This is a genomic window from Pseudomonas sp. FG1 (assembly GCF_034313875.1).
GTDB classification, from domain to species: domain Bacteria; phylum Pseudomonadota; class Gammaproteobacteria; order Pseudomonadales; family Pseudomonadaceae; genus Aquipseudomonas; species Aquipseudomonas veronii.
The window spans coordinates 3,935,862-3,992,902 of the sequence record NZ_JAVIWP010000001.1; the positions used below are offsets into that span (position 1 = coordinate 3,935,862).

At 61.8% G+C, this 57,041-nt stretch carries 51 protein-coding genes and 1 pseudogene (1 of these 52 only partly in view); 29 read left to right on the forward strand and 23 right to left on the reverse strand.

What is annotated here, in order from left to right:
- Positions 1–273: 273 nt before the first annotated feature.
- Positions 274–1,689: a purine-cytosine permease family protein gene (locus tag RGV59_RS18280; RefSeq protein WP_046488423.1), complete on the reverse strand. Its 1,416-nt coding sequence runs from the start codon at positions 1,687–1,689 to the stop codon at positions 274–276.
- 216 nt (positions 1,690–1,905) lie between these two features.
- Between RGV59_RS18280 and RGV59_RS18285 the strand changes: the two genes are divergently transcribed.
- Complete coding sequence (locus RGV59_RS18285; protein WP_046383797.1) at positions 1,906–2,817, forward strand: LysR substrate-binding domain-containing protein; 912 nt, start codon at positions 1,906–1,908, stop codon at positions 2,815–2,817.
- Between the two features lie 83 nt (positions 2,818–2,900).
- Here the strand turns inward: RGV59_RS18285 and RGV59_RS18290 are convergent, their stop codons facing one another.
- The 5 genes from RGV59_RS18290 to RGV59_RS18310 all read right to left on the reverse strand — a co-directional run bounded on the left by RGV59_RS18290 (position 2,901) and on the right by RGV59_RS18310 (position 7,018).
- The gene (locus tag RGV59_RS18290) at positions 2,901–3,293 is read right to left on the reverse strand and encodes a hypothetical protein (RefSeq protein ID WP_126586040.1); all 393 of its coding nucleotides are present in this window, start codon (positions 3,291–3,293) and stop codon (positions 2,901–2,903) included.
- 133 nt (positions 3,294–3,426) lie between these two features.
- Positions 3,427–4,569, reverse strand: a complete 1,143-nt coding sequence (gene argE, locus RGV59_RS18295; RefSeq protein WP_126586042.1) for an acetylornithine deacetylase — start codon at positions 4,567–4,569, stop codon at positions 3,427–3,429.
- Positions 4,566–5,243 (reverse strand): DUF1028 domain-containing protein, encoded by a 678-nt coding sequence (locus tag RGV59_RS18300; RefSeq protein ID WP_126586044.1) that lies wholly within the window; start codon positions 5,241–5,243, stop codon positions 4,566–4,568. Before RGV59_RS18300 ends, argE begins: the two co-directional genes overlap by 4 nt.
- Before the next feature lie 10 nt (positions 5,244–5,253).
- The gene (locus RGV59_RS18305) at positions 5,254–5,664 is read right to left on the reverse strand and encodes a RidA family protein (RefSeq protein ID WP_046383793.1); all 411 of its coding nucleotides are present in this window, start codon (positions 5,662–5,664) and stop codon (positions 5,254–5,256) included.
- 22 nt (positions 5,665–5,686) lie between these two features.
- A complete protein-coding gene (locus RGV59_RS18310) occupies positions 5,687–7,018 on the reverse strand; it encodes a flavin-containing monooxygenase (protein WP_376741855.1) in 1,332 nt (443 codons plus the stop codon).
- 88 nt (positions 7,019–7,106) lie between these two features.
- On the opposite strand from RGV59_RS18310, the pseudogene RGV59_RS31790 reads away from it, so the two are divergent.
- Both RGV59_RS31790 and RGV59_RS18315 read left to right on the forward strand, forming a co-directional pair.
- A pseudogene (locus RGV59_RS31790) lies at positions 7,107–7,345 on the forward strand (hypothetical protein); the annotation flags it as partial.
- Positions 7,346–7,363: 18 nt separating this feature from the next.
- Positions 7,364–7,693 (forward strand): DHCW motif cupin fold protein, encoded by a 330-nt coding sequence (locus RGV59_RS18315; RefSeq protein WP_046383791.1) that lies wholly within the window; start codon positions 7,364–7,366, stop codon positions 7,691–7,693.
- 15 nt (positions 7,694–7,708) lie between these two features.
- Here RGV59_RS18315 and RGV59_RS18320 read toward each other — a convergent pair whose 3' ends face one another.
- On the reverse strand, positions 7,709–8,182 hold the full coding sequence (locus tag RGV59_RS18320) for a copper chaperone PCu(A)C (protein ID WP_104903395.1): 474 nt from the start codon (positions 8,180–8,182) through the stop codon (positions 7,709–7,711).
- Positions 8,182–8,787 (reverse strand): SCO family protein, encoded by a 606-nt coding sequence (locus RGV59_RS18325; protein WP_046383789.1) that lies wholly within the window; start codon positions 8,785–8,787, stop codon positions 8,182–8,184. Before RGV59_RS18325 ends, RGV59_RS18320 begins: the two co-directional genes overlap by 1 nt.
- 181 nt (positions 8,788–8,968) lie before the next feature.
- Between RGV59_RS18325 and RGV59_RS18330 the strand changes: the two genes are divergently transcribed.
- From RGV59_RS18330 to hemN, 6 genes are all read left to right on the forward strand, one after another.
- Positions 8,969–9,352, forward strand: a complete 384-nt coding sequence (locus RGV59_RS18330; RefSeq protein ID WP_057004801.1) for a DUF2946 domain-containing protein — start codon at positions 8,969–8,971, stop codon at positions 9,350–9,352.
- Between the two features lie 62 nt (positions 9,353–9,414).
- Positions 9,415–9,960: a putative natural product biosynthesis protein gene (locus RGV59_RS18335; RefSeq protein ID WP_126586048.1), complete on the forward strand. Its 546-nt coding sequence runs from the start codon at positions 9,415–9,417 to the stop codon at positions 9,958–9,960.
- 223 nt (positions 9,961–10,183) lie between these two features.
- A complete protein-coding gene (locus RGV59_RS18340) occupies positions 10,184–11,500 on the forward strand; it encodes an OprD family porin (protein ID WP_104903393.1) in 1,317 nt (438 codons plus the stop codon).
- Between the two features lie 95 nt (positions 11,501–11,595).
- On the forward strand, positions 11,596–12,039 hold the full coding sequence (locus RGV59_RS18345; RefSeq protein ID WP_108526471.1) for a CopD family copper resistance protein: 444 nt from the start codon (positions 11,596–11,598) through the stop codon (positions 12,037–12,039).
- 90 nt (positions 12,040–12,129) lie between these two features.
- Positions 12,130–13,440, forward strand: a complete 1,311-nt coding sequence (locus tag RGV59_RS18350) for a coproporphyrinogen III oxidase (protein WP_046488404.1) — start codon at positions 12,130–12,132, stop codon at positions 13,438–13,440.
- A complete protein-coding gene (hemN, locus tag RGV59_RS18355; RefSeq protein ID WP_046383783.1) occupies positions 13,437–14,822 on the forward strand; it encodes an oxygen-independent coproporphyrinogen III oxidase in 1,386 nt (461 codons plus the stop codon). The genes RGV59_RS18350 and hemN overlap by 4 nt, the downstream gene beginning before the upstream one ends.
- 95 nt (positions 14,823–14,917) lie before the next feature.
- Here hemN and RGV59_RS18360 read toward each other — a convergent pair whose 3' ends face one another.
- A complete protein-coding gene (locus RGV59_RS18360; protein ID WP_126586050.1) occupies positions 14,918–15,610 on the reverse strand; it encodes an NUDIX hydrolase in 693 nt (230 codons plus the stop codon).
- 145 nt (positions 15,611–15,755) lie between these two features.
- Between RGV59_RS18360 and RGV59_RS18365 the strand changes: the two genes are divergently transcribed.
- From RGV59_RS18365 to nadE, 3 genes are read left to right on the forward strand one after another with little or no spacing between them, the layout of a single operon-like run.
- A complete protein-coding gene (locus RGV59_RS18365; RefSeq protein ID WP_126586052.1) occupies positions 15,756–16,403 on the forward strand; it encodes a nicotinamidase in 648 nt (215 codons plus the stop codon).
- Between the two features lie 11 nt (positions 16,404–16,414).
- Positions 16,415–17,632 (forward strand): nicotinate phosphoribosyltransferase, encoded by a 1,218-nt coding sequence (gene pncB, locus RGV59_RS18370; RefSeq protein WP_046488396.1) that lies wholly within the window; start codon positions 16,415–16,417, stop codon positions 17,630–17,632.
- Between the two features lies 1 nt (position 17,633).
- Positions 17,634–18,446: an ammonia-dependent NAD(+) synthetase gene (nadE, locus tag RGV59_RS18375; RefSeq protein ID WP_102617908.1), complete on the forward strand. Its 813-nt coding sequence runs from the start codon at positions 17,634–17,636 to the stop codon at positions 18,444–18,446.
- A 186-nt stretch (positions 18,447–18,632) separates the two neighbouring features.
- Here nadE and RGV59_RS18380 read toward each other — a convergent pair whose 3' ends face one another.
- The 3 genes from RGV59_RS18380 to RGV59_RS18390 are packed head-to-tail and all read right to left on the reverse strand — an operon-like array spanning position 18,633 to position 20,953.
- Positions 18,633–19,721 carry a DUF3396 domain-containing protein gene (locus RGV59_RS18380; RefSeq protein ID WP_126586054.1) on the reverse strand — a complete coding sequence of 363 codons (1,089 nt, stop codon included), beginning with the start codon at positions 19,719–19,721 and terminating at the stop codon, positions 18,633–18,635.
- Positions 19,722–19,736: 15 nt separating this feature from the next.
- Positions 19,737–20,438 (reverse strand): VRR-NUC domain-containing protein, encoded by a 702-nt coding sequence (locus tag RGV59_RS18385; RefSeq protein WP_046488390.1) that lies wholly within the window; start codon positions 20,436–20,438, stop codon positions 19,737–19,739.
- On the reverse strand, positions 20,435–20,953 hold the full coding sequence (locus RGV59_RS18390; protein WP_102617906.1) for a PAAR domain-containing protein: 519 nt from the start codon (positions 20,951–20,953) through the stop codon (positions 20,435–20,437). The genes RGV59_RS18385 and RGV59_RS18390 overlap by 4 nt, the downstream gene beginning before the upstream one ends.
- Positions 20,954–21,504: 551 nt before the next feature.
- Between RGV59_RS18390 and RGV59_RS18395 the strand changes: the two genes are divergently transcribed.
- The gene (locus RGV59_RS18395) at positions 21,505–21,768 is read left to right on the forward strand and encodes a hypothetical protein (RefSeq protein WP_226926238.1); all 264 of its coding nucleotides are present in this window, start codon (positions 21,505–21,507) and stop codon (positions 21,766–21,768) included.
- Between the two features lie 228 nt (positions 21,769–21,996).
- Here RGV59_RS18395 and RGV59_RS18400 read toward each other — a convergent pair whose 3' ends face one another.
- The 7 genes from RGV59_RS18400 to RGV59_RS18430 are packed head-to-tail and all read right to left on the reverse strand — an operon-like array spanning position 21,997 to position 28,436.
- Entirely contained in the window at positions 21,997–23,028 is a 1,032-nt protein-coding gene (locus RGV59_RS18400; RefSeq protein ID WP_046488385.1) for an ABC transporter substrate-binding protein, read from the reverse strand.
- A gap of 14 nt (positions 23,029–23,042) precedes the next feature.
- The gene (locus RGV59_RS18405; RefSeq protein ID WP_126586056.1) at positions 23,043–24,140 is read right to left on the reverse strand and encodes an NAD(P)/FAD-dependent oxidoreductase; all 1,098 of its coding nucleotides are present in this window, start codon (positions 24,138–24,140) and stop codon (positions 23,043–23,045) included.
- A complete protein-coding gene (locus RGV59_RS18410) occupies positions 24,137–25,480 on the reverse strand; it encodes an NAD(P)/FAD-dependent oxidoreductase (protein WP_126586057.1) in 1,344 nt (447 codons plus the stop codon). Before RGV59_RS18410 ends, RGV59_RS18405 begins: the two co-directional genes overlap by 4 nt.
- The gene (locus tag RGV59_RS18415) at positions 25,477–25,767 is read right to left on the reverse strand and encodes a (2Fe-2S)-binding protein (RefSeq protein WP_046383765.1); all 291 of its coding nucleotides are present in this window, start codon (positions 25,765–25,767) and stop codon (positions 25,477–25,479) included. Before RGV59_RS18415 ends, RGV59_RS18410 begins: the two co-directional genes overlap by 4 nt.
- Entirely contained in the window at positions 25,767–26,561 is a 795-nt protein-coding gene (locus RGV59_RS18420; RefSeq protein ID WP_046488380.1) for an ABC transporter permease, read from the reverse strand. Before RGV59_RS18420 ends, RGV59_RS18415 begins: the two co-directional genes overlap by 1 nt.
- Before the next feature lie 4 nt (positions 26,562–26,565).
- Positions 26,566–27,411 carry an ABC transporter permease gene (locus RGV59_RS18425; protein WP_046383763.1) on the reverse strand — a complete coding sequence of 282 codons (846 nt, stop codon included), beginning with the start codon at positions 27,409–27,411 and terminating at the stop codon, positions 26,566–26,568.
- Positions 27,408–28,436 (reverse strand): ABC transporter ATP-binding protein, encoded by a 1,029-nt coding sequence (locus RGV59_RS18430; RefSeq protein WP_126586059.1) that lies wholly within the window; start codon positions 28,434–28,436, stop codon positions 27,408–27,410. Before RGV59_RS18430 ends, RGV59_RS18425 begins: the two co-directional genes overlap by 4 nt.
- Before the next feature lie 242 nt (positions 28,437–28,678).
- On the opposite strand from RGV59_RS18430, the gene RGV59_RS18435 reads away from it, so the two are divergent.
- Together RGV59_RS18435 and RGV59_RS18440 are read left to right on the forward strand one after the other, a co-directional pair.
- Positions 28,679–29,509: an IclR family transcriptional regulator gene (locus RGV59_RS18435; protein ID WP_126586061.1), complete on the forward strand. Its 831-nt coding sequence runs from the start codon at positions 28,679–28,681 to the stop codon at positions 29,507–29,509.
- A gap of 272 nt (positions 29,510–29,781) precedes the next feature.
- Positions 29,782–30,693, forward strand: a complete 912-nt coding sequence (locus tag RGV59_RS18440) for a DMT family transporter (RefSeq protein ID WP_126586063.1) — start codon at positions 29,782–29,784, stop codon at positions 30,691–30,693.
- Between the two features lie 130 nt (positions 30,694–30,823).
- Here the strand turns inward: RGV59_RS18440 and RGV59_RS18445 are convergent, their stop codons facing one another.
- A complete protein-coding gene (locus tag RGV59_RS18445; RefSeq protein WP_057004789.1) occupies positions 30,824–31,702 on the reverse strand; it encodes a GGDEF domain-containing protein in 879 nt (292 codons plus the stop codon).
- 396 nt (positions 31,703–32,098) lie between these two features.
- Here RGV59_RS18445 and RGV59_RS18450 point away from each other — a divergent pair, with 396 nt between their 5' ends.
- Together RGV59_RS18450 and RGV59_RS18455 are read left to right on the forward strand one after the other, a co-directional pair.
- On the forward strand, positions 32,099–34,960 hold the full coding sequence (locus RGV59_RS18450) for an ATP-binding protein (protein ID WP_312023629.1): 2,862 nt from the start codon (positions 32,099–32,101) through the stop codon (positions 34,958–34,960).
- Positions 34,950–36,062, forward strand: a complete 1,113-nt coding sequence (locus RGV59_RS18455; RefSeq protein ID WP_046383758.1) for an HD domain-containing phosphohydrolase — start codon at positions 34,950–34,952, stop codon at positions 36,060–36,062. The genes RGV59_RS18450 and RGV59_RS18455 overlap by 11 nt, the downstream gene beginning before the upstream one ends.
- On the opposite strand, the gene RGV59_RS18460 is transcribed toward RGV59_RS18455, so the two are convergent.
- Positions 36,059–36,757 carry a response regulator gene (locus RGV59_RS18460; protein WP_046383757.1) on the reverse strand — a complete coding sequence of 233 codons (699 nt, stop codon included), beginning with the start codon at positions 36,755–36,757 and terminating at the stop codon, positions 36,059–36,061. The two genes, RGV59_RS18455 and RGV59_RS18460, sit on opposite strands and share 4 nt — an antisense overlap.
- Positions 36,738–40,115, reverse strand: coding sequence for an ATP-binding protein (locus RGV59_RS18465; RefSeq protein ID WP_126586065.1), 3,378 nt, complete (start codon positions 40,113–40,115; stop codon positions 36,738–36,740). Before RGV59_RS18465 ends, RGV59_RS18460 begins: the two co-directional genes overlap by 20 nt.
- Before the next feature lie 312 nt (positions 40,116–40,427).
- On the opposite strand from RGV59_RS18465, the gene urtA reads away from it, so the two are divergent.
- From urtA to RGV59_RS18520, 11 genes are all read left to right on the forward strand, one after another.
- Positions 40,428–41,636 (forward strand): urea ABC transporter substrate-binding protein, encoded by a 1,209-nt coding sequence (gene urtA, locus RGV59_RS18470; RefSeq protein WP_024074866.1) that lies wholly within the window; start codon positions 40,428–40,430, stop codon positions 41,634–41,636.
- Positions 41,637–41,804: 168 nt separating this feature from the next.
- Positions 41,805–42,722 (forward strand): urea ABC transporter permease subunit UrtB, encoded by a 918-nt coding sequence (urtB, locus tag RGV59_RS18475; RefSeq protein ID WP_010564283.1) that lies wholly within the window; start codon positions 41,805–41,807, stop codon positions 42,720–42,722.
- A gap of 10 nt (positions 42,723–42,732) precedes the next feature.
- A complete protein-coding gene (urtC, locus tag RGV59_RS18480; RefSeq protein ID WP_126586067.1) occupies positions 42,733–43,893 on the forward strand; it encodes an urea ABC transporter permease subunit UrtC in 1,161 nt (386 codons plus the stop codon).
- A complete protein-coding gene (gene urtD, locus RGV59_RS18485; RefSeq protein ID WP_046383754.1) occupies positions 43,890–44,648 on the forward strand; it encodes an urea ABC transporter ATP-binding protein UrtD in 759 nt (252 codons plus the stop codon). Before urtC ends, urtD begins: the two co-directional genes overlap by 4 nt.
- Positions 44,649–44,658: 10 nt before the next feature.
- Positions 44,659–45,348, forward strand: a complete 690-nt coding sequence (gene urtE, locus RGV59_RS18490; protein WP_046383753.1) for an urea ABC transporter ATP-binding subunit UrtE — start codon at positions 44,659–44,661, stop codon at positions 45,346–45,348.
- A gap of 1,414 nt (positions 45,349–46,762) precedes the next feature.
- Positions 46,763–47,992 carry a formamidase gene (gene fmdA, locus RGV59_RS18495; RefSeq protein ID WP_046383752.1) on the forward strand — a complete coding sequence of 410 codons (1,230 nt, stop codon included), beginning with the start codon at positions 46,763–46,765 and terminating at the stop codon, positions 47,990–47,992.
- Positions 47,993–47,994: 2 nt separating this feature from the next.
- Complete coding sequence (locus tag RGV59_RS18500) at positions 47,995–48,342, forward strand: FmdB family zinc ribbon protein (RefSeq protein ID WP_046383751.1); 348 nt, start codon at positions 47,995–47,997, stop codon at positions 48,340–48,342.
- 15 nt (positions 48,343–48,357) lie between these two features.
- A complete protein-coding gene (locus tag RGV59_RS18505) occupies positions 48,358–49,401 on the forward strand; it encodes an aliphatic amidase (protein ID WP_126586076.1) in 1,044 nt (347 codons plus the stop codon).
- A gap of 96 nt (positions 49,402–49,497) precedes the next feature.
- Entirely contained in the window at positions 49,498–50,070 is a 573-nt protein-coding gene (locus RGV59_RS18510; protein WP_126586078.1) for a DUF2239 family protein, read from the forward strand.
- A 25-nt stretch (positions 50,071–50,095) separates the two neighbouring features.
- On the forward strand, positions 50,096–51,451 hold the full coding sequence (locus RGV59_RS18515) for an MATE family efflux transporter (RefSeq protein WP_126586080.1): 1,356 nt from the start codon (positions 50,096–50,098) through the stop codon (positions 51,449–51,451).
- Positions 51,452–51,491: 40 nt separating this feature from the next.
- Positions 51,492–52,664: an MFS transporter gene (locus RGV59_RS18520; RefSeq protein ID WP_046383747.1), complete on the forward strand. Its 1,173-nt coding sequence runs from the start codon at positions 51,492–51,494 to the stop codon at positions 52,662–52,664.
- Here RGV59_RS18520 and RGV59_RS18525 read toward each other — a convergent pair.
- Complete coding sequence (locus RGV59_RS18525) at positions 52,656–52,856, reverse strand: hypothetical protein (protein WP_126586082.1); 201 nt, start codon at positions 52,854–52,856, stop codon at positions 52,656–52,658. The genes RGV59_RS18520 and RGV59_RS18525 overlap by 9 nt on opposite strands.
- A gap of 234 nt (positions 52,857–53,090) precedes the next feature.
- Here RGV59_RS18525 and RGV59_RS18530 point away from each other — a divergent pair, with 234 nt between their 5' ends.
- Positions 53,091–57,041: the beginning of a non-ribosomal peptide synthase/polyketide synthase gene (locus RGV59_RS18530; RefSeq protein ID WP_322247021.1), read on the forward strand. It continues 10,071 nt past the right edge of the window; 3,951 of the gene's 14,022 nt are visible here — the first part of the coding sequence; the start codon lies at positions 53,091–53,093; the stop codon falls past the right edge of the window.

Below are 57,041 nucleotides of genomic sequence, written 5' to 3' on the forward strand. Positions count from 1 at the left end.
TTGGGTAAAAAGAATCACCACCTTGCTGCTGCGAAACAGATTGGGTGGCAACTGTGCGCGGGTTCGCAGACCAGGAAGAATCACCCCCGGCAGACCCGAAGGTCTCCCACGCACAGCCGCCATAAACGAGGCGCAGGCGGACTTCGCCTGAGGGTCTGATGACTGTGCAGGTTGATTCTATTGTGTAGGGCTGCGAAACCCTGTCGCCGACCAATGCCAGCGACGGGGCGAACTATAAAGTGCGGTTAATCGAGGCGCAACCGACAGGCTGTTTCAAACTCCACCCACCAGCGTCCCTTCCGCCATCCGCCGCTTATACGCACTGTCCCGACTCGCCAACCAGAAATACAACGGCGACGTCACCACCAACCCCACCACCCACGACAAATCCGCGCCGTTGATGTGCTGCGAAATCGGCCCCACGTACAGCGGTGTGTTCATGAACGGAATCTGCACCGCGATCCCCACCGCATAGGCCAGCAGCGCCTGGGGGTTGTAGCGCCCGTAGATCCCGCCGTCCACGCGGAAGATCGATGCAATGTCGTACTTGCCTTTATGGATCGCGTAGAAGTCGATCAGGTTGATCGCCGTCCACGGCACCAGTACCACCAGCAGCACCAGGACCATGTCGACGAAGTGGCCGATAAAGTCTTTCGAGGCGAATACCGCGGCCACCGAACAGGCCGCGAGTACGATGATCGAGATCACGGCGCGGCTTTTCGCGGTGGGGATCCAGCGGTAGGCGAAGGTCTGCACCAGGGTGATGATCGACAGCACCGCGCCGTACAGGTTGAGGGCGTTGTGGCTGATCACGCTGAGCAAGAACAGCACCAGCATCAACGGGCCGATGGCGCCGGTGGCGAGTTTGACCGCGTCCATGGTGTCCATGCCCACCGGGGTGGCGAGCACCGCGACGGCGCCGAAGATGAACGACAGGCTCGAACCCAGCGCCGAGCCCAGGTAGGTGGTCCAGAAGGTCGACGCGACGGGGACGTCGGCCGGCAGGTAGCGCGAATAGTCGGAGACGTAGGGCGCGAACGCGATCTGCCACAGCGCCGCCAGGGACACGGTGGCCAGCCAGCCGGAGAGGTTGAAGCTGCCGCGGGTCAGAAAGTCGCTGGTCTGTATATGGCTGAAGATGTAGCCGAAACCCAGCACGATCCCCGCGCCCAGTACCCAGGTGCCGATGCGGTTGAGTACGTGGATGAAGCGGTAGCCGATGATGCCGATGATCCCGGAACCGATGGCGCCGATCACGATGCCCACCGGCACGGGCACGCTGTCGACCACACCGTGCAGGGATTTACCGGCCAGCACGATGTTGGAGGCGAAGAAGCCGATGTACATCACCCCGGCGATCACCACCACCAGCAACGCGCCGAGGGAGCCGAATTGTGCGCGGCTCTGGATCATTTGCGGGATGCCCATCTGCGGGCCCTGGGCCGAGTGCAATGCCATCAGCACGCCGCCGACCAGGTGGCCGACGAGGATGGCGACAATGCCCCAGATCAGGTTGAGGTGGAACAGTTGCACGCCCAGCGCACCCGTGACGATCGGCAACGGCGCGATGTTGCCGCCGAACCACAGGGTGAACAGGTCTCTTACCTTTCCGTGGCGATCTTCCGGGGGCACGTATCCAATCGTGTGTTTTTCGATAAGCGGGGCGCTGGATGTTGCAGTGGTAACCATGACGAGCTCCAAGGCAAGGTGAGTACGTTGACGTACTTCGCTGTGCGCCGCTCAGCGGCGCTTTGTTGTTGGAGCGATCATCTGCAATGGGGGCGGGGAGGTAAATTAGTAAGTTTGTTGCTATAGACCTTAAAAAAAGTATCTCGCGTGGCCACGCGCTCCGGTATGTTGCCCGCTTGTGTCCTGGGGCGAAGTCCCACATTTGCGGAGGGCCCGATGGCTGCCTATAACCTGCGCCAGCTCAGATATTTCGTCACCACGGCCGAGTGCGGCAGCGTCGCCGAGGCGTCGCGCAAGCTGTATATCGCGCAACCGTCGGTGTCCACCGCGATCAAGCAACTGGAAGACAGCTTTGGCGTGCAGCTGTTTATCCGCCATCACGCCCAGGGCGTGTCGCTCACCCCCAGCGGCGCGCGCTTTTATCGCAAGGCGCTGGAGCTGCTGCGGGTGGCCCACGAGTTCGAGCAGAATGCCCTGGCCGACAATGACGTGGTGGCGGGGCAGATCGATATCGGCTGCTTTGAAACCGTCGCGCCGCTGTACCTGCCGCGTTTGATCGCCGGTTTCAAGGCGCGCTGGCCGGGGGTGGAAATCCGCATGCGCGATGGTGAGCAGCAGGAGTTGGTGCAGGCGCTGACGGCCGGCAGTATCGACGTGGCGATGCTGTTCGAGCATGACCTGGGCGCGACCATCGAGACCACGCCGTTGATGCCGCCGCAGCAGCCGTATGCGCTGTTGCCGGCCGATCACCGCTTTGCGCAGCAGGCCAAGGTGTCGCTCGCGGACCTGGTGCTGGAGCCGATGATCCTGCTGGATGTACTGCCGAGCCGCACGTACTTCGTGAGCATCTTTGAAGAGCGCGGCTTGACGCCGAACATCGTGTTCAGCTCGCCGTCGATCGAGATGGTGCGGGGCATGGTGGGGCGCGGGTTTGGCTTTTCGATTCTGGTGACCAGGCCGTTTACCGAGTACACCTATGACGGCCAGAAAGTCGTGTGCCTGCCGCTGGCGGAAACCGTCACCGGCTCGGGCTTGTCGGCCGTGTGGTTGCGCCGCGCACCGTTGACCAAGCCGGTGCAGTTGTTCGTCGATTACTGCCGCGAGGAGCTGGCGCGTTTGCTCGCCTGATCGGCGCGCTCAAGCCTGGGCCAACAACGCATCGGCCCGGCTGTTCTGGGTCACGCAGGCGTCAACTCTGATCGGCGCTGGGATTACTCCTCGGGCCCGACATTCCGGATGTTCAGTTGCTTCAACCGTGCGTCGAGTTGTGTGCCGAAGTTGTTGACCGCCTTCAAGTGCCCCGGGCTGTAAGTGTCATCCGGACGGTCCGGGCGGAAGTGGACGGACAGCGGCACCACGTTGCCCGGCGGGTTCAAGTTGTTATCGAGGTAGGGCCTGCCGTGGCTCGGGTTCAGATCCTTGATGCCGTTAGCTTCTGCCACGTCAAAAAAGACATCCAGCGTGCGATATGCATCCTCTTCTCTTACGGCCATGCGTATGCTTTCCCTGTCAGGTACACCCGCTTCGGGGCGCTGACGCAACTCTTCAGGCGGCGCAGCGTTGAGCGGGTTGTTCAACGGCGAGTGCGGTGGAATTCCTATCATGGTCAATACTCAAAGGCTGTTGAAGTGAAAACGGCTATTAGCCGTTTTCCTATGTGGGCCGCCTTCAAGTACGGTTCCATCAGCTGCGGGTAGCGATTGATGCAGGGTATGTCGTCGGCACAGCCGAGGGTCGTCAACGCAGCGCGTTCAGCATGCTGTGCAACATCTGATCGCACTGTGCCAACTGCGCCACACTCACAAACTCGTCCGGTTTATGCCCCTGGTCCATGCTGCCGGGCCCGCACACCACCGTGGGAATGCCCACCGCGTCGAACAACCCGCCCTCGGTGCCGAACGCTACCGTGCCGAACGCCCGCGAGCCACAAAATGCCGCGATCAACTCGGCCGCCTCGCTATGCTGATCGGTCATCAGCCCCGGATACGCCGACAGCTCGGTAAAGCGAATCGCACTCTGCGCGCTCACCGCCTGCATGCGCGGCAATACCTGCTGCTCGGCGTAGGCGCGCAATTCATCCGCCACCGCTTGCGGGGCCTGGCCCGGCAGCGCGCGGACCTCAAAATCAAACCGGCAGTCGGCGGGCACGATGTTCAACGCCTTGCCCCCGCCAATCACCCCGGTTTGCACCGTACTGAACGGCGGATCAAAGCGCGCATCCTGCTTATCGCGCAGCCGTTGGCCGATGCGTCCCAGTTCGCCGATCAATTCGGCGGCATGCTCGATCGCATTCACGCCATGGGGCGCATACGCCGAATGACAGGCCGCGCCATGCACATCGCAGCGCATCGCCAGCTTGCCTTTATGGCCGAGCACCGGCTTGAGTTCGGTCGGTTCGCCGATGATGCACAGCTTCGGCTTCACCGGCCGCTGCGCCAGCACGCTGAGCAACGAGCGCACGCCCAGGCAACCGACTTCCTCGTCGTAGGAGAGGGCGATATGCACCGGCCGGCGCAACGTCGCTGCGACCAGCGCCGGCACCAGGGCCAGCACGCAGGCGATGTAGCCCTTCATGTCCGCAGTGCCCCGGCCGAACAGCCGGCCGTCGCGTTCGGTCAGTTCAAACGGCGGCACGCTCCACGGTTGCCCATCCACCGGCACGACATCGGTATGCCCGGACAGCACAATCCCGGGCACCTCCACCGGGCCGATGCTGGCAAACAGGTTGGCCTTGGTGCGGGCCTCGTTGTAGATCAGTTCGCTGGCCACGCAGTGACTCGCCAGGTAATCGCGCACAAAGGCGATCAACTGCAGGTTGGACTCGCGGCTGGTGGTATCGAACCCCACCAGCGTCTGCAGCAATGCGCGGCTGCGGCTCATCGCTCGTCCCCGGCGACGCCATAGCCGGGCGCGTGGTCGGGGGCCAGGGCGCGGTCGATGTAGGCCTGCACTTGTGGGCGATAGGCATCCCACAGCGTGTGCAGTTGGCCGATCGGGTTGGCGTCGGCCCAATCCACCCGCAGGTCGATGATCGGCCAGGTCAGTTCGCCCACCACCTGCAACGCGGCCGAATGCACCGGGCCGGCTTCGCCACCGGCGGCGATGGCGGCATGCATCGCGGCCAAGAGTCGATCGGCCAGTTGGCCTTCGCCTTGCTCGAAGGCCTGGACCATCGCCTCGATCACTGAGCGGTCGGCGAGCATATTGCCGGCCGCGACGCACTGTTCGCCCGACACCGCGTGGTGCTTGCCGAGGGTTTGGCTGCCGCTGAAATGCACGCTGCGGCCCAGGTGATCGATCGCGGTCAGTTGGCGGTATTGGCTGTAGCCGTTGCGGGTCAGCGCCTGGTCGATTGCGGCGGCGGGGGCTAGGCCTTGTTGCAGCAGGTCGAGCACGTCCGGGCCGAGGGCCGGCAGCGTGATGTTCTGGGTCGCGACCGCACCGACACCCGGCCGCAGCCAGGGGCAGCGTGCGCCGACGGCGATGCTCGAAGAGCTGATGGCGATGCCCAGTTGGCCGGTGTCGGCGCAACGGCCGACGATTGAAAAGGTCATGTACGGCTCCTTACTCGGGAATCACGGCGATCACATCGATTTCCATCAGCCACTGCGGCTGGCCCAGGGCCGATACCACCAGCCCGGTGGAAATCGGGAACACGCCCTTGAGCCATTTGCCGACTTCCTGGTACACCGGCTCGCGGTAGCGCGGGTCGATCAGGTAGGTGGTGGTCTTGACGATATGGCTGAGGTCGCTGCCGGCTTCTTCCAGCAGTTGCTTGACGTTGCGCATGGCCTGCTCGGCCTGGGCACGCGGGTCGCCGAGGCCCACCAGGTTACCGTCGAAATCGCTGCCGACCTGGCCGCGCACATACACGGTGTTGCCGGCGCGCACGGCCTGGCACAGGTCATTGTCCAGGCTCTGGTTGGGGTAGGTTTGTTTAGTGTTGAACATGCGGATGCGCGTGTGGGTAGGCATCAAAAAACTCCGGAAAAAATGATCAGGCGCTGACAGGGGACGGGCGCACGAGCGGGGCCGCGACGCGATATTCGAGGTACTGACGCTGGGTGGCGATATGGTCGGCGAGGTATTTGGCGTCATGCCACACGCCCCAGATAAACGACGAGCCACGGCGCGACTGCCAGGGCAAACCGAGGAAGTAGATGCCGGCCTCGCTGGACACGCCGCGCTGGTGCTGCGGCTTGCCGGCGGCGTCGAACGCATCGACCTTCAGCCAGCGGTAATCCACGGCAAAGCCGGTGGCCCAGATGATCGAGGTGATGCCGGCGCGGGCCAGGTCCAGTTGCAGGATCGGCTGTTTCACGCACTCGGCATCGGCGAAGACGCGCCGGGCTTCGGGCTCCACGGGCAGGTCGAGGCCGTTGCGTTCGATATACGCATCCGCCGCGTCCAGCAGGGCCAGGTAGTTTTCGTCGCCGCGTGCGAGGTTCTCCAACAGGGTGGGTTGGAAGGTGGCCACGCCGCCATGGAAAGACTCGGTGGGCCCGACCAGGGTCATGCCGCGCAGGGCCAACTCGCGGAAGTCGATGGTCTTGCCGCCGTGGGCGCCGCTCACGGCAATGGTCACGTGTTCGCGGCCAGGCTTGATCGCGGCCTGGTCCCATTCGCCCAGCACACCGAGCCACCAGCAGAAATCACGCTGGCGATAGGCACGCGGCGGGCGGTCGTGGGCGCCGACCGACAAGTAAACCTGACGGCCGCTGCGCTGCAGTTCATCGGCGATCTGCACCCCCGACGAGCCGGCGCCCACCACCAGCACCGCGCCTTGGGGCAGTTGGTCGGGGTTGCGATAGTCGGCGGAATGGATCTGATGCAGTGCCGTGTCTGTCGGCGCGATCGCCGGGATCACTGGCGTCTGGAACGGCCCGGTCGCCGCCACCACGCGGTTGGCTTCGATCACGCCGTCGCTGGTGTGTACGGTAAAACCGGGGCGGCCGACATTGCGCAGCACCGAGGTGACTTCCACGCCGGTGCGGATCGGCGCATTGAACTGGCGTGCATAGGCTTCGAAGTAATCCGCCACGCGCTCTTTCGGCGCGAAGGCATCCGGGGCGAGCCCTTCGAAGGCCAGGCCGGGAAAACGGTCGTGCCAGGCCGGCCCGTTGGCCACCAACGAATCCCAGCGGCCGCTGCGCCAGCGCTCGGCGATCCGGCTGCGTTCCAGCACCAGGTGCGGCACGCCGTGCTTGCTCAAATGCTCGCTCATGGCCACGCCGGCCTGGCCGGCGCCTACCACCAGGGTGTCTGTTTGAGTGATTGCTTGCGTCATGTGTCTGTCCTTGCGTAATGCAGTTGGATTCAGCTTGGGCATGACTTCAAGGTAGGGGCCGGGCGGTTTTTAATAAAATATTATTAAGCTGGGAAGTGAGCATAAATATCGGATGCAAAGGGCCTCGGCAGGCGATGGCAAGGCGATGCTGGATCACCTCGAAGCGCTGGCGAGGACGCTCAGGATCGAGGAGTTGGTGCTGGATGCGAGGTTGAATGCGGCCACCCGTTACCGGCGGTGCGGGTAGGTGGGGCACGATGAGCGATTTACCACTCGCCGTCGGGGTTGCAGTGGGCGTGTATCCCAAAAAAGCCGGCGATCTGTGTCTGTCGCGCAGCCCTCCAGGTGGTTAGGGTCGAGTCACGTTAACTGACGACCGAGCCCACCATGGAACTCACTGCTGTCCCGTTTGGCATCACCGACTGGTCCACCCTCGAACCCGAGCTTCATCCAGGCATCACCGGCAGTGCCTGGTGGCGCACTGGCCACTTTGGCACCACCCGTGTACGCATGGTCGAATACACCCCCGGCTACCTGGCCGATCACTGGTGCTGGCGTGGGCATGTGCTGCTGTGCCTCGAAGGCGAGCTGCACACGGAACTGGAAGATGGCCGTCAATTCACGCTGACGGCCGGGATGAGTTATCAGGTGGGAAACAACATGGAAGGGCATCGCTCCTCGACGCGGGTTGGCGCCAAGCTGTTCATCGTGGATTGAACCGGCGCCAGCCCATCAATGCATCTTGCCAGGGGCCATGCCATCCAACCCGCGGGCAGCGGCCTTGACCTCGACGGTCTGCCGCTCGCCCTTGGCGTTTTCCACGGTCAAGGTCAGCGGCACCTGGTCGCCTTCCTTGATCTGCCCGGTCAGGCCCATCAGCATCACATGATAACCGTCCGGGTCGAGCTTGACCGGGGTGCCTGCGGGCAGGGTGATCGAGTCCACCGGGCCCATTCGCATCACGTCGTCTTTCATGCTCATTTCATGGATCTGCACGTCCTTGGCTACCGGCGAGGCGACGCGCAGCAGTTTGCTGTCGCTGTCGGCCGTCACGGTCATGAACGCGCCACTGGATGGCTGGCCCGGCACCGTGGCACGCACCCACGCGTCGCTGACCTGGACCTGGACCTGGGCGCTGGCGTGCGCGGCGAGGCCCAGCAGGGACAGGCCGATCAGGGTGCGCTTGAGGTGTTGAACGGCAGTCATTAGCAGACCTCCATGACGGTGAGCAGGTCTTCTGCACACTCTTTAGCGTTAAGGGATGCCGACAGGCCCAGGCGCAGGTTGCCGCGGGTGTCGAACACGAAACTGGTGGCGGTGTGGGACAGGGTGTAGGTGTCGCCGGCGGGGACCTTTTCATAAAAGATCCCGAATTCCTTGGCGGCCACGGCGATCTCTTCCGGGGTGCCGTACAGCGCTTCGAAGCTGGGGTCGAAGGCCTTGACGTAGCGGTCGAGGATCTCTGGCGTGTCGCGCTCGGGGTCGAGGGTGATAAAGATCACCTGCATGATCTCGCCGTCGCGGCCCATCAGTTTCTTGGCCTGGGCGGCGCGGGCGAGGGTGGTCGGGCACACGGCCGGGCACTGGGTGAAGCCGAAAAACACCACCGGCATCAGGCCACGGTACGAACTCAAGGTGACGGTTTCACCCTGGGTATTCTTGAGCTTGAAGGTGCGGCCCATGATCTTGTCGCTCAAGTCCTTGCCGTACTTGAAATTCAACTTGGGGCTGTTGTCACAACCGGCCAGCAGGCCCAGACCCAACAGGCCCATGCCGGTCAGGACCTTGCGGCGGGTGAATAACGTACTCATCAACTGTGCATCCTGTGAAGCGCCTGCCTTGCTCTGGATCTATACGCCAGGCGTTGAAAAGGAGTAAACGCGGAGGGCGCCAAGTCTACCAACCCTGGCCGATGCGCGTAATCTGCGACGTTCTGCCACAGGGGCGCGCCGCGCTTCATCCCTGCGGGGCTTCGATGGTAGAGTCGCCGCCATGAAACTGCGCCGCTCGGACCGTTCGCTGATCGCCTGGACCCTGTACTTCTGCGTCCTGCTGAACCTGTTTGTGTGCGGTTTGGGCCATGGCCAGATGCTCGGCCAGCAGCTCAATGGTGTCGGTGGCGCGTTCTGTTCGGTGGACAGCAACCAGGCGCCACTTTCCGACAAAGGGTTGGGTAGCCCGGCTTCCAGCGATATCTCGAACTACTTTGCCTGCCCGCTGTGCGCTGCCGCGAGCGTGGCCATCGTGTTCCTGATCGGCCTGGCCTGGCTGCTGGGCCTCGGCCAGACCCCGCGGCCGGCCCACGAACGGCGCAACAAGGCGCCGCCGCGTTATTCCTGGCCCTCGGCCAACCCCCGCGCATCCCCCGCATTCTGACGTGTGCTTTGGGCTTCCTGTGATCAGGAGGCGTTTTATCGTCACGACTGTGAGTGCGTTTTATGAACCCTCTATTGCCTGCCGGCGCCAGCCGCCTGGTCAGCAAGGCGTCGCGCCGCCTGCACACGGAGCCGGCGCGGCCGGAATACCCGAGCAATTCGCGTAGCTTCGTGCATCTGGATGCACGCCTGTTGCCCTATTGGCACACCTTGTTCGACATCTGCCCGGCGCTGCTCAAGCTCGACCCGCCCGAAGGCTTGAACCTGTTTCGCAGCTTCATGACCTGGGCCTACCGCAACCAGCTGGCGCAGGACTGGACCTGGCACCTGAACATCGGCCGCTGGCTGCTGGGCTCGCCGTACCGCGCGCAGATCGACGATGAACCGATCGACGCGTTCATGGCCGCGGCGGCGGCGCGGTGGGTCGACACCGATGACAGCCAGGCCCAGGGTGTGGTCCTGGCCTGGCAGGGTTCGGAAGTCTTCGATTGGAAGGGCAGCGCGTTTGCGCTCGACAAACAGCCGCCGTTGCCGCCTCCCGCCTGGGACTTCGCCTGGTGCCCGCTGACCCGGCGTGGCGGTTTCAGCGCTTGGTTGCCGGTGCCGTGAAGTGCCCGCCGCCGACGCCCCGTGGAGGCTTGCACGCCCCGGCGAGGCTGGTGGGCTCCGGCGATTGTTACAAAAAGTGAAAAACTGAATAACGGTTTTAGCGACTATTTCCCGGCTGCCCAACGCTATACCGTGCGCGCACCCGTTAGATGCAGCACCACCCGACCAACAAAGAACAGGGTTGGGCTGTGACGGGTCGCCTCAATTACTTTCAGGAGCCTTCATGAACCACAAGACTTGCATGGCGCTCGCCGTCTCCCTGGGCGCCGCGCAGCAGGTGGCTGCGTCGGGTTTTATCGACGACAGCAAAGCCAGCCTCGACCTGCGCAATTTCTACTACAACCAGGACACCCGTAACGCCAAAGCCCCTACGGATAAGGAGTGGGGCCAGGCGTTCATGTTCAACTACCAGTCCGGTTTCACCGAGGGACTGGTTGGTTTTGGTCTGGACCTGCAAGCCATGTATGGCCTGCGCCTGGACGCCTCGGGGCGCGCGGGCAAGGCTGGTGAAGACAACACCCCCGGCAGTGTTTTCCCGTTGTCCGATGGCAAGGCCGCCAACGACTTCAGCAAGACCGGCGCCACCGGCAAGATGCGTATCTCCCAGACTCAGTTCAAAGCCGGCACGCTGATGCCCAAGCTGCCCGTGCTGACGACTGAAGACGGCCGGCTGTTGCCGCAGACGTTTCGTGGCTATCAAGTGGACTCCAAGGACCTGCAGGGCTTCAACCTGATCGCCGGTAAAATCGAGCAGGTACTGGACCGTAACTCCAGTAACGGCCAGGGCATGTCCATTGTCGGTGCGAATGATCCGGTCAAGGGCAAGTCCAGCAACCAGTTCTACTACGGTGGGGTGGATTACGCCGTCAGCAAGCAACTGCAACTGCAGTACTACTACGCCAACCTGGAGAACTTTTACCAGCAGCACTTCTTGGGCCTGATCCACAACTGGCAGTTGCCGGTGGGCCAGTTCAAGACTGACCTGCGCTATTTCTACAGCACCGCCGACGGCAAGAACGCCAGCGCCGCCGGGCGTGGCGAAGGCTATGTCAGCTCGGGGTATTACGGCGCGGGCGTCAACGCCGGCAAGGTCGACAACCGCCTGTGGAGTGCGCTGTTCACTTACGGCCTGTACGGGCATTCGCTGAGCCTCGGTTATCAGAAGACCACCGGTGAAAGTGACTTTCCGCATATCAACCAGGGGCAGGGCCGTTCGCTGTACCTGATCACCAACTCCCAGTCGCTGAAGTTCGTCAATGCCGGGGAACAGGCCACGGTAGGCAGCTACGCCTACGACTTCAGCAGCCTTGGCCTTCCGGGCCTGCGCTCGAGCGTGACCTACATCCGCGGCAGCCACATCCAGACGGCCGGTCGCGACAACAGTGAGTGGGAGCGCGACCTGCGTGTCGATTACGTGATCCCCTCGGGCACGTTCAAGGGCCTGGGCCTGACCTGGCGCGGTGCGGTGTGGCGCGGTAACGACTCGGCCGACAAGGACGAGACGCGACTGATCGTCAGCTACAGCATCCCACTGCTGTAAGCCGCACTCTCGCAACGCTTGATCGGTATCAAGGCCTCGCGTTGCGCCAGGCCGCACACTGAAGTCCCAACGGCCGGTCCCCTTGAGAGGCCACCATGCTTTACCCCGTGTTTTTAGTGGCCCACCTGTTCGCCGCGCTGATCTTCATCGGCACGGTGTTTTTCGAGGTGCTGATCCTGGGGCACCTGCACCGGCAATTGCCGGCGCGGGTGATGGTGTTGGTGGAGCAGGGCGTCGGCCAACGTGCCCGGGTATTGATGCCGTGGGTGTTGCTGGTGCTGTTCGGCGCAGGCCTGGGCATGGTCTGGCTGCGTTACCTGCCGGTGCTGGCTGCGCCGACGGCCTCGGCTTTCGGCACCTTGCTGACCCTCAAGCTGATCCTGGCGGCCAGCGTGCTCTTGCATTTTCTGCTGACCATGGCGCGCATGCGCTGGGGCTCGGTGAGTGCGCGTTATGTCCGCTGGGTGCATCTGAGCCTGTTCGCGCATATGGTCGCCATTGTGCTGCTGGCCAAGGGCATGTTTTACCTGAACTGGTAGACGGGCGGGGCTGCGACCTTGATGCACATCAAGGCGTGTGGCCCAAGCGCACCGGACAATGCACCACCGCCGCCCGAACCGGAGTCCGTCATGCGTACCCTTCTTCATCCCGCTCGCTTTCGTCACGATCAAGGCGTGTTGGACTTGGCTTGCCAAACGGACACCCGTCGCTTCCATGCCGGTGTCGGCTCCCTTGACCTGTTGCGCGCCTTGCGCAACAGCCGCCAGTGCCAGCGGCCCCTGGCATTGAACCTGCACTGGCCGGCGGGCGACGTTGGCGCTGAGTATTTGCACAGCCTCACCCAGGAAATCCAACTAATCGGCTGCCAACTCGGCGGCCGCCAGCCGGTCGATCACTTTCACCTGCGCGGCACCACACCGGCGTTCGCCCAGGTGCAGCAGTTGATGGCGCAGTTGCACGAGCGCTTCAATTTTCTCGACCACGACCGGGGTGACTACTGCGTCGACCTCGACCCCGGGCACACGGACTGGGCCACCATGGGCCTGCTGCGCGAACAAGGTTTCAACCATGCAAGCATCGGCGTGCCGGACGCCAACCGCGAGGGGCCGCTGTGCCAGGCGCGGTATCAGGACCCGGCGCCGATCGAATCGCTGGTGGATGCGGCCCGCACCTTCGGGTTTCGCTCGGTGAACATCGACCTCGGCTACGGCCATGCCTGGCAGACCCCGGCCAGTATCGAGCTGAAACTGGCCAGCCTGATCGCTCTGGAGCCGGATCGCTTGCAGGTATTCGATTACGCCCATGCGCCTGTGCGCTATCAATCCCAACAACCCCAGGCGTTCAGCAGCGAGGCGGATAAGAGCGCGATGCGCCGTATTTGCTTCCAGCTCCTGGCCGCGGCGGGCTATCACTACATCGGCCTGGGGCAGTTCGCCCGGGCCGACGACGACCTCAAGCAAGCCCAGGAACGCGGGCGCCTGAGCCGTAACTGCGAAGGCTTCACCCTGCACGGTTACTGCGACCACATCGGTTTCGGCGTGGGCGCCATCAGCCAGATCGACACGTTGTGCGCGCAGAACACGGCCGATGCCCGCGAGTACCGTGAGCAATTGGGCAATGGTCAGCTCGCCACATGCCGGGGCTGGTTCCGCGAAACCTCTGACCCGGTGCGCCTGCACGTGGCCGAACGCCTGGCCTGTGACCTGGAGCTGGATGTGCAGGCGGTGGAACGGCGCTACGGCCTGGTGTTCGCACGCTATTTCGCCTACCTCTGGCCGTTGCTGGAAGCGCTGCACCGCGACGGTCTGATCGAGCTGTCCCCGACGTTCATCTGGTTGCTGCCCGCCGGCCTGCCGCAGGTGGACGGTATTTGCGCATTGTTTGAACGTGCCGTGCTCGCCACCCCGGTCAGCGCCAACGACGAGGTGATCGACACATGAGTGCTTTTGAATTCGACCGTGCCCTGGTCCACAAATACGACCGACCGGGGCCACGCTATACCTCGTACCCGACCGCGCCGCAGTTCAACAGCGCCTTTGCCCTGGATGACTATCACCAGGCGGTCCGCGCCAGCCATGAGGTGGCCGCGCCCAAGGCGTTGTCGGTGTACATCCACATCCCGTTTTGCCAGAGCCTTTGCTATTACTGCGGTTGCCACAAGATCATCACCCGCAAGACCCATCGGGCCGTGGAGTACCTGGCGTATCTCAAGCGTGAGATCCAGATGCAGGCGGCGCTGTTCGAGCGTTCCCGGCGCCTGACCCAGTTGCACCTGGGCGGCGGCACGCCGACCTATCTGGACGACGCGCAATTGGCCGAGCTGATGGCCTGCCTGGCCGAACACTTCACCCTGGATGACAGCGACGCCCATGAGTTCTCCATCGAGGTCGACCCGCGCACCATCAGCGTTGAGCGGATCAACACGCTGCGCGGCCTGGGCTTCAATCGCCTGAGCTTCGGCGTGCAGGACTTCGACCCCGACGTGCAGGCGGCGGTCAATCGGGTGCAAAGCGAAGCGCAGATCCTGCAACTGGTGGCCGCGGCGCGTGAGGCGCGCTTCAAGTCAGTGAGTGTCGACTTGATCTATGGCCTGCCGCTGCAAACCGTGGACAGCTTCGACGTGACCTTGAGCAAGCTGATCGCCCTGCGCCCTGATCGGGTGGCGGCCTACAGCTACGCGCACCTGCCGAGCCAGATCCGCGCCCAGCGCATGATCCGTCCCGAAGACATGCCGCCGCCGGCGCGCAAGCTGGAACTGCTGGAACTGACCATCCGCCGCCTGACCGAGGCCGGTTACGTCTACATCGGCATGGACCACTTCGCCTTGCCCGACGACGAACTGGCGCTGGCCCGTGCCAACGGCACCTTGCAGCGCAACTTCCAGGGGTATTCGACCCATGCCGACTGCGACCTGATCGGCCTCGGCGTGTCGGCCATCGGCAAAGTCGGTGACAGCTACAGCCAGAGCGTCAAGGAACTGTCCCAGTACTACGCCCGGCTCGACGCGGGGATGCTGCCGGTGCAGCGCGGCTATCGGCTCAACCCGGATGACGTACTGCGCCGCGAGGTGATCAATGGCCTGATGTGTGATGGTCGAGTTGACTTCCCACAGATCGAGGCCACCCATGGCGTGCGCTTCAACGACTATTTCGCCGAGGCACTGCTGCAATTGGACGAGCAGGTGGCGGACGGGTTATTGCTGATCCAGGCCGATGCGCTGCAACTGTTGCCCAAGGGCCAACTGATGGTGCGCAGCGTGGCGATGGCCTTTGACGCCTACCTGGGCGGCGCGCACAAAGGCCAGTTTTCCCGCACGGTTTAAGCGAAGAGGCCTGTATCCGCTGTGGGAGCTGTTGATCGCCATGTCCGCCCGCAGCGCGGTCCCACATTTGATCGTGGTTGTTTTTGAATACCGAGCTAGTCGGCAAAACTGCGATCGAAGAAATAAACCTTCCCAGGCTTCAAGTTCTCCATCGTCGCCTGGGGCCTGCCGCCTTCGCCTTGTTTCTTGCGCCCCGTTTCCCGCAAATACCCCTGCTCAGTCAGCTTCAGCAAACGCTGGCGAATGCTGGTCTTCAACACCGGCCGCGCGAGCACCAGTGAGAAGATCGCCGTCGCTTCCGGCGCGCTGAATTCCTGGCCCAGGAACATCAGCGGCAAGCTGCTGTACAGCGACTTGGACAGTAACCGCTCCTGCACGGCGGCCACGATGGTGTTGTGATCGAACGGCAACTTGATGCGGCCGTCGGCTACCGCATCCAGCGAAAACCAGCCTTGATGCTCGCCCAGTGTCACCTCATCCGCGATGATCGCCAGGTAGAAAGTGGACGACGACCAGCAACGCGGGTCGCGGAACGCGTCGCCCACCGTACCCACTTGCTCGCTCCACACCAGGTCGAGGCCGACTTTGTCACTCGCGCGCAGGCGCTCCACGGCATCCGTGAGGCTCAGGTCCTGCACGTCGCCATTCACCACCACACCCGGCAGGGCCCAATGCCCGGCGAAGGGTTCGGCGTCGCGCTTGTTCAGCAGCAGCTTCAGTTCTCCTGCCGCGCGGCAGTAGAACAGCACGCACAGGTCGACGGTGTGGAGGTAGGCGCTAAGTGGCATGTGCAGTCCTTCTAAACAGCGGGGGGCACAGTCTAACGGATCGAACAAATATGTCATGTACTGACTAAAGCCTAGATAAACAAATCTTTCTTGCAATGAAAGTACATGACGTGTACTTTTGTTTTCAGGCCACAGGAGACCCGCCATGACCCTCTCGAAACATGCCATCGCTTCATTCGACGTCGACGCCCAGAAGAGCTTTACGCCGCTGTGCCCCAACGAATTGCCAGTGGCCGAAGGGGACCTCATCGGTGCCGAACTCAACTACATGGCCAGCCTCGCGGGCTACCGTGTCGGCAGCAAGGACGCCCACACTCCGCATGCGCCATGGGTGGTCAAGCAACACAGCGAGATGCTGCAACCCACCGGCCTGGCTCACGCCGATGTCACCTGGGTCAGCCACTGCGTGCCGGGCACCGAGGGCTTCACCCTGCTCGACGAACTGCCCACCCCGTATGACTACGATTACTTCATCTGGAAAGGTGTCGAACCCGACCTGCACCCTTACGGCGCCTGCTACCACGACCTGCACGACAAGCTGTCCACGGGCGTGATCGAGTACCTCAAGGTCCAGGGCGTAAGCCGCGTGATCGTCGGCGGCCTGGCCCTCGACTACTGCGTCAAGACCACCGCGTTGCAACTGCTCAAGGCCGGCCTGGAAGTGGTGCTGCACCTGCCGGCGTGCCGCGGTATTACGCAGGAGGGCGGCGTACAGGCCGTCAACGAGTTGCTCAAGGCCGGTGCCGGCATCAGCCGCACCCGCGAAGAACTGGCCGCGATGGCCACGCGTTAAGGAGATACGCCATGGAAAGTGCCTACGACTACGAAACCCCGGTGATCCAGGGTTTGCTCGACACTGACTACTACACCTTCACCATGATGCAGGCTGTGTTGCACCAGCATCCGAATGTCGACGTCGAGTACAACTTCATCGTCCGTTCCAAGGAAAAACTGGGCCACTTGATCCCGCAACTGCGCGATGAACTGGAAAAACTCGCCGGCCTGCAGATGCGCGAAGGCGAGCTGCGCTTTCTGTTCAACCCACGCTTTCGCGAATACCTCACGCCGGATTACGAGCGCTTCCTCGGCCTGTTCCGCTTCAACCTGCGCTATATCCACGTCAGCGAAGTCGACGGCCAACTGAACATCCGCGTCGTCGGCCCGATGTTGCACTGCATCATGTTCGAACAGCCGGTATTGGCGCTGGTCAGCGAGCTGCGCAACCGTGACAAATACCCCGATGTGAGCCTGGAGGACGTCACCCGCAAGCTCTACCAGAAATTCGACTGGCTGGAGAAAAACCTCAGCCGCGACGAACTTGCCGACCTGCGCGTCTCCGACTTTTCCACGCGCCGGCGCCTGTCGTTCAAGGCCCAGCGCGAAGTGGTGGACATCATGCGCCGCGACTTCCCCGGCCAGTTCGTCGGCACCAGCAACGCGCACCTGGCCTACGCGTTCGACCTGCCGCTGATCGGCACCATGGCCCACCAATGGTTGATGGTACACCAGCAACTGGGCCGCCTGCGCGAAAGCCAGAACGCCGCCCTGGAAAACTGGGTACGTGAATACCGCGGCCGCCTGGGTATCGCCCTGACCGACTGCATCAGCACTGACTTCTTCCTGAAGGACTTCGACCTGTACTTCGCCAAGCTCTACGACGGCCTGCGCCAGGACTCCGGCGATCCTATCGTCTGGGCCGATAAAGTCCTGGCCCGCTACAAGCAACTGGGTATCGACCCGATGACCAAGGACCTGATGTTCTCCGACGGCCTGAACTTCGAGAAATGCCTGCCGATCCTGCGCCACGTGCGCGGCAAGGCCAGGTTCGGCTTCGGCATGGGCACCAGCCTGGCCTGCGATGTGGAAGGCGTTGAGCCGCTGAGCATCGTGATGAAACTGGTGCGGGTACACGGTGAGCCGGTGGTGAAATTCTCGGATGACCCGATCAAGAATGTCTGCGAAGACGCCTCGTTTTTGCGGTACGCAACGCAAGTATTCAACGTCGGCAGCGTGGAGGTGTGACATGCAAACCCAGGACCGTATTGCCCTGGAACTGAATATCAACCGCTCGTTGGTCAAGGGGGGAGCGCCCCGGGAGATCCAACGGCGTATCGACTTCATTAAAACCACCCTGCGCCATTCCGGTTGCAAGGCTCTGGTGCTGGGCATCAGCGGCGGCGTCGATTCGCTGACGGCCGGGCGCCTCTGCCAACTGGCGGTAGAGCAACTGCGCAGCGAAGACTACGCCGCAGGCTTTATCGCCCTGCGCTTGCCCTACAAAACCCAGGCCGACGAAAGCGACGCCCAGGCCTCCCTGGCCTTCATCACCCCCGACCACATCGACACCCTCAACATCGCCGCCAGCGTCGACGGCCTGATGGCCTGCCTCACCGCCACCGAAGCCAGCGCCGCACAGGTCGACTTCATCAAAGGCAACGTCAAGGCCCGCACCCGCATGATCGCGCACTACGCGATGGCCAACCTGCACAACGGCCTGGTGGTCGGCACCGACCACGGCGCCGAAGCATTGATGGGGTTTTTCACCAAGTTCGGTGACGGCGCGTGCGACCTGGCCCCGTTGTCGGGCCTGACCAAGACCCAGGTGCGCCTGTTGGCCAGTGCCCTTGGGGCTCCGACGAACCTGGTGCACAAGCAGCCTACTGCCGACCTGGAAGAACTCGTACCGGGCAAACTGGATGAACATGCCTACGGCTGCACGTACGAAGAGATTGATGCGTACCTGATGGGCGAGCCAGTGAGTGAGCGGGTGAGGACGATTGTCGAAGGGGCGTACAGCAAGACAGCGCACAAACGCGCGCTGCCGATTGCTCCTTGATTTCTGCAATGCATTTTTGACACCTCTATCGCTAGGGATTGGGAGGAGGCGTGTTTGCTTGGACTTATCTACAAATGGGCTTCAAACGGGGGGAGAGGAGGATGATTGTAGAGTGGCTGCGACCAGAGGGAGCTGCGACAGCAGCCAGATTATTTGTTACGTCGGCAGCCGCGCAGTCCATCTATTCTACAAACGCCCTGGCAGAGTATTTGTAGCATCCAGGCAGGGTTCGTCGCGAAGTAACTTGGCACGCCAGCCGGGTATGTCGTCTGCATCCACATCCAAGCGCTTGAGCCACTGGTCAGCCGACCAGTCCACCAGTCGCAACTCGCCATCATGAGAGCCGCCGTGCAATGAACCTACCGTCTCGTAGCGAATGCCCTTGAGTACATGGTTCAGTAATACGTAGGCCACCGGCTTCGGATCATCGGCATCACCGCCAAGGTAGGGGTATGCGCCGGCCTGGATCACTACGCCGTTACCGTAGTCATAGAAGGCAAAATGGCTGGAGGGTAGCTGCGCACGTAGCTCCTCCAGACCGCCAACAATATCCAGGCGCGTTTGGTCGAGCAAGGTCAGCCAACTGACCGTCTTGATTTTTGTAGGTTTGAACTCGGGGATATTGACCAGCAGACCTGCTGTTCCTACATCCAAGCCAGGCATGCGCGCCGCCATAAAAGCTTCGGTAGGCTCGTTGCCATCTCGGTTGGTGACGGAAAGGTTGAAGGCATGTCCGGCGTAGCCCTGCTCTGGAGCCAGTCGGCGTGCTGAGTCAAGGAACAAACGCAGGAAACTGAGTGGGTTCTGCTCTTGGTACAGAAGTGGTATTGAGAACTCCAGAGCGCTTAGGTCATCTCCCATCTTTGCCTTCCATCCCCGCATACCAAAAACATCGAAGAGCCAAGCGCTGGCGTCATTTGGTTGCTTGCCACTGAGGTAGTAGAAGCTGAGAAGATCATCTTCATCCATTGCTTCGACCATATCGCGCAATGGCTTTGCGTCAGCATAAGCTGACAGCGGTTTACCCTGAGGAGGTTCTTCGCGCCAGAGCCACGTGAGGTAGGGCTCAGCCAAGCGCTTGAAATCGTCGAAGCACTGGCATAGTGACTCGCGTACCAAGCGTGTGTGTGCATCCCTGAAATAAAGCGTCCCGCGCAGACATAGCACTGCGCCAATATAGTTCTGGCTCCCGCCCTTCATTAGCAAGTGGCCGGGTATTTCCAGCAGGTGTGGTTGCTTGGCAAGTTCTTCGGCTACATTGAATTCCGGTTCCATGGGTGTTCCTTAGAATCAGTAAGCGGGGATCATTGGCCGAGGGGAGCGGCCACGCGTCAGGATAAACATCACACTCCCAGCGATGGCTGCGGCCCACCCGAGCTGTTCCACCGGCACATTGGATTGCTGATGTTCCTGACCGCAGTCGCATTCAGTGGATGTCATCTCAACGACCTTGTTTTTGTTGCCGGCAATTTTTGCATAATCCTGCGCCTGCTCCACTTTCGGTGGGTCAGGTGGAAACTTCATCTCGACAACTTGTTTGATATTGTCCTGAGTTGGCGGCTTGCTCGCAGCCTTGACGATCACGACATCAGGCCGCCGAATCATCCCTTTCCCAGGCTTGAACGGTGGATGCTCTGGGTCCTCATTCCAATACTTGTTGATCCAACCCGGTATCCAGCCATGAGGGCTGTTCCCTGTTTGGCTGTCGAGGATTGGCTGTGGTGGATTCTTGGTCATGTCGTAACTGACCTCGGGCTTATACGGACTGCGCCTCTGGAGAATCTCGTCAAGCTCCCCAAGGCGCTGGGCCACACAGCCCTGTTTGAGATGCTTGCCATCCTGGCTGATGTTGGGTGTGCTGCTGCAATAGCAAATTGCCGAGCAAAGTACGTTCTTGTCCTGGGGATCGAGCTTCGGCTTCAGGATGCCGACAGGGTTAGTTTTTCCTTCGGGGCTCATGCCACCCTGAGAAAGGCCGGGTTGATCATTCATTCTTCGCCTTCCTGCACCAAGTCAATATAGATAGACTCCGACGCAGCATGGCTAACCCACGATGTCATGCCTTCGATATTCGTGGTGTCGAGCGTGCTCCAACCGGCACTAGACCAGACCTTTACCTTGCGGCCAACAATGGGTTTGCCGGTTTCCTGATCTATGAGTTGAAAGCGTCCGGAGTAAGGGGCTGTGGAACGGCTCAATGGCACGATGGGGGTGAATGGGGTCGGTGTGAATATGTCGCCGATAATCACTGTTCCCGATCCACCGATGATCACGTTGCCATGTTCACCGACACTGCCGAGCGTTGCGGCAGGTTTTCCGTTGATAAAAACCGTCGATGATACGGCCGAGCTGATCGGGCTCCCGCAAGCAGATACATCACCTTGGCGCGCTGCGGGCAAGCCATCGAAGAAGACGTCAGGAGAACCTTCGATGATAGGGTTGGTGCCGTGCTCCGGCATTGGACATGCCGTAGGGTCAGTAACGCGGGCGGCGGGCTTTCCACTCATAATGCCTATCCTTGCAAAAGTGGTTGGAGGTCAAGAAAACGTGCTGAGTTAACGAGTCGCTTCAAAAACATATCAATTGCCATACTCGTTCCTTGTCTGATCGTTCGCCGGTAGTGACGAATGGCGTACTTTTCTTATTCCTCCGATTAACTACAAGATGCTTAGCCGAGAGCGGGAAGTGCCTGTCAAGAAAAAGGAAAATTTCCTACATTGTTGCGGGATATTGAGTCTTTACGCTCTGCACTCTTATGAGTTCGGGAGTAAAGGAATGGCAGTTGGCATATTCAAGGATGTTTCCCCTGCACTCATCTCACTACCCGTGAGTGCATTGAAGGCAATATCAATCTGCGTCGGCTGTTTGCTTCCATCGATGCCGATCCGGCGATTGCCGGGGCAGGGGTGATTTGCCAAAGAGGTTCGCCCAAGTCGAGCTGCGACAAGCAACTCTCGTTCAAAACAAGGATGTGGTGGGGCTCACCGGTCGCGATAGGCAGCGCCATGACCGGTAACTTTCGAACAACCGCAGTGGGGCTCTACGAGGAGTTTGACGAATGATATTTCTGATGAGCCTGGAGGAGCTTTGGCGTCTTCTGAAATGTTATTTTCCGGTCTTTGCTGCGGCAAACTTTTCTCAGCTATTTGCTTTGGCAATTGGCATTCCGATGATGTTTGACCGTTACTTCGGCGCTTTGCCCGTTAACGTAAATCTCAAATACACATTTTTTTTACTATCGGCTCCGCCGTTCCTATTGCTCACTGCAACTTCATGGTCGTCCGTGGCTATCCAGGCTGGATATGGATCCCTGTCATCTTGATGCTCTTGTGCTTGCTGGGCGTTTTACCCACCATCGAATATGGGCCCCACAAAGTACTTTATGCATCAGGCATTCTGTTCCCGCTGCTGGCTCTATTACTGCTCAACAGCAAACGCCACCGCGAAGCCCGCAACGAATGGGTAAAACTGCGCCAAAAACGCCAGCGCATCAGTAGGATAATCCGTACCCAGCGCCAAAGAGTTCGGCGCCGAGCAGGCTTATGAAACGCTACCGCTCAATCGACCGACTCCACCGCGCATTCCACTCCGGCCGCGCCTGGTTCACCTGGTCCCAATCAATCGAGATCGCCGTCTGCAAATAACCCTGCATCGCCTCCACTCGGGCGCGGGTCTTGTCGCTGGTGGGCGTGGTCGGGTTTGACGGGATCTGATCACCTTCCTCCAGCGCCGGCGCCTGGGCTTCGGCGGTCAGCAGGAAGGCCGCGAGTTTCTGTGCCAGTTCCGGTTGGTCGTTGCGTGCGATCACGCATTCGGCCACGTTCAGTACCACGGCGCCTTCCTTGGGTTGCGCGTATTCCATCGGCACGCCGAGCAGTTTCTGGGTGGCGACCTGGGTCGGGGTGAGGGGGAAGATCGCCGCTTCGTCGGTTTGCACCATCTCGGAGATTTTCGCGGAGCTGGCGATGTACTCCAGCACGTTGGGGCCGACGGTTTTGGGCCAGGCCTTGAAGCCCGGTTCCACGTTGGTCTCTGAGCCACCCTGGAGGCGGTTGAACATCAGGAAACCGTGCAGGCCGAAGGTCGATGAGGCCAGGGACTGGAACACCACTTTGTCCTTGAAGCGCGGGTCGGCCAGGTCCATCCACGAGGTCGGTGCAGCCCAGCCTTTCTCTTTGAACAGCCTGGCGTTGTAGCCCAGGCCGGTGACGCCGAGGGTCACGGCCACGGCTTGGTCCTTGATTTTTGCCTTGGCCGGGATCTGCTCCAGGGGCGGGCTCGGCGCCAGTTTGTCGCACAGGCCCATGGAGATGGCGCGGTACATGATGCCGTCGTCGAGGAACATCACGTGCATCTGCGGGTTGTCTTTGTTGGCCTGGACCTTGGCGAGGATGTCCGACGACGTGCCGGGCACGATCACCACCTTGACGTTATTGGCCTTTTCGAACGCGGGCAGCACCTTGTCGGCATACACCCGTTCCATGGTGCCGCCGTTCATGCCCAGGTACAGCGTCGGGGCTGCATGGGCGGTGGAGGCGAGCAGAGCGAGGGACAAGCAGGACAGCGCAATACGAGTATTCATGGATGTTTTTCCTCTCAGGCTTGGAAACGACGGATGGAAAACGCTTCGATGGGTTGCCGGCTGGCCCCTGTGCAGACGATCTCTGCCAGGGCTTCACCGACCGCCGGGCCCAGCTGGAACCCGGCGCCGGCAAAGCCGAAACCGTGGAGCAGGCCAGGCTGGGTGCTGCTGGGGCCGATCACCGGTTCATGATCGGGTAGGTAACCTTCGGTGCCGCTCCAGGTGCGAATCGCCTGGGCACCCTTGAGAAACGGGTACAGCTCGCCGGCATGGCGCAGAATCTCCAGCACCGCCGCTTGCCCGGGCCGCGCCTGCCGGGGGCCAAGCGCAAAGCCGCGACCGCCGCCGAGGATGCAATTGCCCCGGGCCACCTGGCGCGCATAAATCCCGCCGCCTTCGACGCCGGTGCTGACGTTCATCACCACGGGCAGCGGCTCGGTGACCAGCATGGCCGGGTGCGCAGACGTCATGGGGACCGGCTCGCCGAATTGCGCGGCGACGGTCCCTGCCCAGGCGCCGGCGCAATTGAGCAGCCATGGCGCCTGCAGGTGCAGGCCGTTGGCGCAATCCACCTGGAACTGGCGGCTGTCATGTTCGATGCGGATCACCTCGGCCTGCTCGTAGACACACGCGCCAAGGCGCTGCGCGGCACGGGCGAAGGCGGGGGATACCAGGCGCGGGTTGGCATGGCCATCTTCGGGGCATAACGACGCACCCACTGCGATATCCCCGACCCACGGAAAACGTGCGCGCAGCTCGGCGTAATCGAGCAACTGCAAGCCCAGGCCAAAGCCCCGCGTGTGTTCGGCATACGCCTGCAACGCGGCGAAATCCCCATGACTGCGCGCCAGTTTCAAATGTCCGGAGCGCACGTATTCGCCGTCGATACCGATCAAGCCGGGCAGGTCGGCCCACAATTGATGGGCGCGCTGCGACAACGGCAACTGATGCAACGGCCGTCCCTGGCGCCGCACGCCGCCATAGTTCACGCCACTGGAGTGCGAGCCGCAGAAGTCCCGTTCCACCAACGCCACACGCTGACCTTTGTGCGCCAGCATCAAGGCCGCCGACGCACCGACAATCCCGCCGCCGAGGACGATGACGTCGATCATGGCTGCACCTCCACGCCAAACGGCAGCGGCTTGATCGGGGCCTGGCCGCGCAAACGCCCGACGTCTTCTATCCCGCGACCGCTGCGCTCGGCGACGATTTCAGCCGCCGCCAGCCCGCACATGCGCCCCTGGCAGCGGCCCATGCCCACCCGGCAATGGGCCTTGACCCGATTGATTTCCCAATGACCTTCATCCACCACGGTGCGGATATCGCCAACCCGGACTTCTTCACAGCGACACAGCATCAAGTCGTCCGGCGCCTGCGCGGCCCAGTCTGCCGGGAAGGGAAACGCAGTCTCCAGGCCCTGTCGAAAGCGCTGGATGCGCGCCAATTGCCGCTCAAGCAGGGCCGGGCGCTGATGATCGATCGCGACGCCTGCATCTTCCAGCACCGCCAACGCCGCCCGCTCACCGGCCATCTGCGCGGCATCGGCACCCATGATCCCGGCACCGTCACCCGCCAGGTACACACCGTCGACGCTGCTGCGCCCGGCACCGTCCCGTTGCGGCAGCCACGCACGGTTCAAGGCATTCCAGGCAAATTCACAACCGAGCAGGTCCGCCAACTGTGTTTCGCTGCGCAGCGCATGGGCGAAGGCCACAGCGTCGCAGGCCAGGGTGTGCTTGCGCCAACGTATGCCGCTGACCCGTTGTTCACCGTCGATCTGCTGCAGCGTCACGCCCTGATGCACGGGAACGCCGTGGGCCGTGAGCCAGGCGCGGTAATACAAGCCCTTGGCCAGGGTCGCCGGTTGTCCGAGCAGCGCCGGCAAGGCGCGGCATTGGGCGCTGAACGGCGCGCTGTCGAGCACGGCGACCACATTGGCGCCGGCCTTGGCGTATTGATACGCCACCAGATACAGCAACGGCCCGCTGCCACAAAACGCCACGCGTTCGCCGATGGCACAACCTTGGTACTTCAAGGCGATTTGCGCCGCACCCAGGCTGTAGACACCGGGCAAGGTCCAGCCCGGCACCGGCAGGATACGGTCGGTGGCGCCGGTGGCGACGATGATCCGCGAATACTCGACGCTGGCTGCGTGACCGTTGTTCAACAAGTCCAGGCGCCGATCCTCGGCATTCCACACCAGGGTCTCGGGTCGGTAGTCGATCAGCGGCGCCAGTTCATCCAGGGTGCGATGCACGGCCTCGGCCTTACCCGCCTCGAATCCGTATATTTGCCTGGCGGTACGTTGGAAGCCTGCGGGTTGGCGGCGATAGATCTGCCCGCCGCCGCGCAGGCTTTCGTCCACCAGGCAAGGCGTTACGCCGTGGTCGAACAGGGTGCGCGCGGCACTGATCCCCGCCGGGCCTGCGCCCACGATCACCACCGGCTTCATAGCTGGCGCCCCGGGTCGCGGCTGATCGCCTGGCCTTCTTCCAGCAGGGTCGAACAGGCGCGCACGCGTTGTCCGTCCGCCAGGCGCACCCAGCAGTCCTGGCAGGCGCCCATCAAGCAAAACCCGGCGCGGCGTTCGGCACTGAAATCGCTGCCGCGCAGGTGCTCGGCGCAGGTCAGTACCGCCGTCAGCAGGGTGTCGCCGAGCAAGCCTGTGGCCGGTTGCCCGTCGAGGGTAAACGCCAGGGCAGGGCGTGCGGTTTCGGTCAATCGTTTGAACAAGGCCATCAATGTTTTCCCACCAGCACGCGATCCAGGCCGTAGACCCGGTCGAGCACAATCATGGCCGCCGCCGTGAGGGCAATCACCAGCGCCGACACTGCAGCCATCATCGGGTCGATGGATTCGGTGGCGTACACGTACATACGCACCGGCAAGGTTTGCGTGGCCGGCGAGCTGACGAAGATCGATAAGGTCACTTCGTCGAAACTGTTGATGAAGGCCAGCAACCAGCCGCCGGCCACGCCGGGCAGGATCATTGGCAACGTCACCAGGCGAAACAGCGTGAAGCGTCCGGCACCGAGCGATTCGGCCGCCTGCTCGGCACTGCGATCGATCCCGATCGCTGCTGCCAATACCAGGCGCAGCACATAGGGCGTGATGATCACCACGTGCGCCAGCATCAGCCAGGTGAAGCTGCCGTTGACGCCCATCAAGGCGAACAACCGCAGCATCGCCACCCCCAACACCAGGTGCGGGATGATGATCGGCGACAGGAACAACGCACTGAAGAAGTTACGTCCCGGGAACTGATACCGGCTGATTGCAAGCGCGGCCGGCACTGCAATCAGCGTCGCCAGGGTTGCAGCGGTAAATGCCAGGATCAGGCTGTTGTAGAACGCCTGGATAAAGTCGGCACGCTCGAACACCGCGTGAAACCAGCGCAGGGAGAAGCCCGACGTGGGCAGGCTCAAGGTATTTTCCGGGGTGAAGGCCACCAGGCACACCACCACCAGCGGCGCCATCATGAACACCACCACCAGGCCGTGGAAGCCAAGGGCCAAAGGACCGTTTCTGGACATGCGCTTAAACCCCCAGGGACTTTTTGTAGCGGCCTTCGACCATGCGGTTCCAGCTCAGCATGATCAGCAGATTGACCAACAGCAGGACCACCGCGATGGTCGCGCCCATGGGCCAGTTGAGTTCCGAGAGGTACTGGTCGTACACCACGGTGGCGACCATTTTCAGGCGCCGCCCACCGAGCAGGCCGGGGATCGCAAAGGAGCTGGCGGCCAGGCCGAACACGATCAGGGTGCCGGACAGCACGCCCGGCATTACCTGGGGCAACACGATCTTGCGCATCACCGTGGCCTGGCTCGCGCCGAGCGACAAAGCCGCCTGTTCGGCCGAGGGGTCGAGCTTTTGCAGGGAGGTCCACACTGGAATGATCATGAACGGCAGCATCACGTGTACCAGCGCAATGATCACTGCGAACGGCGTGTACAACAGCTTCACCGGGCGCCCGCCCAGTGCCTGGATCACCTGGTTGACCAGCCCGTCGGCGCCGAGCAGCAGGCTCCAGCCGAACGCTCGCACCACCACCGAAATCAACAACGGCGTGAGGATCAGGATCAGGAAGATCGAGCGCCACGGCGTGCCCATGCGGCTGAGGATGTAGGCTTCGGGCACACCAATCACCACGCAGAGCAGCGTCACTAGCGCGCTGATCCAGAAGGTGCGCCAGAAGATTTCGTAGAAGTACGCGTCGCTGAACAACGCCAGGTAATGAGCCAAGGTCCACTCATCGGCCTTCACCCCCACTTGGTAGTCGAACACGTTGAACGACAGCACCAGGGTCAGGCCCAGCGGCAGAATCAGCAGCCCGGCGAACAGCAGCAACGCCGGCAACGAGAGTAGATAGCCGCGACTCATGGGTGTACCTCATCCGCCGTCAGCACCCGCAGCAACTCGGCTTGCCAGTCCAGGCCGACTGCCGCGCCGCAACCCAGCGGCGCGCTGCCGTCGTTGCTGCGCACCACGGTGATTTCGCCCAGCGCGGTATGGATTCGGTACAGCCACTGGCTGCCGAAGAAGTAGCGGTCGAGCACCTGGCCTTGCAGGCGACCTTCGCTTGCGCCCACCAGCTGGATTTTTTCCGGGCGCAGGCTCAAGACCAGTTCGCCGTCACCCGCGGCGTGGCGCACCTGCGGGATGCCGCGTGCGTCGTAATCGCCGGCCAGCAGGTTAGCCTTGCCGACGAAGTCCGAGATAAAGCGCGTCCGCGGGTGTTCATACAGCTTGTAGGGCACGTCGATCTGCGTCACGCGCCCGGCCTGCATCACCACCACACGGTCGCTGATGGACAGCGCCTCGGCCTGGTCATGAGTGACCATCAGGGTGGTGATGCCCACCGCGTGCTGGATGCGGCGGATTTCAAACTGCATCTCTTCGCGCAGGTTCGCGTCGAGGTTGGACAGCGGCTCATCCAGCAACAACACCGGCGGCTCGATCACCAGCGCGCGCGCCAGGGCCACGCGTTGGCGCTGGCCGCCGGACAATTCACGGGGGTAACGGTCGGCGTGGGGGGCCAGGCGCACCAGCTCCAGCACGGTCTTGACCTTGGCGGCGATCTCGGCGGCCGGCACTTTGCGCATCTTCAGGCCGAAGGCGATGTTGTCGCGCACGGTCATGTGCGGGAACAGCGCATAGCTTTGGAACACCACGCCCAGGCCACGGCTGGCGGGCTTGGCGTAGGTGATGTCGCGACCGTCGAGCAGGATCTGCCCAGCGCTCACGTCGACGAAGCCGGCGATCATTTGCAGGGTGGTGGTCTTGCCGCAGCCCGAGGGGCCGAGCAGGGAAACGAACTCGCCTTTTTCCACCGCAAGGTCAGTGGCGACCACCGCGTAGACGGCGCCGTAGCGTTTGCTCAAGGCGTTGAGTTGGAGAAATGCCATGTCTGCGTTCCACCTTTTTTGAGTCGCGTCGAAACGCGCTTTTTTGTTTTGGGCAGATGCGAAAAGGGTGTTGCGGGTGCGTTGGCGCTCGATCTTGAGTCGGCTGCCGGTTGTTGTTCATTTCGCCCCTGTGGACGCAGATTAGGACGAAGACTAGGATGGGCGAAAGATAGAATTTCACTGAATGGAGTGTTTTTTTCAGTTTTATTCACTGACAAGAATTATTGATGAGATAACACGCTATGAATTCTACTGAGCGGAATGAAAATACCAGGGAAGTGGGTGCGGGCGGCGTGTCTCGCTTGTTCGCATTGCTGCGTACCTTGGGCGGCGTGCCCGACGGCGGCGAACGCGTGACTCAGCTCGCACAACAGGTCGGCCTGTCCCAACCCACCACCCACCGCCTGCTGCGCAGCCTGATGGATGAAGGTATGGTCGAGCAGGACGCGCGCAGCAAACGCTATCGCCTGAGCCTGGAGTTCTTCGCTCTGGCGGCGAACGCGGGCAAGACCGGCAACCTGCGCGACCTGGTAAGGCCGAGCATGCTGCGCCTCAGTGCGTCCCTGGGGGATTCATTGTTTTTGCTGGCGCGCAGCGGCTTTGATGCGATCTGCCTGGACCGCAGCGAAGGCCCGTACCCGATTCGTACTTTCACGGGTGATATCGGCGGGCGCGTGGCATTGGGCGTGGGGCAGGGCAGCCTGGCGATCCTGGCCTTTTTGCCGGAGGAAGAGCGCGAGACGGTGATCCGCTACAACTTGCCAAGGCTCAAGGATTTTCACCTGTATGACGAGGTGCTGTTGCGTTCGGAAGTGGAGAACGTGCGCAATCTGGGTTATGCGGCGCGCAATACCGGTGTGCTGGAAGGCATGGCGGGATTGGCGGTGCCGATCCTGAACCGGGACGGCCATGCGGTGGCAGCATTGAGCGTGGCGACCATCAGTGACCGATTGGGGCCGAGTCGCTTGCCGATGGTGGTGGAGTTGCTCAAGCGCGAAGCGGCGGCGATCGGGCCCCGGATCAATCCGTTTGATCCGACGCTGCGCCGGCCCTCACAGACCTTTGGTGGGTAGGTCATCCAGATACCGAGACCCGCTGCGCGCCAGCTCCAGAGCGTAGCGTCCAAGCCCCTTGCCGCACATCCGTTTTCGGCAGCAAGAATCGGAGTGCGGGTACATTTCGAACACCCTTACGGTGAGACTCCAAACTTAGAGGCGTCCACCATGGCTTCCGTATAGTTGGTCTTTTCCCCTTAACTACTGCAACAACTTTTTGGATTGCCCGACATCAGCGATGCAACTCTCGAGTCATCTTTTTAGTTAACGAACAGCGCCGGAGGCAACCCATGAAATTATCCGATTATGTTCGACTACTTGCGCTGGCGGCGATCTGGGGCGCCAGTTTTCTCTTCATGCGTATCTCGGCTCCTGTTCTGGGCGCATTGCCGACGGCATTTTTCCGCGTGTTGTTGGGGGCCATTGGCTTGGCCGTCATTCTTGCCATTTTAAACTCCAGCGTCGACTTCAACGGCAAGCTCCGGCAGATCATGGTGTTGGGTGTTATCAATTCGGGCATCCCATTTTTGATGTATAGCGTGGCGGCACTGCTGTTACCTGCCGGCTATTCAGCCATTTTCAATGCGACCACACCGATGATGGGCGTCTTGATCGGTTGGATGTGTTTCAACGATCCGTTGACACTGAAAAAAGCTGCCGGCGTGTTGATCGGGATTATGGGCATTACGTTGCTGACCAGCACCGGCCCCGTCACACTTTCAATGAGCGTGGTCATGGGCGCGCTGGCGTGTTTAGTCGCCACCAGTTGTTACGGCGCAGCGGGATTTCTGGCTAAACGATGGGTAGCTGACAAGGGGGGGCTGGACGCGAAACTCGTAGCTTTTGGCAGTCAGATTGGCGCGACGCTGTTTCTCGTGCCGTTCTTTGGAATCTCAACCGCAATAAGCCCACCGACGACCTGGGGTAACCCGCAGGTTTGGATAGCACTGGTTGCGCTGGGTTTCATCTGCACCGCGTGTGCGTACATTCTGTATTTCCGCCTGATCGCGGATATCGGGCCGGTGCGTTCGCTGAGCGTGACCTTCCTTATCCCTCCCTTTGGCGTGCTGTGGGGGGTGATGTTCCTTGGTGAACGTCTTTCGGCGGCACATTTGTACGGCGGCGGGCTTATTTGTTTAGCGGTGTGGTTCGTTCTCAGCAAGAGCAAAGCGAAGCAAGAACCCGCACCCGCCTCGGATTGATCCAACCACTCAACTGCCCTCAACGATTTCTCATCTGATGGGCGGGTGACTACGTAAGTGAATACCATGTCTCGGTTTTGCGCCGTCCGCTGGATGACTTGGCCGGGCGGACGCACTTCTTGAGTTTGACTTATGTACCGGGCTCTTTATTGTCTAAAAAACGATGCCTTTTCATCCGGTACATTTCATTATCCGAGTAGGTGAGCAATGTGTCGGCATCCTTGCCGTCCTCGGGATAATAGGCAACGCCGATACTGCACGACGGCATCTTGAGTGCGCCGAATTCAGGCGGTAGTGGCGCAGCCATGACGTCGTGAATCTGTTCTAACTTCTTGGAAATGGCGTCTCTCGACTGGATATCGGTCAACAGCACCGTAAATTCATCGCCGCCCATCCGGGCCACGGTATCCGTCTCACGTATGCAGCTTTCTAGACGTCGGGCAATCATGCAAAGAATACGATCCCCCGCGGCGTGGCCATGAACGTCATTGATACTCTTGAAGTCATTGATATCCAGAAACAGCAAAGCCAACTGACTATTGTGACGGTGCGCGACGTGCAGGGCAGATTTCAGTCGATCACTGAAAATCGAGCGGTTGGTTAGTTTTGTCAGCGGATCATGATGCGCGAGGAAACGTAACTCCTCCTCGGCCTGAGTCAAAGCCGTCACGTTGCGTGCGACGCCAATCCTTGCACCAACCTCTTCCGACCAGAATGCCGCCCACAGGATGTACACGACGCCTCCGTCCTTGCGGATGTAACGGTTGCGGAAATCGAAGTGGAATTGACCATTCATGACGCGGGCAATCGAGTCCCGTGTGCTAGCCAGGTCTTCAGGATGCATATAGCGGGTGATAGGGGTGCCGTTCAGCTCGTCAGGACGGTAACCCAGCAGGGCCTCACAGGCATCACTCACAAAAACAATGTGGTCGTCTCTATCAACCACAAACACTGTATCCAACATCAGATGGATCAGTTTGGGGTAGAGCGCTTGTAGGTCAACGGCCATAAGTCATGGGGGATATCCGATTCATAGAGCGCGATCATAGCCTGATCGATAAGGCCAGCGGCGAGTAATCTTACCGGCAAGTATGGGAGCACGTATGCCAGGCGAATACGACCTCATGCCACTCTTGCTTGGTGCGATGGTGTCTGCCTAAACGCGGAAGCTGTTTGCCCTGGATTTATCCGCCTTGATGCGAGCCAAGCCCAGTCAGCAGACGATTGACCGCCGCGCTTGATTCTTCCATTTCGCTTGCGGCGCGCAGTACAGCGCTCCAGTCATTTTCAATGATTGCCCTCATAAAAAGTATGGAAACGTTTCACCGAATGAGCTATCGTTTTTTTGACATCGTATTGCCACTATACAAATAACAGGCTGATGCCATTTGCAGGAGTGCTGGTAGTGAATGAAAGCTCTTCTCAAATAGGCTTGCGTCAGTGGATCTGGCGGGCGTTCATGCAGAGTGCATTAATCCCGTTGGTCCTGGTGGAGACGATTCTGATTGCTTGTTACCTGCTGACCAATCAGGCGATCCGTGTATCGCAACTCGATTATTTGGAACGCAGTGCAATTGAAAGCCTTGGCGCAACTGCCGACCAAAACACCCGAATCATCCAAGATCAATTAACCCACATCGCCGATGTCACTCAGCTATTTGCGGATATGACGGCTAACTCACTGCGTGCCGCTTCAACACCCTTGAGTGAAACATTAAGCACTTCTGCTGATGGGGCTCTTTACAGTGGAAAAGACCTGGGCGGAGCGGCGTCGTTCTACTCGTCGGTCACACCTGTCGCGCAACAGAACCTGGGTAAAGTGCAGAAGTTGTCCAGCCTCGACCCATTGATGCGTGCGATCAAAGATCATGAAGCGATGGTCGCCAGTGTCTATTTCAATACGTGGGACAGTTACAACCGGATTTATCCGTGGATTCGTGCCGATGAACAATATCCGCATGATATGCAGATACCCGGTTATAACTTTTATTATCTGGCCGATGCCGAACATAACCCGCAGCGAGGGGTTCGCTGGACTGACGTCTACCTCGACCCGGCGGGTCATGGCTTGATGATGTCCGCGATCGCGCCTGTTTATGAGCGCAACTTTCTCGAAGGCGTGGTCGGGCTGGATATCACCGTGGGCGATCTGCTGAAAGAAATTTCCACGCTTAAGGTGCCGTGGGGCGGGTACTTGATGCTCGTCGGCGCGGACATGAAGATCATGGTGTTACCGCCCGAAGCCGAACATGACTTTGAAAAAGGCAACTGGAGTGGTTCGGGGGCAAAGGCCACGAATGAAGGCGCGGTCAACCTTGCGGGTTCAAATCTGATCGATGCGGTGGACCCTCGGGAGTTGGCGGCCGCTGTCGCGCGCAATAGTCGTGGCAGCGCCGAAATCGTGCTCAACGGGCGCTCCCATCTGGTCGCATGGGCCGAAGTGAAGCCGGCGGGCTGGCGATTGCTGGCGGTCGCCGATGAAGAAGACGTCATGGCGGCCACGAACAGCTTGGCGCTCCATTACCGCAACATCGGCTATTTGATGATTGCCGGCCTGGTGATGTTTTACCTCGCATTCTTCAGTTACATGTGGATTCGTGCGCGCAAATTGAGCCATAGCCTGCGGCGGCCGATCCGCGATATCAGAGACATGCTGCAGCAAATTGGCAACGGCCAGTGGCTCCCGCAGCGCGCGCGTTCGAGCATTCGTGAGCTGGATGAAATGGCGGGCAACGTGCTGTCAATGGGCGCCCAACTGTCATCCAGTGAAGCACGGCGCAACGCGGCGCAGAACCGCCTCAATCTTGTCGTTGAAAGCATCACCGCCGGGCTCTGGGAATACCGCCTGGATACTGACCGCCTGTCGTTGAGCGAAGCGTTCTGCACGCGTTTCGGGGTGCCAGCGTGCCAACTGGAGCGCTTCTGTTTTTACGATCACGTCGACCCCGAAGATGTGCAGGCGCTTGATCAGGCACTCAACGCGTTGCGCACCGGCACCGCGTCGGTGATCGACCTGGAGTTACGTTTATTGCGGCCCGATGGCTCGCCAATCTGGTTTTTGTGCCGTGGACGCCTGATCGAGTCTCCCGATGCGCGCATGCGTTTATCCGCAGGTACGTTTGTCGATATCGACACGCTTAAACAGGTTGAAGAGGATCTGCGTCGCCGTACCCTTGAAGCGCAAGGGGCGAGCAAGGCGAAGTCGCGTTTTATCTCCAGCATGAGCCACGAATTACGCACACCGCTGAATTCGATTCATGGATTCGCCCAGTTATTGCGCCTGCAAGTGGCCGATGGGCAGGAGGAGGCCAAATCCCTTGATGAGATCCTGGGCGCCAGCCAGCACCTGGCTCACCTGGTCGACGATTTGCTCGACTGGTCGAGCCTGCAGGCGGAGGCGCCGCGCTTGCAGATGCGTGTCCTGGAGGTCGACGGACTGATGCGCGAATGTGCCGAAATGGTCCGTTCCCAGGCCAAGGCTGCGGGTCTTGACCTTGAGTTGCAGTCGACGAGCCCCGCGCTGAGTGTGCTGGCCGATGCCAGGCGCCTGCGCCAGATCCTGCTGAACCTGCTGTCCAACGCCATCAAGTACAACCGCCCTCACGGTCGCTTGTTCATGGGGGCTGAACTCCATGACAAGGGGCGCGTGCGGGTGTTTGTCGAAGATGGCGGCGCAGGTATTTCCGCGGCCCTGCAAGGCGCGTTGTTCGAGCCGTTCCAGCGTTTGGGCCAGGAAAACACCGCGATCCAAGGCACCGGTATCGGCCTTGCGTTGTGCCGAGAACTCGCCACGTTGATGAACGGCAGCATGGGGCTCATCAGCGAAACGGGCGTCGGCAGTCGCTTTTGGGTCGATCTGCCCCAAGGCATCGCGGCAACCAAGGTCCATAAGCGCTTGTTCTCGCTGTGTTTCGTGGGGCAGGACGAGGAGACGCTGCGCTGTCTTGAAGACACGTTGACGGGCATGGTGGAACTGCGCCACGGAACGCTTGCGCAGTGTCTGGAGCAGGTACGGCGCGACACGGCGCCGGACGTCATGCTGATTGACTGTGACTTACTGGGAAATGACTTGATCGATGCGCTGTCGCGGTTACGACGTTTGCCAGGTGGCGATCAAATCCTTCTTATTCTGCTGTGTACATCACCACACCTGCTCGCGACGTTGGGGTGTGAGTTTCAAGCAGTGCTTAAACAACCGCTGGAACCCAATGAGCTACGCGAACTCATACGCGCGATGATGCAAGTGGAGAAACCGAATGTTCAGTGATATCCCCGCCGATACCCGAATTGTGATTATCGATGACGTGGCTGCGAACCTGCGCTTGCTGGAGTCCAGCCTGAAAGCCTTTGGTTTGCGCAACGTCTTGAGTTTCGCCGACTCGGCCAGCGGGCTGGTTTGGCTCAAAGAGCAACCGTGGGATTTGCTGCTATTGGATCTGGATATGCCCGCGCCCGATGGGTTTGAGATTCTGCGCCAACTCAGCGATCGCAATCGCTCAAGGTCTCCCGTGATTATCTTGACGGCATTGAGCGAGCCGCAAAGTCGGCGTCTCGGCCTTGAACTGGGGGCCAACGATTATCTGACCAAACCGTTGGATTTGCCTGAGCTGCTATTGCGCATACGCAACGCTCTGCGCTTGTCCCATGCCACCCGCCAACTGCAAGACCTGAACAGCGAGTTGGAGCAAAGGGTGTTTGAGCGCACCGCTCAGTTGCAGGAAAGTTATTGCGCCATGATCCGCGCATTGAGTCGTGCGGCCTGCTATCGCGATGATGAAACGGGCGCCCATGTATTGCGCATTGGCGAAACTGCGGCCTTGATGGCCGAAGCAATCGGTATGCCGCAGAGGTGGTGCGAGCTGATTCGATTGGCGGCGCCGATGCATGACTTGGGGAAAATCGGCATTCCTGATCGGATCTTGCACAAGGAAGGCCCATTAACCGTGCCGGAACGCCAGCAGATGATGGAGCATCCGCGCATCGGCCATGCAATCCTGCAAGATGCACACGCCACAGACCTGACCGATATGGCCGCGGACATTGCCTATGGTCACCATGAAAAATGGGACGGCAGCGGCTATCCGCAAGGGCTTGCCGGAAAGGACATTCCGCTGTCGGCAAGGATTGTCGCGTTGTGTGATGTCTATGACGCGCTGCGTATGGAACGTCCCTATAAGCGGGCCTGGAGCCCTGAACGGGCGCAGGCCTATATTCTTGAGCAATCGGGCGTGCATTTTGATCCGGAGCTGGTGACGGTGATGCGCCGCTGTTTCGGCCCGGTTGAACAACTCATTGAGGATGACGCCGAACTGGCTGGCATACACAAGCAACGACAAGCCGATGCGGGCACTGGCCAGCCCCCACATTAAAGCGTCGCCAACATGGGCGCCCGGCTCGGGCTCATCGCGGCCAAGGCCACCGACGTCGCCGCCGTGCGCGTCTCCACCCCCAACTTCACATACACATGTTCCAGGTGCTTGTTCACCGTCCGCGGGCTCAGCCCCAAGATATCGCCGATGTCCCGATTGGTCTTGCCGCACGCCACCCAGCGCAGCACCTCGACCTCGCGCTCGGTCAGTTGAAAGCGTGCCGACAACAGCTTGTGCGCCGGCTCATCCTCCAGGGTCAACACACTCGGTTGCGTCGCCGCCCGCGCCGACAGCAGGATGCGCGAGGTGCGTAAATGCGCCGCCACCCGCGCCAGCACCTCGTCGGTCTGGATCGGCTTGGTCACGTAGTCGCTGCCGCCCACTTCAAAGCCTTGCACCACATGCTTGCTGTCGGTCAGCCCAGTCATGAACACCACCGGGATGTCCGCGCTGGCAGGTAACGCCTTGAGCCGGCGGCAGGTCTCGAAACCGTCCAGGCCCGGCATCATCGCGTCCAGCAGGATCAGGTCCGGGCGCCGGCGTTGCACGCGGTTCAGCGCGCTGAGCCCGTCGAGCGCCACCAGCACCATGTAGCCGGCGTCGTCGAGGGCGTCGGAGAGCATGGCCAGGTTGTCCGGGGTGTCGTCGACGATCAGTACCACGCCGGGTTCAGTGCTACGGGTGAGTACATTCATCTTCGGCCTCCTTGAGGGTTCGGTTGAGTTCATCCAGGCGGAAACCCTTGAGCAACCCGCGCACTTTGCTGATGAACGGTGCGGCGTCCGGGCGGTGTTCGAGGATCGTGTCGAGTTTTTCGTGCAGGCCCCGCACGTAGCCGATCGCGCTGAGTTCGGCGAGCACGGCGAGGTCGTCGGCGCTCGGCAGCACGCTGGGCGGTGGCGGCGCGACGAAGGTTTTGGTGCGTCGCAGCCATTGCAGGCCGAGGTGTTGTTGCAGGCGTCCGAGCAGTTCCGGGGTACGCACCGGCTTGGCCAGGTAGTCGTTGCAGGCGGCGGCGATGCTGCGCTCGCGGTCGTCGGTAAAGGCGTTGGCCGAGATCACGATGATCGGCGCGGTGGACAGCGCATTGCGGCGGATCAGCCGGCTGGTTTCCAGGCCGTCCAGGGTCGGCATCGACAGGTCCATCAGGATCAGGTCCGGCGCCAGCAGCGCGACCTGGCGAATCGCATCCTGGCCGTTGCTCGCCTGGATCACCTCAAAGCCCAGAGGTGTGAGCATGCCGCTGAGCACCTTGCGGTGGTCCACATGGTCGTCCACCACCAGAATGCGCCGGCGTGCGCCGTGGTAGCCGATGATGTCGTGTTCCACATGCACCACCGCCTGCGGCGCGCGTACCTGGGACAGGAACAGGCGCACCTGGAAACAGGTGCCCTTGTCCAGCTCGCTGGTAACGCGTAGCTCGCCGCCCATCAGCGCGGTGAGCATGCGCGTGATGGTCAGCCCCAGGCCTACGCCTTTGTCCTGGCGCATCAGGTCGCCGCGCTCGAACGGTTGGAAGATCCGCTCGATCTGCCCGGGGTCGATGCCGATGCCGGTGTCGATGATTTCAAAGTTGGCGGTCTCGCGCATGTAGCTGACCCGCAGGCACACTTCGCCGCTGTCGGTGAAGTTCACCGCATTGCCGAGCAGGTTGATCAGGATCTGGCGCACGCGTTTTTCATCACCGCGCACCACGGCGGGGATCTTGCCGACGCAGTCCAGGCGAAAGCGCAGGCCCTTGTCCTGGGCTTGGGGGGTGAACATCTGCTCCAGGTCGTGGATCAGTTCGGGGAAGGGGATTTCGGTGAGTTCCAGGCGTAACTTGCCGGCCTCGATCTTGGCCACGTCGAGCAGGCCGTCGATCAATGACAGCAAGTGCGAGCCGCTGCGCAGGATGGTCGCCAGCGCGTCCTGGTGTTGCTCGGGCATGGCGCTGTCGCGCTGCAGGATCTGGGTGAAACCGAGGATGCTGTTCAGCGGTGTGCGCAGCTCGTGGGACAGCCCGGTGACGTAGCGGCTCTTGGCGGCGTTGGCGGCTTCCGAGGCTTCCTTGGCCTGTTGCAGGGCCTGGTCGGTGAGGCTGTGGGCGTCGATTTCCTGCATCAGCAGCAGGGTCTGGCGGTCGGATTCCTGCTGGGCGACGCGGCGGCTTTCGCGGGTCAGCACCACCCACCAGGCGAGCACGGCGGCCAGCACCGACAGGGTCAGGAACGCTTTGAAGAACGCCTGGTACAAGGTCTCGGAATGCGGCAAACCCTGGGCCGCCTGCACGTAGATCAAGGCCAGGGCGCCGGCGAGCAGCAGCACCAGCACCGATAACAGCCCCAGGTAATGGGCCAGCCGCGTATGCAGGCGTGGCATCAGGCTGTTGGGCAGCAACCGGCGCAGCACGCCTTCGAACTGGCTGACCAGCCGCGCATGGGGTTTGCAACGGTCGCCGCAGCGCGCATCCAATGAGCAACACAACGAACAGATGGGCGTGCTGTAGGCCGGGCAGAATGCCATGTCCGCCGTCTCGAACGGGTTGCTGCACAGCCCGCAGACCGCATGGGTGGCGGGTGCCACTGGTTGAATCAATTGGGCGTCGCTGGTGCGCGCGATGTAGTACTTGCCTTGGGTCATCCAGGCCAACAGCGGCGCCATCACCAGCGCCGTGCCGAGGGCGACAAAGGGCGGCGCGGCCTGGGCCAGGGCGCCAAACAGGCCGAAGTGGGCGAGGATCGACAGCAGCGAGGCAATCAGCATCGAGCCGACACCCACCGGATTGATGTCGTAGAGGTGCGCGCGCTTGAACTCGATGTGTTTGGGCGACAGTCCCAGGGGCTTGTTGATCACCAGGTCGGCGACCAATGTACCGATCCAGGCAATCGCAATATTCGCGTACAGCCCCAGCACCTGATCGATCACGTCGAACACGCCCAGCTCCATCAGCATCAACGCAATGGCCACGTTGAACACCAGCCACACCACGCGCCCGGGGTGACTGTGGGTGACGCGGGCGAAGAAGTTCGACCAGGCCAGGGAGCCGGCGTAGGCGTTGGTCAGGTTGATCTTCATCTGCGAGATGAACACGAACAGCACCATGGCACCGAGGGCCCACTCCGGCGAGCTGAACACATAACGGAAGGCGACCAGGTACATCTGGGTCGGCTCGGCGGCGCGTTCCATGGGGATTTCATGTTGCAGGGCAAGGAACGCCAGGAACGCGCCGCCAAACATCTTCAACGCGCCGGGGATAATCCAGCCGGGGCCGGAGCAGAGCAGGGCGGCCCACCAGCGCTTGCGGTTGGCGGCGGTCTTTTCCGGGAGAAAGCGCAGGTAGTCCACTTGCTCGCCGATCTGCGTCACCAGCGACAGCGCCACGGTACAGGCGGCGCAGAACGCCAGCAGGTTGAAACCGCCGCCGTCGCCGCTGCGCCCGACAAAGCTGGTCCAGTCGCTGAACGCGTCGGGGTTTTTCCACCACACGAAACCATACGGCAACACCAGCAAAAACAGCCACAGCGGTTGGGTCCACAGTTGCAGGCGACTGATCAGCGTGACGCCGTAGGCCACCAGCGGAATCACCAGCAGCGAGCAGATCACATAGGCGAAGGCCAGCGGGATATGAAAATACAACTCCAGTGCCAGCGCCATGATCGCCGCTTCCAGGGCGAAGAACAGGAAGGTGAAGCTGGCGTAGATCAGCGAGGTGATGGTCGAACCGATATAGCCGAAGCCGGCGCCACGGGTCAGCAAGTCCATGTCTACGCCATAGCGGGCGGCGTAATAGCTGATGGGCAGGCCGGTGAGGAAGATCACCAGGCTGATGGCCAGGATCGCCCAGAAGGTGTTGGTGAAGCCGTAACTCAGCACCAAGACGCCGCCGATTGCCTCCAGCGCCAGGAACGACACCGCGCCCAGGGCGGTGTTGGCGATGCGCAGCTCCGACCACTTGCGAAAGGATTTGGGGGTGTAGCGCAGGGCGTAGTCTTCCATGGTCTCGTCGGCGACCCAGGAGTTGTAGTCGCGGCGGATCTTGACGATGCGCTGGGTGCCGGGAGGGGATTGCACGATGGTGAGGCTCCGCAGAGTGGACGAAGGGAGTGAGCAAGTTCCATGCCCTCGACTGCGCTGGGAGCCAGATGTGGGAGGGAGCTTGCTCCCGATGACGCTGTGTCAGTCGCTAATCAGTTGACTGACCCACCGCCATCGGGAGCAAGCTCCCTCCCACATGGGTCAGCGGTGGCTGGGCGGACGCGATCCTGCCCTGCATTGGTGCGCAACGGCATACGTCAAATGACGTACTGCGTTACGTCAGGCTGCGTATACCCGCGCTGGCCCGCTGCCGCCATGCTGGAGCCCTCATTGCAGAGGAGTCGCCCCATGGAACCACGATTGATCCGCTCCAAACCGTTGTTGGCCCTGTCGTTGCTGGCGGCCGCGCTGTTCAGCCAGGGCGTGCTGGCCGACAACGAAGGCCTGGCCGTGACGCCGACCGAAGTCACCGTCGGCCAGTTGCACTCGGCCACCGGCACCATGGCTATCTCCGAGACCGGCTCGATCCAGGCCGAACGCCTGGCCATCGAGCAAATCAACGCCTCGGGCGGGATTCTGGGACGCCAGATCAAAGTGATCCAGGAGGACGGCGCCTCCGACTGGCCGACCTTCGCCGAAAAGGCCAAGAAGCTGTTGGTCAACGACAAAGTCGCCGCCGTGTTCGGCTGCTGGACCTCGGCCTCGCGTAAAGCCGTGCTGCCGATCTTCGAGAAAGAAAACGGCCTGCTCTACTACCCGACCTTCTACGAAGGCCTGGAACAGTCGAAAAACGTGATCTACACCGGGCAGGAAGCCACCCAACAGATCCTCGCCAGCCTGGATTGGATCGCCAAGACCAAAGGCGCCAAGACCTTCTACCTGGTTGGCTCCGATTACATCTGGCCGCGCACGTCGATGAAGATCGCGCGCAAGCACATTGAGAACGTACTGCACGGCACCGTGGTCGGCGAAGACTACTACCCGCTGGGCAACACCCAGTTCGGTTCGCTGATCAACAAGGTCAAGCTGAAAAAGCCTGACGTGGTCTTCGCCGCCGTGGTGGGCGGTTCCAACGTGGCGTTCTACAAACAGCTCAACGCGGCGGGCGTGAATGCGTCCAAGCAAACCCTGTTGACCCTGTCGGTGACCGAAGACGAACTGCTCGGCATCGGCGGCGAAAACATGGCCGGCTTCTATGCCTCGATGAAGTACTTCCAGAGCCTGGACAACCCGAACAACAAAGCCTTCGTCGAAGCCTTCAAGGCCAAGTACGGCAAGGATGCGGTGATCGGCGATGTGACCCAGGCGGCTTACCTCGGCCCATGGCTGTGGAAAGCGGCGGTGGAGAAGGCCGGCAGTTTCGACGTGGATAAAGTCGTCGCCGCCTCCCCAGGCATCGAACTGAAAACCGCGCCCGAAGGCTACGTGAAGATTCACGAGAACCACCACCTGTGGAGCAAGTCGCGCATCGGTGAAGTGCAGCCCAACGGCCAGTTCAAGGTGATCTACGAGTCGGATCTGATCGAACCGAACCCGTTTCCAAAGGGTTACCAATAACCTTCAAGCACACCGATTCAAATGTGGGAGGGGCTTGCCCCCAATAGCGGAGTGTCAGTCGACATTTCTATAACTGAGCCACCGCTATCGGGGGCAAGCCCCCTCCCACATAGAGCAAAAGCACATCGCATTCCAACTATCACCTCCCGCTCTCAGGAGACCATCATCATGGAATGGCTATCGGAATTTGGAGCCATCGCGGCGATGCAGGGGTTCAACGGCTTGTCCGTGTTCTGCGTGCTGTTGCTGATGGCGTTGGGGCTGGCGATCATTTTCGGCCAGATGGGCGTGATCAACATGGCCCACGGAGAATTCCTGACCATCGGCGCCTACACCACCTACGTGTGTTCCAGCCTCACCGCGCACTTTGCGCCGAGTTTTCAACCCTATTACTTCTTCTTCGCCATTGCCCTGTCGTTCCTCGTTGCCGGCGCGGTGGGCTGGTTGGTGGAATGGGCGATGATCAGCCGCTTGTACAAGCGGCCGCTGGATACCTTGCTGGCAACCTGGGGCCTGTCCCTGGTGATGCAGCAAACCTTCCGCTCGGTGTTCGGCGCCCGGGAGGTCAGCGCCGAGCCGCCGGCCTGGCTGATGGGCTCGGTGAACTTCACCGACGCGATTGAAATCCCGCGTAACGGCCTGTTCATGATGGCCCTGACCGTGCTGCTGACGGCGGCGATCTTCCTGATGCTGTACCGCTCGCGTTGGGGCCTGCAGGTGCGTGCGACGGTGCAGAATCGCCTGATGAGCCGCGCGGTCGGGATCAATACGCGCAAGGTCGACCGCATGACCTTCGCCCTCGGTTGCGGCGTGGCCGGGGTGGCCGGTGCGGCGTTCACCACCATCGGTTCCACCGGGCCGACGGCGGGTTCGCAGTACATCGTCGACACCTTTCTGGTGGTGGTGTTCGGCGGCGCGCAAAGCCTGTTCGGCACCATTGCCTCGGCGTTCGTGATCGCCCAGACGCAATCGCTGTCGGAGTTTTTCCTCAGTGGCTCGATGGCCAAGGTGCTGACCTTGTCCTCGGTGATTCTGATCCTGATGCTGCGCCCGCAAGGGTTGTTCTCCATCAAAGTGCGCAAGTAGAGGCGAGCAGATGAAGGCTTTAGACAAGCTGCTGGGCGGCCAGCAAAACCTGATCGGCATCGCGCTGCTGGCGCTGCTGATTCTCGTGGTGTTCCCCCTGACCCTGGATGCGTTCCGGCTGAACATGGTCGGCAAGTACCTGACCTACGCGTTTGTCGCGGTGGGGCTGGTGCTGTGCTGGGGCTATGGCGGCATTCTCAGCCTGGGGCAGGGCGTGTTCTTCGGCGTCGGCGGCTACTGCATGGCGATGTTCCTCAAGCTGGAAGCGTCCGACCCGGAAAGCACCAAGATCCAGTCCACGCCGGGCATCCCGGACTTCATGGATTGGAACCAGATCACCGAACTGCCCTGGTTGTGGCAACCGTTTCACAGTTTCAGCTTTACCCTGGTGGCGGTGATTGCGGTGCCGGTGCTGCTCGCATTCATTATCGGCATGGCCTTGTTCAAGCGGCGCGTGGGCGATGTGTACTTCTCCATCGTCACGCAGGCGATTGCGCTGATCCTCACGGTATTGATCGTCGGCCAGCAAGGGCTGACCGGCGGCGTCAATGGCATCACCGACCTCAAGACCCTGCTCGGCTGGGACCTGCGCACCGACAGCGCGAAGCTGCTCCTGTACTTCATCAACGCCGGCTTGCTGTTCGGTTGCATTTTCATCGGCCGCTTCATCCTCGCGTCCAAGCTTGGCCGGTTGTTGATGGCGATGCGCGACAAGGAAGAGCGCGTGCGCTTTTCCGGGTATGACGTGGCCAGCTTCAAGATCTTTGTGTTCTGCGTGGCCGCGGCGTTCTCGGCGATTGGCGGGGCCATGTTCGCGTTGCAGGTGGGCTTTATGTCGCCGTCGTTCGTGGGCATCGTGCCGTCGATCGAGATGGTGATCTTTGCCGCCGTGGGCGGGCGCATGTCGCTGCTCGGCGCGGTGTACGGCGCGCTGCTGGTGAACTATGGCAAGACCTACTTTTCCGAGTCCTTTCCCGAGCTGTGGCTGTACCTGATGGGCGGGCTGTTCATCGCCGTGGTCATGTACTTCCCCAATGGCCTGGCCGGCTTGTGGGACAGCCATGGTCGGCAGGCATTGGCCCGGCTGCTGCGCCGTCAACCACCGGTGCAAGCCGTGGCGCCGCTGGTCAAGCCCAAGACTGAAAGCAAAATCCTGGAGACCCAGCCATGACCGCCGTCGGCTTTGAAATGAACAAACCGGTGCTGGCCATCGAAGGTCTTACCGTGTCATTCGACGGCTTCAAGGCGGTCGACAACCTCAACCTGTATATCGACCGCAACGAAGTGCGCGTGGTCATCGGCCCCAACGGTGCCGGCAAGACCACGGTGCTCGACCTGATCTGCGGCAAGACCCGCGCCACCAGCGGCAGCATCCAGTTCGACGGCCAGGAACTGACCACGATGCGCGAGTACAACATCGTGCGCGCCGGGGTCGGACGCAAGTTCCAGAACCCGTCGATCTACGAAAACCTCACGGTGTTCGAGAACCTCGAGATGTCCTATCCGGCCGGGCGCAAGGTCTGGGGTGCGCTGTTTTTCAAGCGCAATGCCCAGGTGATCGCACGGGTGGAAGAGGTGGCGCGGGAGATCTTCCTTGGCGATTTGCTGCAACAACAGGCGGACTTGCTGTCCCACGGGCAAAAGCAGTGGCTGGAGATCGGCATGCTGTTGATGCAGGACCCCGAGCTGCTGATGCTCGACGAACCGGTGGCCGGCATGAGCGTCAATGAACGCGCGCAAACCGCCGAGCTGCTCAAGCGCATCAGCCAGGGCCGCTCGGTGCTGGTGATCGAGCACGACATGGAGTTTGTCAAAAGCATCGCCCACAAGGTCACGGTGCTGCACCAGGGCAAGGTACTCGCCGAGGGCAGCATGGAGTCGGTGCAAAGTAATCCGAAAGTCATCGAAGTGTATTTGGGCCACTGAGGAGTCCGGCATGTTCAAGATCGACCAGTTGTCCTGCGGCTACGGGCAGAGCCAGATCCTCCACGACCTGGACCTGAACGTGGCCAAGCGCGAGATCGTCGCGGTGATGGGCCGCAACGGCATGGGCAAGACCACGTTGTTCAAGAGCTTGATGGGCATCCTGCCGCAGTGGAAAGGCCAGGTCAGCGTGGACGGGCACGATGTGTCGGCGCTGGAAACCCATGAACGGGTTGAGCGCGGGATTGCCTACGTCCCCCAGGGCCGCATGATTTTTCCGAGCATGACGGTGTTGGAAAATATCCAGACCGGCCTGCCGGCCTCGGCGCGGGGCAAGGTGCCGGAGGATTTGTACGCGCTGTTCCCGGTGCTCTACGACATGCAGTCGCGCAAGGGCGGCAACCTGTCCGGCGGGCAACAGCAACAGTTGGCGATTGCGCGGGCGCTGGCGACCAACCCCAAGGTGCTGCTGCTGGATGAGCCGACGGAGGGCATCCAGCCGTCGATCATCAAGGACATTGCCCGCACGCTGAAGGAGATTCGCAACTTAAGGGACCTGACCATCGTGGTCTCGGAGCAGGTGCTGTCGTTCACCCTGGAAATCGCCGACCGCTTTTTGGTGATCGAAAAGGGCCGCTTCGTGATCGAAGAAACCCGGGACCGGGTGGACGAGGCAACCATCAGCCGCTACCTGTCCGTCTAGCAGCGACCGATTGTAGGAGCCGGCTTGCCGGCGAAAAACGCCCAGGCGCCGCGTTCATCCTGGCGACGCGCGTCATCGTTAACGACCTTCGCTGGCAAGCCAGCTCCTACAGAAACGCAGGGCTGCGAACCGACCTGTAGGAGCCGGCTTGCCGGCGAAAAACGCCCAGGCACCGCGTTCATCCTGGCGACGTGCGTCATCGTTAACGACCTTCGCTGGCAAGCCAGCTCCTACAGAAAAGCACACCTGCGAACCTGCCGGCGAAAAACGTCCAGGCACCGCGTTCATCCTGGCGACGCGCGTCATCGTTAACGACCTTCGCTGGCAAGCCAGCTCCTACAGAAACGCACACCTGCGAACCTGCCGGCGAAAAACGCCCAGGCGCCGCGTTCATCCTGGCGACGTGCGTCATCGTTAACGACCTTCGCTGGCAAGCCAGCTCCTACAGAAAAGCAGGGCTGCGAACCCACCTGTAGGAGCCGGCTTGCCGGCGAAAAACGCCCAGGCACCGCGTTCATCCTGGCGATGCACGTCATCGTTAACGACCCTCGCTGGCAAGCCAGCTCCTACAGAAAAGCAGGGCTGCGAACCCACCTGTAGGAGCCGGCTTGCCGGCGAAAAACGCCCAGGCGCCGCGTTCATCCTGGCGATGCGCGTCATCGTTAACGACCTTCGCTGGCAAGCCAGCTCCTACAGAAAAGCACACCTGCGACCCCCCCTGTAGGAGCCGGCTTGCCGGCGAAAAACGCCCAGGCGCCTCGTTCATCCTGGCGATGCGCGTTATCGTTAACGACCTTCGCTGGCAAGCCAGCTCCTACAGAAAAGCAGGGCTGCGAACCGACCTGTAGGAGCCGGCTTGCCGGCGAAAAACGCCCAGGCGCCGCGTTCATCCTGGCGATGTGCGTCATCGTTAACGACCTTCGCTGGCAAGCCAGCTCCTACAGAAACGCAGGGCTGTGAAGCCACCTGTAGGAGCCGGCTTGCCGGCGAAAAACGCCCAGGCGCCGCGTTCATCCTGGCGACGCGCGTTATCGTTAACGACCATCGCTGGCAAGCCAGCTCCTACAGAAAAACAGGGCTGCGAACCCACCTGTAGAAAACGCCCAGGCGCCGCGTTCATCCTGGCGACGCGCGTCATCGTTAACAACCTTCGCTGGCAAGCCAGCTCCTACAGAAAAGCAGGGCTGCGAACCCACCTGTAGGAGCCGGCTTGCCGGCGAAAAACGCCCAGGCGCCGCGTTCATTCTGGCGACGCGCGTCATCGTTAACGACCTTCGCTGGCAAGCCGGCTCCTACATTTTTGTTTGGGTTTCACTCTCTGGCAGAGCCATACGTCATCCAACGTATTTCCCGTTTTACCTCGCTCCACGAGACTGGTTTCAACGCCACAAGCCATCCGTCCAGGAGCCAGTCCATGACCGAAACGCTGATCAAAGTCGACCTCAACCAACCCGTCACCGAAAACGAGCAGATCCACAACCGTTGGCACCCAGATATCCCAATGGCCTGCTGGGTCAAGCCGGGCGATGACTTCATCCTCGAAACCTACGACTGGACCGCCGGGGCGATCAAGAACAACGACGACGCCAGCGACGTGCGCGATGTGGACCTGTCCACCGTGCATTACCTGTCCGGCCCGGTGGGTGTACACGGCGCCGAGCCGGGCGATTTGCTGGTGGTGGACCTGCTCGACATCGGCGCCAAGGCCGATTCGCAGTGGGGCTTCAACGGCTTTTTCTCGCGGCAGAACGGCGGTGGCTTTCTCACCGATCACTTCCCCAGTGCGCAAAAGGCGATCTGGGACTTCAAGGGCATGTTCACCAGCTCGCGGCATATTCCAGGGGTGAACTTCGCCGGCCTGATCCACCCTGGCCTGATCGGCTGCCTGCCGGACCCGGTGATGCTCGCCGACTGGAACCGTCGCGAACAGGAACTGATCGACACCAACCCCACCCGTGTCCCGCCGCTGGCCAACGCGCCGCTGGCCGCCACCGCGCACATGGGCAAGCTCAAGGGCCAGGCCCGCGACGATGCCGCCGCCACCGGCGCGCGCACCGTGCCGCCGCGTGAGCATGGCGGTAACTGCGATATCAAGGATTTGTCCCGCGGCTCGAAGATCTTCTTTCCGGTCTATGTCAAGGGCGCCGGGCTGTCGGTGGGCGACTTGCACTTCAGCCAGGGCGACGGCGAAATCACCTTTTGCGGCGCCATCGAAATGGCCGGCTGGGTGCATATGAAGGTCGAGCTGATCAAGGGCGGCATGGCCAAGTACGGGATCAAGAACCCGGTGTTCAAGCCGAGCCCGATCACGCCGAACTACAAGAATTACCTGATCTTCGAAGGCATCTCGGTCGACGAGCAGGGCCAGCAGCATTACCTGGACGTCAACATCGCCTACCGCCAGGCGTGTCTGAATGCGATCAACTACCTGACCAAGTTCGGCTACTCACCGGCCCAGGGCTATGCGCTGCTTGGCTCGGCACCGGTACAAGGGCATATCAGCGGTGTGGTGGATATTCCGAATGCGTGCGCGACCTTGTGGCTGCCTACGGAAATCTTCGAGTTCGACATCAACCCCAACGCCAACGGCCCCACCAAGTTCCTCGACGGCAGCGTCGACCTGCCCATCGCACCGGACCTGTAGCCATGCCGACCTACGAATACGCCTGCGAGGCGTGCGGCACGTTCACGATGTTGCGGCCGATCGCCCAGCGCAACGAACCCAGCCAGTGCCCGTACTGCGCCGGGCCCGGAGGGCCGTTGCAGGTGTCGGCCCCGGCCTTGCAGCTGTTGTCGACCAACCAGCGCAAGGCCATCGCCGGCAACGAGCGCAGCGCCAACGCGCCGCAAACGGTCGGCGAGTACCAGGAAAACCGTCGCCATCCGGCCGGTTGCAGTTGCTGCGGCACCAGCAAAAAGGTGCTGCCGAGCAAGGCCAACCCGCTGGGCCTCAAGACCAAGACCGGTCCACGGCCGTGGATGATCAGTCACTAGACCAGGAGCATTGCAATGCGTCATGGCGATATTTCCAGCAGCCCGGACACCGTCGGTGTCGCGGTGGTGAACTACAAGATGCCGCGCCTGCACAGCAAGGCCGAGGTCATCGAGAACGCGAAGAAGATTGCCGAGATGATCCTCGGCATGAAGCAGGGCCTGCCGGGCATGGACCTGGTGGTGTTCCCGGAATACAGCACCATGGGCATCATGTACGACCGCGACGAGATGATGGCCACCGCCGCAAGCATCCCCGGCGAAGAGACCGCGATCTTTTCCGCCGCGTGTCGCCAGGCCAACACCTGGGGCGTGTTTTCCCTGACCGGCGAACGCCACGAAGAGCATCCGCACAAGGCGCCCTATAACACCCTGGTGCTGATCAATAACCTCGGCGAGATCGTGCAGCGTTATCGCAAGTGCATTCCCTGGTGCCCCATCGAAGGCTGGTACCCGGGCGACCGCACCTACGTCTGCGATGGGCCCAAAGGCATGCAAATCAGCCTGATCATCTGCGATGACGGCAACTATCCGGAGATCTGGCGCGATTGCGCGATGAAGGGCGCCGAGTTGATCGTGCGCTGCCAGGGCTACATGTACCCGGCCAAGGAGCAGCAAGTGCTGATGTCCAAGAGCATGGCCTGGGCCAATAACTGCTACGTGGCGGTGGCCAACGCCGCCGGGTTTGATGGTGTGTATTCGTACTTCGGTCACTCGGCGATCATCGGTTTTGACGGGCGCACGCTAGGCGAATGCGGCGAAGAGGAGATGGGCATCCAGTACGCCCAGCTATCGGTGTCGCAGATCCGCGATGCGCGGGCCAATGACCAGTCGCAGAACCACCTGTTCAAGCTGCTGCACCGCGGCTACACCGGTATGCATGCTTCGGGCGATGGCGACAAAGGCGTGGCCGATTGTCCGTTCGAGTTCTACCGCACCTGGGTGCTCGATGCGCAAAAAGCCCAGGAGAACGTGGAGAAAATCACCCGCGGCACCGTGGGCGTCGCCGCCTGCCCGGTCGGGCAATTGCCCCATGACGGCCACGGAAAAACCGCGGGGTAGGGCATACGCTCGGTAGTTCTGCGCAATAAGACTTGCAGTCTGAAAATTCCCCTTTAATATAACCCGGGTAAAACAAATACTACCCGGGTATAAATCATGAATTCTCAACATCCCCCTCGTTGCACCGCTTTCGTTCACCACCGACGTGTGGCGGACGGTCCCTATGCCCACGTTGCCCAGGCGTTGGCAGACCTTGATCTGCCGGCCGGCAGCTTCTTGGTATTCGACGATGCCACCGGCACCCAGGTCGATTACCCTTGGCCCCCGGGTTATGCACCCGAGCTACCCGCGCCCTCAGAGGCACCAGATGAGCCGCCGACGTCCCCTGCGGTCGGGCGCCCCAAGCTGGGCGTGGTCGCCCGCGAAGTGACTTTGCTACCGCGCCATTGGGAGTGGTTGAGCCAGCAGCGTGGCGGTGCGTCGGCTGCGTTGCGGCGGTTGGTGGATGAAGCGCGCAATGCCCATGCCAGTCGTGATCAAATGCGCCAGGCCAAAGAGGCCAGCTATCGCTTCATGAGCGCCATCGGCGGTGACCTGCCGGGTTTCGAAGAGGCTTCGCGGGCGCTGTTTGCCCACAACGCCGCAGACTTTTCCAACAAGATCGCGCTCTGGCCGGTGGACGTGCAGACGTACCTGGCTTGGCTGTCGCGCAACGCTTTCACTGCCTGATCATCATCCAGGGACTCGAACTACCATGGAAGTGACCCAACAACGCCCGCTATGGCAGATCTACCTGGTCTTCCTCGCACCGATGGTGCTGTCGAACTTTCTGCAGAGCTTTACCGGCACGCTCAATGGCATCTATGTCGGGCAAATGCTCGGTACCCAGGCGTTGGCGGCGGTGTCGGGGATGTTCCCCATCGTGTTTTTCTTTATCGCCCTGGTGATCGGCCTGGGGGCGGGGGCCTCGGTGTTGATCGGCCAGGCCTGGGGAGCCCGGGAAACCTCGATGGTCAAGGCGATCACCGGCGCCACCCTGACCCTTGGCGCGCTGGTGGGTTTGGTGGCAGCGGTGCTTGGCAGCCTGTTTGCGCGTCCGGCGTTACTGGCGCTGGGCACGCCGCTGGATGTGCTGGATGACGCGGTAGGTTATGCCCAGGTGATGATGCTGATCATGCCGCTGTTGTTGGTGTTTATCCTCTACACCCAGCTGCTGCGCGGCGTCAGCGACACGATTTCGCCGCTGCTGGCGCTGATGGTCTCGACATTCGTCGGTCTGCTGCTGACGCCGGCGCTGATCCGCGGCTGGATCGGCCTGCCGCCCATGGGCATCCAGAGTGCGGTGTATGCCGGCGTGGTGGGTAACGCCGCGGCGATGCTGTTTCTGGTGCTGCGCCTGCGGCATAAAAACCACGTGATGGCGCCGGACCGCGCATTGCTCGCGGCCTTGCGGCTGGACCGGGTGATTCTCGGCAAAGTCCTGCGCATCGGGCTGCCCACCGGGCTACAGATGGTGGTGCTGTCATTATCCGAATTGGTCATCCTGGCCTTGGTCAACAACCACGGTTCCCAGGCAACGGCGGCCTATGGCGCGGTGACGCAGATCGTCAACTACGTGCAGTTTCCGGCACTGTCGATTGCCATCACCGCCTCGATCCTCGGCGCCCAGGCCATCGGTGCCGGGCGCCTGGAAAGGATCGGGCCGATCCTGCGCACCGGGTTGCTGATCAATACCTGCCTGACCGGCGGCCTGATCCTGCTCGGCTACCTGTTGTCGCCCTGGTTGCTCGGCCTGTTCATCACCGACGACGCCGCGCGGATCAAGGCCGAACACCTGCTGCATATCATGCTGTGGAGCATCCTGGTGTTCGGCTTCCAGGCCGTGATAGGCGGGATCATGCGCGCCAGCGGCGTGGTGCTGATCCCGGTGGCGATTTCGATCTTCTGTGTGCTCGGCGTGGAATTGCCGGTGGCCTACCTGCTCAATGCGCGGTACGGCCTGGAAGGGGTGTGGATGGCGTTTCCGGTGACGTACCTGGCGATGCTCGGCTTGCAGACCGCGTATTACCGGTTGGTGTGGCGGCATAAACAGATCACACGGCTGGTGTGATAAAAGGTTGCGCAAATCAAGGAAAGAAGGCGTTTCAATCATGGCAAACCCCTACGCCGAGTTGTTCCAGGCGCCCGGCGCCCGGGCGTTCGTACTGGCCGGCATGCTCGCGCGCATGCCCATCTCCATGACCGGCATCGGCTTGATCACCATGCTCTCGCAGGTGCATGGCGGCTACGGCCTGGCCGGCTCGGTGGCGGCGGTGTTTGCCTTGGCTACGGCATTTTGCGCGCCGCAGGTATCGCGGCTGGTGGATCGCTACAGCCAGGGCAGGGTACTGCCGATCGCGGCGCTGATCGGCGGCGGTGCGTTGTTGTTGCTGTTGTTGTGTACGCGTTTGCAGGCGCCGAACTGGGCGTTGTTCGTGTTCGCCGCGCTGGCCGGTTGCATGCCCAACATGTCAGCCATGGTCCGGGCGCGCTGGACTGAGCTGTACCGCGGCCAGCCCAAGCTCCAGACCGCGTTTGCCCTGGAGTCGGTGCTCGATGAGGTGTGCTTTATCATCGGCCCGCCGATTTCGGTGGGGTTGTGCGTGGTGCTGTTTCCCGAGGCCGGGCCTTTGCTGGCGGCGTTGCTGTTGGCGGTCGGTGTCACGGTGTTCGTGATGCAACGCCAGACCGAGCCGCCCGTGCATGAGCGCCATGATCATCACGGGCGCTGGCTGATCGCTTCGCCCTCGGTGTTGATCCTGATGATCCTGCTGCTGGCCATGGGCGTGATTGTCGGGGTGGTGGATGTGGTCAGCGTCGCTTTCGCCCAGCACCAGGGCCAACCGGCGGCGGCGAGCATTGTGTTGTCGGTGTATGCCATCGGTTCGTGCCTGGCGGGGTTGGCGTTCGGTACGTTGAAACTCAAGGCGCCGTTGCCCCGGCAGTTCCTGTGCTGTGGTGTCGCCACGGCGCTGACCACCTTGCCGTTGCTGCTGGTCACCAACATCCCCGGCCTGGCCGTGGCGATCTTCATTTCCGGGCTGTTCTTCGCCCCGACCCTGATCGTGTCCATGGCCCTGGTGGAGCGGATCGTGCCACCGAGCCGGTTGACCGAAGGCATGACCTGGCTGATCACCGGCCTGAGCATCGGCGTGGCCATCGGCGCCGCCAGCTCCGGCTGGATGATCGACCACTTCGGCGCGGCCAGCGGGTTCTGGGTGGCGCTGGCGGCGGGGGCGGTGGTGTTGGGTTCGGCGGTGTTGGGGTATCGGCGGCTAGGGTGATGGCTGAGTGGTGTACTCACCGCTGAGGAGGTCATCCACCGCCTGGCGAAAGGCGGCCTCCAGTTCCTCTTCGGTTTGCCCTTCATAACTGACCAGTGAGTCGATGTTCAAAAGCCTCCCAAACAGGCAGTTGTCTTCGACGCTGGTTTCTATTGAGCCGGTATGACCCTTGTATTTAAGTCGGCGATTCATTGAGCCGCTGCTCCTGTGCGTAATGGTTCTTAGGATCTGGCGCCGTTTAACCTAGGGCCGAAGCGCTTCAAGAGGTATCAGTTGCATACGGGTTTCGTGTAGGGCATTTCCCGGCAGCCCGCATTCCTCGCAGTCAACAGCCTCCCATCCCCCCGCTAATTTTTCCCTCTCCGGTTCGTTTTATAGGGACGACGTGCCTTTGTGCTTCCCGCCTATTGCTCCGGACTCCAAGAAATGAATGCTGAAGACTCCTTGAAACTTGCTCGCCGGTTTATCGGGTTGCCCCTGGAAAAACGCCAGCTGTTCCTCCAGGCGTTGCAGAAGGAAGGGGTGGATTTTTCGCGGTTTCCGATTCCTGCCGGGGTGGATGTGGAGGACCGCGATGCGCTGTCCTACGCACAGCAACGCATGTGGTTTCTCTGGCAGTTGGACCCGGCCAGCGGCGCCTATAACCTGCCGGGCGCCGTGCGGCTCAAGGGCGCGCTGAACCTGGGCGCGATGCAGCAGGCGTTCGCCAGCCTGGTCGAGCGTCATGAAACCCTGCGCACGGTGTTCCAGCGCCAGGCCGACGAGCGTCTGGCGCAGGTGGCGGCACAGCCGGCGCTGGCGATCGAGCAGCACGACCTGAGCGACCTGGCCTCCGCCGAGCGCGAGCAGGCCGTCAACGCCGCGGCCACCCGCCAGTCGCTGCTGCCGTTCGATCTGGAGCACGGTCCGCTGCTGCGCGTGCAGCTGTTGAAACTCGACGAGCAGGAACACGTGCTGCTGCTGACCCTGCACCACATCGTCTCCGATGGCTGGTCGATGAACGTCTTGATCGACGAGTTCATCCGTTTCTACGACGCGCATGAGTGCAACGAGGCGCCGCAACTGCCGGCGCTGCCGATCCAGTACAGCGACTATGCCCTGTGGCAACGCCGCTGGCTGGAAGCGGGGGAGCAGGCGCGTCAGCTGGAATACTGGCAAGCGCGGCTGGGTGATGAGCATCCGGTTCTGGAATTGCCCAGCGACCGCCCACGCCCGGCCATGCCCAGCTACAGGGGCACGCGCCACACCTTCGCGATCGATCCGGATCTGGCCGCGCAACTGCGCAGCTGCGCGCAAACACACAACGTCACGCTGTTCATGTTGCTGCTCGGTGCGTTCAATGTGCTGCTGCATCGCTACACTGGCCAGGGCGACATCCGCGTCGGCGTGCCGATCGCCAACCGCAACCGGACCGAAGTCGAAGGGCTGATCGGTTTCTTCGTCAACACCCAAGTGCTGCGCACCGAACTGACCGGGCAGACCCGCGTCAGCGAGCTGCTGCACGCCATCAAGGAGCACGCCCTGGGCGCCCAGGCCCATCAGGACTTGCCCTTCGAACGCCTGGTAGAAGCGCTGAACGTCGAGCGCAGCCTGAGCCATACACCGTTGTTCCAGGTGATGTACAACCACCAGCCGGTGGTGGCCGACATCGCCTCGATCCGCACGGCCTCCGGCCTGGAACTGGCCGCGGTGGAGTGGCAGGGCCGCACCACCCAGTTCGACCTGACCCTCGACACCTACGAACAGTCCGGCACCCTGCATGCCGCGCTGACCTACGCTAACGACCTGTTCGACGCGCCATCCATCGCACGCATGGCACGGCACTGGATCAGCCTGTTGCAGGCCATGGTCGCCGATGGCGAGCAGCGCGTCGGTGAGTTGCCGATGCTCGCCGCCGATGAGCAGCAGGTCCTGGTGAGCGCCTGGAACCAGACCGCGCAGGCCTATCCGAGCGAGCGCGGCATTCATCAGTTGATCGAAGACCAGGTGCGCGCCACGCCGGAGGCGCCGGCGCTGGTGTTCGGTGCGACCACGCTGACCTACGCCCAGCTCGACGCCCGCGCCAACCAGCTGGCCCATGCCTTGCGCGAGCAGGGGGTTGGCCCCGATGCCTTGGTGGGTCTTTGCATCGAGCGCTCGATCGAAATGGTGGTCGGCCTGCTGGGGATTCTCAAAGCCGGCGCTGCCTATGTCCCGCTCGACCCCGAGTATCCCCCGGAACGCCTGGCCTACATGATCGAAGACAGCGGCATCCAGCTGCTGCTCAGCCAGCAAAGCCTGCTGCCGTCGCTGCCGGTTGCCGGTATCCGTGTGATTGCCCTGGACCAGCCCGCGCTGTGGCTCGACGGCTACAGCTGCGAAGCGCCCGCCGTGGCGATTCACGGGCTGAACCTCGCGTATGTGATCTACACCTCCGGCTCCACCGGCCAACCCAAGGGCGCCGGCAACAGCCATCGCGCGCTGGTCAACCGCCTGTGCTGGATGCAACAGGCCTACACGCTGGAGGCCAGCGATGCGGTGCTGCAGAAAACCCCGTTCAGCTTCGACGTGTCGGTGTGGGAGTTCTTCTGGCCGTTGATGACCGGTGCGCGCCTGGTGGTCGCGGCCCCTGGCGAACACCGCGAGCCGGCGCGCCTGATCGCGACCATCGGCCGACACGCGATCACCACCGTGCATTTCGTGCCGTCGATGCTCCAGGCGTTTATCCATGAGCCGGGCGTGCAGGCCTGCACTGGCCTCAAGCGCGTCGTCTGCAGCGGCGAGGCCTTGCCGTTGGATGCGCAGAGCCAAGTGTTCGCCAAACTGCCACAGGCCGCTCTGTTCAACCTCTATGGCCCGACCGAAGCGGCCATCGACGTGACCCACTGGAGTTGTGTCGATGAAGGCGCCGACAGCGTGCCCATCGGCCGCCCGATCGCCAACCTCCACACCTACGTGCTCGACGCCCAGCTCAACCCGGTGCCGGCCGGCGTCTCCGGCGAGCTCTACCTGGGCGGCAGCGGCCTGGCGCGCAGTTACCACCGGCGTGCGGCCCTGACCGCCGAGCGTTTCGTGCCCAGCCCGTTCGCTGACGGCGCACGTGTGTACCGCACTGGCGACCGCGTGCGCCAGCGGGCCGACGGCGTGATCGAGTACCTCGGCCGTCTCGATCATCAGGTCAAACTGCGCGGTCTGCGCATCGAACTGGGTGAAATCGAGACACGCCTGCTGCAGCATCCCGGCGTGCGTGAGGCGGTGGTGCTGGTGCAGGGCGGCAAGCAACTGGTGGCCTACCTGGTGTTGGAAGGCGAAGCGCCCACCGACCTCAAGGCGTGGCTGCTCGGCAGCCTGCCGGAGTACATGGTGCCGACCCACATGCTGCACCTGGACCAATTGCCGGTGACCGCCAATGGCAAGCTGGATCGCAAAGCGCTGCCAGTGCCGGACGCCGCCGCGCAGCAGGCCTATAGCGCCCCGCAAAGCCCCGTGCAGCAGGCGCTGGCCGCGATCTGGGGCGATGTGCTCGGCATCCCGCAGGTCGGCCTGGACGACAATTTTTTCGAGTTGGGCGGCGATTCGATCATCTCCATCCAAGTGGTCAGCCGCGCGCGCCAGGCAGGCATTCGCCTCAGCCCGCGCGACCTGTTCCAGTACCAGAGCGTGCGCAGCCTGGCGTTGGTGGCGACCTTCGAGCAGGCCGCGAGCATCGACCAGGGCCCGGTCAGCGGTGAGGTGATGCTGACTCCGGTGCAGCAGAGCTTCTTCGCCCAGGCCATCCCGGTGCGCGAGCATTGGAACCAGTCGTTGCTGTTGATCCCGCGTGAAGCCCTGGAACCTGCGCGTCTCGACGCGGCCTTGACCCAGGTGATCAATCATCACGACGCTTTGCGCCTGCGCTTTGTCGAGCAGGCCGAAGGCTGGCAGCAAACCCATGCCGCGCCGATCGCCGCGCCCGGATTGTGGCAATCCCACGCCAGCGACGACACAGAACTGGCCGCACTCTGCGAGGCGGCCCAGCGCAGCCTCGATCTTGAACAAGGCCCGCTGCTGCGCGCCGCCCTGGTGAGCATGGCCGACGGTACCCAGCGCCTGTTGCTGGTAGTCCATCACCTAGTGGTGGACGGCGTCTCCTGGCGCATCCTGCTCGAAGACCTGCAACAGGCCTACGGCGCTGCGCCGCTGCCGGCCAAGACCTGCGCCTACCAAGTGTGGGCCCGGCAGTTGCTGGCCCATGCACAGACCCTCAACGCGCAACTGGCGTACTGGCAGGCGCAGACGGCCGACGCCGATTTGCCTTGCGACAACCCGCAAGGCGGCCTGCAAAATCGCCTGGGCGCCAAGCTGGAAATCCGCCTTGACGCCGAACACACCCGTCAACTGCTGCAAGACGCCCCGGCC

Coding starts and splice junctions, on each gene's coding strand:
- RGV59_RS18280 (WP_046488423.1), bottom strand. CDS start 1,689: ATGGTTACCACTGCAACATCCAGCGCCCCGCTTATCGAAAAACACACG.
- RGV59_RS18285 (WP_046383797.1), top strand. CDS start 1,906: ATGGCTGCCTATAACCTGCGCCAGCTCAGATATTTCGTCACCACGGCC.
- RGV59_RS18290 (WP_126586040.1), bottom strand. CDS start 3,293: ATGATAGGAATTCCACCGCACTCGCCGTTGAACAACCCGCTCAACGCT.
- argE (WP_126586042.1), bottom strand. CDS start 4,569: ATGAGCCGCAGCCGCGCATTGCTGCAGACGCTGGTGGGGTTCGATACC.
- RGV59_RS18300 (WP_126586044.1), bottom strand. CDS start 5,243: ATGACCTTTTCAATCGTCGGCCGTTGCGCCGACACCGGCCAACTGGGC.
- RGV59_RS18305 (WP_046383793.1), bottom strand. CDS start 5,664: ATGCCTACCCACACGCGCATCCGCATGTTCAACACTAAACAAACCTAC.
- RGV59_RS18310 (WP_376741855.1), bottom strand. CDS start 7,018: ATGCCCAAGCTGAATCCAACTGCATTACGCAAGGACAGACACATGACG.
- RGV59_RS18315 (WP_046383791.1), top strand. CDS start 7,364: ATGGAACTCACTGCTGTCCCGTTTGGCATCACCGACTGGTCCACCCTC.
- RGV59_RS18320 (WP_104903395.1), bottom strand. CDS start 8,182: ATGACTGCCGTTCAACACCTCAAGCGCACCCTGATCGGCCTGTCCCTG.
- RGV59_RS18325 (WP_046383789.1), bottom strand. CDS start 8,787: ATGAGTACGTTATTCACCCGCCGCAAGGTCCTGACCGGCATGGGCCTG.
- RGV59_RS18330 (WP_057004801.1), top strand. CDS start 8,969: ATGAAACTGCGCCGCTCGGACCGTTCGCTGATCGCCTGGACCCTGTAC.
- RGV59_RS18335 (WP_126586048.1), top strand. CDS start 9,415: ATGAACCCTCTATTGCCTGCCGGCGCCAGCCGCCTGGTCAGCAAGGCG.
- RGV59_RS18340 (WP_104903393.1), top strand. CDS start 10,184: ATGAACCACAAGACTTGCATGGCGCTCGCCGTCTCCCTGGGCGCCGCG.
- RGV59_RS18345 (WP_108526471.1), top strand. CDS start 11,596: ATGCTTTACCCCGTGTTTTTAGTGGCCCACCTGTTCGCCGCGCTGATC.
- RGV59_RS18350 (WP_046488404.1), top strand. CDS start 12,130: ATGCGTACCCTTCTTCATCCCGCTCGCTTTCGTCACGATCAAGGCGTG.
- hemN (WP_046383783.1), top strand. CDS start 13,437: ATGAGTGCTTTTGAATTCGACCGTGCCCTGGTCCACAAATACGACCGA.
- RGV59_RS18360 (WP_126586050.1), bottom strand. CDS start 15,610: ATGCCACTTAGCGCCTACCTCCACACCGTCGACCTGTGCGTGCTGTTC.
- RGV59_RS18365 (WP_126586052.1), top strand. CDS start 15,756: ATGACCCTCTCGAAACATGCCATCGCTTCATTCGACGTCGACGCCCAG.
- pncB (WP_046488396.1), top strand. CDS start 16,415: ATGGAAAGTGCCTACGACTACGAAACCCCGGTGATCCAGGGTTTGCTC.
- nadE (WP_102617908.1), top strand. CDS start 17,634: ATGCAAACCCAGGACCGTATTGCCCTGGAACTGAATATCAACCGCTCG.
- RGV59_RS18380 (WP_126586054.1), bottom strand. CDS start 19,721: ATGGAACCGGAATTCAATGTAGCCGAAGAACTTGCCAAGCAACCACAC.
- RGV59_RS18385 (WP_046488390.1), bottom strand. CDS start 20,438: ATGAATGATCAACCCGGCCTTTCTCAGGGTGGCATGAGCCCCGAAGGA.
- RGV59_RS18390 (WP_102617906.1), bottom strand. CDS start 20,953: ATGAGTGGAAAGCCCGCCGCCCGCGTTACTGACCCTACGGCATGTCCA.
- RGV59_RS18395 (WP_226926238.1), top strand. CDS start 21,505: ATGATATTTCTGATGAGCCTGGAGGAGCTTTGGCGTCTTCTGAAATGT.
- RGV59_RS18400 (WP_046488385.1), bottom strand. CDS start 23,028: ATGAATACTCGTATTGCGCTGTCCTGCTTGTCCCTCGCTCTGCTCGCC.
- RGV59_RS18405 (WP_126586056.1), bottom strand. CDS start 24,140: ATGATCGACGTCATCGTCCTCGGCGGCGGGATTGTCGGTGCGTCGGCG.
- RGV59_RS18410 (WP_126586057.1), bottom strand. CDS start 25,480: ATGAAGCCGGTGGTGATCGTGGGCGCAGGCCCGGCGGGGATCAGTGCC.
- RGV59_RS18415 (WP_046383765.1), bottom strand. CDS start 25,767: ATGGCCTTGTTCAAACGATTGACCGAAACCGCACGCCCTGCCCTGGCG.
- RGV59_RS18420 (WP_046488380.1), bottom strand. CDS start 26,561: ATGTCCAGAAACGGTCCTTTGGCCCTTGGCTTCCACGGCCTGGTGGTG.
- RGV59_RS18425 (WP_046383763.1), bottom strand. CDS start 27,411: ATGAGTCGCGGCTATCTACTCTCGTTGCCGGCGTTGCTGCTGTTCGCC.
- RGV59_RS18430 (WP_126586059.1), bottom strand. CDS start 28,436: ATGGCATTTCTCCAACTCAACGCCTTGAGCAAACGCTACGGCGCCGTC.
- RGV59_RS18435 (WP_126586061.1), top strand. CDS start 28,679: ATGAATTCTACTGAGCGGAATGAAAATACCAGGGAAGTGGGTGCGGGC.
- RGV59_RS18440 (WP_126586063.1), top strand. CDS start 29,782: ATGAAATTATCCGATTATGTTCGACTACTTGCGCTGGCGGCGATCTGG.
- RGV59_RS18445 (WP_057004789.1), bottom strand. CDS start 31,702: ATGGCCGTTGACCTACAAGCGCTCTACCCCAAACTGATCCATCTGATG.
- RGV59_RS18455 (WP_046383758.1), top strand. CDS start 34,950: ATGTTCAGTGATATCCCCGCCGATACCCGAATTGTGATTATCGATGAC.
- RGV59_RS18460 (WP_046383757.1), bottom strand. CDS start 36,757: ATGAATGTACTCACCCGTAGCACTGAACCCGGCGTGGTACTGATCGTC.
- urtA (WP_024074866.1), top strand. CDS start 40,428: ATGGAACCACGATTGATCCGCTCCAAACCGTTGTTGGCCCTGTCGTTG.
- urtB (WP_010564283.1), top strand. CDS start 41,805: ATGGAATGGCTATCGGAATTTGGAGCCATCGCGGCGATGCAGGGGTTC.
- urtC (WP_126586067.1), top strand. CDS start 42,733: ATGAAGGCTTTAGACAAGCTGCTGGGCGGCCAGCAAAACCTGATCGGC.
- urtD (WP_046383754.1), top strand. CDS start 43,890: ATGACCGCCGTCGGCTTTGAAATGAACAAACCGGTGCTGGCCATCGAA.
- urtE (WP_046383753.1), top strand. CDS start 44,659: ATGTTCAAGATCGACCAGTTGTCCTGCGGCTACGGGCAGAGCCAGATC.
- fmdA (WP_046383752.1), top strand. CDS start 46,763: ATGACCGAAACGCTGATCAAAGTCGACCTCAACCAACCCGTCACCGAA.
- RGV59_RS18500 (WP_046383751.1), top strand. CDS start 47,995: ATGCCGACCTACGAATACGCCTGCGAGGCGTGCGGCACGTTCACGATG.
- RGV59_RS18505 (WP_126586076.1), top strand. CDS start 48,358: ATGCGTCATGGCGATATTTCCAGCAGCCCGGACACCGTCGGTGTCGCG.
- RGV59_RS18510 (WP_126586078.1), top strand. CDS start 49,498: ATGAATTCTCAACATCCCCCTCGTTGCACCGCTTTCGTTCACCACCGA.
- RGV59_RS18515 (WP_126586080.1), top strand. CDS start 50,096: ATGGAAGTGACCCAACAACGCCCGCTATGGCAGATCTACCTGGTCTTC.
- RGV59_RS18520 (WP_046383747.1), top strand. CDS start 51,492: ATGGCAAACCCCTACGCCGAGTTGTTCCAGGCGCCCGGCGCCCGGGCG.
- RGV59_RS18525 (WP_126586082.1), bottom strand. CDS start 52,856: ATGAATCGCCGACTTAAATACAAGGGTCATACCGGCTCAATAGAAACC.